The organism is Streptomyces sp. NPDC004610 (genome assembly GCF_040609715.1).
Taxonomy (GTDB): Bacteria; Actinomycetota; Actinomycetes; order Streptomycetales; family Streptomycetaceae; genus Streptomyces.
On the sequence record NZ_JBEXLA010000007.1, the window covers coordinates 1 to 54,533 of the forward strand.

At 70.9% G+C, this 54,533-nt stretch carries 61 protein-coding genes and 1 pseudogene; 42 read left to right on the plus strand and 20 right to left on the minus strand.

Going from position 1 to position 54,533, the window contains the following annotated elements; translation table 11 throughout:
• Window positions 1-163 precede the first annotated feature (163 nt).
• Window positions 164-523 carry a metal-sensitive transcriptional regulator gene (locus ABZX40_RS09365; protein ID WP_355733946.1) on the plus strand — a complete coding sequence of 120 codons (360 nt, stop codon included), beginning with the start codon at window positions 164-166 and terminating at the stop codon, window positions 521-523.
• Between the two features lie 70 nt (window positions 524-593).
• Here the strand turns inward: ABZX40_RS09365 and ABZX40_RS09370 are convergent, their stop codons facing one another.
• Window positions 594-785, minus strand: coding sequence for a hypothetical protein (locus ABZX40_RS09370; RefSeq protein ID WP_355733948.1), 192 nt, complete (start codon window positions 783-785; stop codon window positions 594-596).
• A gap of 148 nt (window positions 786-933) precedes the next feature.
• Window positions 934-1,818, minus strand: a complete 885-nt coding sequence (locus tag ABZX40_RS09375; protein ID WP_355733951.1) for a hypothetical protein — start codon at window positions 1,816-1,818, stop codon at window positions 934-936.
• 203 nt (window positions 1,819-2,021) lie between these two features.
• On the opposite strand from ABZX40_RS09375, the gene ABZX40_RS09380 reads away from it, so the two are divergent.
• Window positions 2,022-2,195: a hypothetical protein gene (locus tag ABZX40_RS09380; RefSeq protein WP_355734556.1), complete on the plus strand. Its 174-nt coding sequence runs from the start codon at window positions 2,022-2,024 to the stop codon at window positions 2,193-2,195.
• Window positions 2,196-2,223: 28 nt separating this feature from the next.
• Here the strand turns inward: ABZX40_RS09380 and ABZX40_RS09385 are convergent, their stop codons facing one another.
• The 3 genes from ABZX40_RS09385 to ABZX40_RS09395 are packed head-to-tail and all read right to left on the minus strand — an operon-like array spanning window position 2,224 to window position 6,231.
• On the minus strand, window positions 2,224-2,664 hold the full coding sequence (locus ABZX40_RS09385; protein ID WP_355733953.1) for an NUDIX hydrolase: 441 nt from the start codon (window positions 2,662-2,664) through the stop codon (window positions 2,224-2,226).
• Between the two features lie 32 nt (window positions 2,665-2,696).
• Window positions 2,697-4,019 (minus strand): CHAD domain-containing protein, encoded by a 1,323-nt coding sequence (locus tag ABZX40_RS09390; RefSeq protein WP_355733955.1) that lies wholly within the window; start codon window positions 4,017-4,019, stop codon window positions 2,697-2,699.
• Complete coding sequence (locus tag ABZX40_RS09395; RefSeq protein WP_355733958.1) at window positions 4,000-6,231, minus strand: RNA degradosome polyphosphate kinase; 2,232 nt, start codon at window positions 6,229-6,231, stop codon at window positions 4,000-4,002. Before ABZX40_RS09395 ends, ABZX40_RS09390 begins: the two co-directional genes overlap by 20 nt.
• A 444-nt stretch (window positions 6,232-6,675) precedes the next feature.
• Here ABZX40_RS09395 and ABZX40_RS09400 point away from each other — a divergent pair, with 444 nt between their 5' ends.
• From ABZX40_RS09400 to ABZX40_RS09415, 4 genes are all read left to right on the plus strand, one after another.
• On the plus strand, window positions 6,676-7,908 hold the full coding sequence (locus ABZX40_RS09400) for a trypsin-like peptidase domain-containing protein (RefSeq protein ID WP_355733960.1): 1,233 nt from the start codon (window positions 6,676-6,678) through the stop codon (window positions 7,906-7,908).
• A 50-nt stretch (window positions 7,909-7,958) separates the two neighbouring features.
• The gene (locus ABZX40_RS09405; protein ID WP_355733962.1) at window positions 7,959-8,192 is read left to right on the plus strand and encodes a hypothetical protein; all 234 of its coding nucleotides are present in this window, start codon (window positions 7,959-7,961) and stop codon (window positions 8,190-8,192) included.
• A gap of 159 nt (window positions 8,193-8,351) precedes the next feature.
• Complete coding sequence (locus ABZX40_RS09410; protein WP_355733964.1) at window positions 8,352-9,080, plus strand: response regulator transcription factor; 729 nt, start codon at window positions 8,352-8,354, stop codon at window positions 9,078-9,080.
• A gap of 38 nt (window positions 9,081-9,118) precedes the next feature.
• A complete protein-coding gene (locus ABZX40_RS09415) occupies window positions 9,119-10,567 on the plus strand; it encodes a HAMP domain-containing sensor histidine kinase (protein WP_355734502.1) in 1,449 nt (482 codons plus the stop codon).
• Between the two features lie 77 nt (window positions 10,568-10,644).
• Here the strand turns inward: ABZX40_RS09415 and ABZX40_RS09420 are convergent, their stop codons facing one another.
• Window positions 10,645-12,450: a bifunctional metallophosphatase/5'-nucleotidase gene (locus ABZX40_RS09420; protein ID WP_355733967.1), complete on the minus strand. Its 1,806-nt coding sequence runs from the start codon at window positions 12,448-12,450 to the stop codon at window positions 10,645-10,647.
• Between the two features lie 181 nt (window positions 12,451-12,631).
• On the opposite strand from ABZX40_RS09420, the gene mshD reads away from it, so the two are divergent.
• From mshD to ABZX40_RS09445, 5 genes are all read left to right on the plus strand, one after another.
• Window positions 12,632-13,570: a mycothiol synthase gene (gene mshD / locus ABZX40_RS09425; protein WP_355733970.1), complete on the plus strand. Its 939-nt coding sequence runs from the start codon at window positions 12,632-12,634 to the stop codon at window positions 13,568-13,570.
• Between the two features lie 160 nt (window positions 13,571-13,730).
• Entirely contained in the window at window positions 13,731-14,231 is a 501-nt protein-coding gene (locus ABZX40_RS09430) for a hypothetical protein (RefSeq protein ID WP_355733972.1), read from the plus strand.
• Between the two features lie 84 nt (window positions 14,232-14,315).
• A complete protein-coding gene (locus tag ABZX40_RS09435) occupies window positions 14,316-14,969 on the plus strand; it encodes a class I SAM-dependent methyltransferase (protein ID WP_355733975.1) in 654 nt (217 codons plus the stop codon).
• A gap of 167 nt (window positions 14,970-15,136) precedes the next feature.
• A complete protein-coding gene (locus tag ABZX40_RS09440; protein ID WP_355733977.1) occupies window positions 15,137-15,868 on the plus strand; it encodes a DUF6879 family protein in 732 nt (243 codons plus the stop codon).
• Between the two features lie 9 nt (window positions 15,869-15,877).
• A complete protein-coding gene (locus tag ABZX40_RS09445) occupies window positions 15,878-16,729 on the plus strand; it encodes a helix-turn-helix transcriptional regulator (protein ID WP_355733980.1) in 852 nt (283 codons plus the stop codon).
• 59 nt (window positions 16,730-16,788) lie between these two features.
• Here ABZX40_RS09445 and ABZX40_RS09450 read toward each other — a convergent pair whose 3' ends face one another.
• Together ABZX40_RS09450 and ABZX40_RS09455 are read right to left on the minus strand one after the other, a co-directional pair.
• Window positions 16,789-17,019 carry a DUF397 domain-containing protein gene (locus tag ABZX40_RS09450; protein WP_355733983.1) on the minus strand — a complete coding sequence of 77 codons (231 nt, stop codon included), beginning with the start codon at window positions 17,017-17,019 and terminating at the stop codon, window positions 16,789-16,791.
• Between the two features lie 5 nt (window positions 17,020-17,024).
• The gene (locus tag ABZX40_RS09455) at window positions 17,025-17,909 is read right to left on the minus strand and encodes a DUF5753 domain-containing protein (RefSeq protein ID WP_355733985.1); all 885 of its coding nucleotides are present in this window, start codon (window positions 17,907-17,909) and stop codon (window positions 17,025-17,027) included.
• A 217-nt stretch (window positions 17,910-18,126) separates the two neighbouring features.
• On the opposite strand from ABZX40_RS09455, the gene ABZX40_RS09460 reads away from it, so the two are divergent.
• Complete coding sequence (locus ABZX40_RS09460; protein ID WP_355733988.1) at window positions 18,127-18,543, plus strand: ATP-binding protein; 417 nt, start codon at window positions 18,127-18,129, stop codon at window positions 18,541-18,543.
• A gap of 22 nt (window positions 18,544-18,565) precedes the next feature.
• Window positions 18,566-18,793, plus strand: a complete 228-nt coding sequence (locus ABZX40_RS09465) for a hypothetical protein (RefSeq protein WP_355733990.1) — start codon at window positions 18,566-18,568, stop codon at window positions 18,791-18,793.
• 3 nt (window positions 18,794-18,796) lie between these two features.
• On the opposite strand, the gene ABZX40_RS09470 is transcribed toward ABZX40_RS09465, so the two are convergent.
• Entirely contained in the window at window positions 18,797-19,819 is a 1,023-nt protein-coding gene (locus tag ABZX40_RS09470; protein ID WP_355733993.1) for a LacI family DNA-binding transcriptional regulator, read from the minus strand.
• A 170-nt stretch (window positions 19,820-19,989) separates the two neighbouring features.
• Window positions 19,990-20,787, minus strand: a complete 798-nt coding sequence (locus tag ABZX40_RS09475) for a response regulator transcription factor (protein ID WP_355733995.1) — start codon at window positions 20,785-20,787, stop codon at window positions 19,990-19,992.
• A gap of 205 nt (window positions 20,788-20,992) precedes the next feature.
• Between ABZX40_RS09475 and ABZX40_RS09480 the strand changes: the two genes are divergently transcribed.
• From ABZX40_RS09480 to ABZX40_RS09520, 9 genes are all read left to right on the plus strand, one after another.
• Window positions 20,993-21,844 (plus strand): alpha/beta fold hydrolase, encoded by an 852-nt coding sequence (locus ABZX40_RS09480; protein ID WP_355733997.1) that lies wholly within the window; start codon window positions 20,993-20,995, stop codon window positions 21,842-21,844.
• Window positions 21,845-21,900: 56 nt separating this feature from the next.
• Window positions 21,901-22,155, plus strand: coding sequence for a MoaD/ThiS family protein (locus tag ABZX40_RS09485; RefSeq protein WP_355734000.1), 255 nt, complete (start codon window positions 21,901-21,903; stop codon window positions 22,153-22,155).
• Between the two features lie 3 nt (window positions 22,156-22,158).
• On the plus strand, window positions 22,159-23,370 hold the full coding sequence (locus ABZX40_RS09490; RefSeq protein ID WP_355734003.1) for a hypothetical protein: 1,212 nt from the start codon (window positions 22,159-22,161) through the stop codon (window positions 23,368-23,370).
• A 110-nt stretch (window positions 23,371-23,480) separates the two neighbouring features.
• Complete coding sequence (locus ABZX40_RS09495; protein WP_355734006.1) at window positions 23,481-24,212, plus strand: DUF2993 domain-containing protein; 732 nt, start codon at window positions 23,481-23,483, stop codon at window positions 24,210-24,212.
• Between the two features lie 320 nt (window positions 24,213-24,532).
• Window positions 24,533-24,613, plus strand: coding sequence for an Ms5788A family Cys-rich leader peptide (locus ABZX40_RS09500; RefSeq protein ID WP_350751515.1), 81 nt, complete (start codon window positions 24,533-24,535; stop codon window positions 24,611-24,613).
• A gap of 148 nt (window positions 24,614-24,761) precedes the next feature.
• Complete coding sequence (locus ABZX40_RS09505; protein ID WP_355734009.1) at window positions 24,762-25,607, plus strand: sulfurtransferase; 846 nt, start codon at window positions 24,762-24,764, stop codon at window positions 25,605-25,607.
• A gap of 79 nt (window positions 25,608-25,686) precedes the next feature.
• Window positions 25,687-25,974, plus strand: coding sequence for a DUF1416 domain-containing protein (locus tag ABZX40_RS09510; protein WP_007382995.1), 288 nt, complete (start codon window positions 25,687-25,689; stop codon window positions 25,972-25,974).
• A 138-nt stretch (window positions 25,975-26,112) separates the two neighbouring features.
• Window positions 26,113-26,373: a DUF3099 domain-containing protein gene (locus ABZX40_RS09515; RefSeq protein WP_355734012.1), complete on the plus strand. Its 261-nt coding sequence runs from the start codon at window positions 26,113-26,115 to the stop codon at window positions 26,371-26,373.
• Between the two features lie 9 nt (window positions 26,374-26,382).
• Complete coding sequence (locus ABZX40_RS09520; protein WP_355734015.1) at window positions 26,383-26,778, plus strand: VOC family protein; 396 nt, start codon at window positions 26,383-26,385, stop codon at window positions 26,776-26,778.
• 16 nt (window positions 26,779-26,794) lie between these two features.
• Here ABZX40_RS09520 and ABZX40_RS09525 read toward each other — a convergent pair whose 3' ends face one another.
• Window positions 26,795-27,157 (minus strand): DsrE family protein, encoded by a 363-nt coding sequence (locus ABZX40_RS09525; protein ID WP_355734017.1) that lies wholly within the window; start codon window positions 27,155-27,157, stop codon window positions 26,795-26,797.
• A gap of 134 nt (window positions 27,158-27,291) precedes the next feature.
• Between ABZX40_RS09525 and ABZX40_RS09530 the strand changes: the two genes are divergently transcribed.
• The 6 genes from ABZX40_RS09530 (at window position 27,292) to ABZX40_RS09555 (ending at window position 32,247) form a co-directional block, all read left to right on the plus strand.
• Entirely contained in the window at window positions 27,292-28,089 is a 798-nt protein-coding gene (locus tag ABZX40_RS09530; protein WP_355734019.1) for a hypothetical protein, read from the plus strand.
• Window positions 28,086-28,976, plus strand: coding sequence for a hypothetical protein (locus tag ABZX40_RS09535; protein ID WP_355734022.1), 891 nt, complete (start codon window positions 28,086-28,088; stop codon window positions 28,974-28,976). Before ABZX40_RS09530 ends, ABZX40_RS09535 begins: the two co-directional genes overlap by 4 nt.
• A gap of 251 nt (window positions 28,977-29,227) precedes the next feature.
• Window positions 29,228-29,977, plus strand: a complete 750-nt coding sequence (locus ABZX40_RS09540; protein ID WP_355734025.1) for a hypothetical protein — start codon at window positions 29,228-29,230, stop codon at window positions 29,975-29,977.
• Between the two features lie 255 nt (window positions 29,978-30,232).
• Window positions 30,233-30,808 carry an FABP family protein gene (locus ABZX40_RS09545; RefSeq protein WP_355734028.1) on the plus strand — a complete coding sequence of 192 codons (576 nt, stop codon included), beginning with the start codon at window positions 30,233-30,235 and terminating at the stop codon, window positions 30,806-30,808.
• 16 nt (window positions 30,809-30,824) lie between these two features.
• Window positions 30,825-31,262, plus strand: coding sequence for a transcriptional repressor (locus tag ABZX40_RS09550; protein WP_355734030.1), 438 nt, complete (start codon window positions 30,825-30,827; stop codon window positions 31,260-31,262).
• A 22-nt stretch (window positions 31,263-31,284) separates the two neighbouring features.
• Window positions 31,285-32,247 (plus strand): folate-binding protein, encoded by a 963-nt coding sequence (locus tag ABZX40_RS09555; RefSeq protein WP_355734032.1) that lies wholly within the window; start codon window positions 31,285-31,287, stop codon window positions 32,245-32,247.
• A 43-nt stretch (window positions 32,248-32,290) separates the two neighbouring features.
• Here ABZX40_RS09555 and dtd read toward each other — a convergent pair whose 3' ends face one another.
• Window positions 32,291-32,716, minus strand: coding sequence for a D-aminoacyl-tRNA deacylase (gene dtd, locus ABZX40_RS09560; protein ID WP_355734035.1), 426 nt, complete (start codon window positions 32,714-32,716; stop codon window positions 32,291-32,293).
• Between the two features lie 138 nt (window positions 32,717-32,854).
• Between dtd and ABZX40_RS09565 the strand changes: the two genes are divergently transcribed.
• The 3 genes from ABZX40_RS09565 (at window position 32,855) to ABZX40_RS09575 (ending at window position 36,323) form a co-directional block, all read left to right on the plus strand.
• Window positions 32,855-33,565, plus strand: coding sequence for an aerial mycelium formation protein (locus ABZX40_RS09565; RefSeq protein WP_355734037.1), 711 nt, complete (start codon window positions 32,855-32,857; stop codon window positions 33,563-33,565).
• An 84-nt stretch (window positions 33,566-33,649) separates the two neighbouring features.
• Complete coding sequence (locus ABZX40_RS09570) at window positions 33,650-34,909, plus strand: GNAT family N-acetyltransferase (RefSeq protein ID WP_355734040.1); 1,260 nt, start codon at window positions 33,650-33,652, stop codon at window positions 34,907-34,909.
• A gap of 484 nt (window positions 34,910-35,393) precedes the next feature.
• Window positions 35,394-36,323 carry a GntR family transcriptional regulator gene (locus ABZX40_RS09575; RefSeq protein WP_355734043.1) on the plus strand — a complete coding sequence of 310 codons (930 nt, stop codon included), beginning with the start codon at window positions 35,394-35,396 and terminating at the stop codon, window positions 36,321-36,323.
• 48 nt (window positions 36,324-36,371) lie between these two features.
• On the opposite strand, the gene ABZX40_RS09580 is transcribed toward ABZX40_RS09575, so the two are convergent.
• The gene (locus ABZX40_RS09580) at window positions 36,372-36,560 is read right to left on the minus strand and encodes a hypothetical protein (protein ID WP_355734045.1); all 189 of its coding nucleotides are present in this window, start codon (window positions 36,558-36,560) and stop codon (window positions 36,372-36,374) included.
• Between the two features lie 154 nt (window positions 36,561-36,714).
• Here ABZX40_RS09580 and ABZX40_RS09585 point away from each other — a divergent pair, with 154 nt between their 5' ends.
• The 6 genes from ABZX40_RS09585 to ABZX40_RS09610 all read left to right on the plus strand — a co-directional run bounded on the left by ABZX40_RS09585 (window position 36,715) and on the right by ABZX40_RS09610 (window position 43,462).
• Window positions 36,715-37,587, plus strand: a complete 873-nt coding sequence (locus ABZX40_RS09585) for a GntR family transcriptional regulator (RefSeq protein ID WP_355734048.1) — start codon at window positions 36,715-36,717, stop codon at window positions 37,585-37,587.
• Between the two features lie 22 nt (window positions 37,588-37,609).
• Window positions 37,610-38,473 carry a GntR family transcriptional regulator gene (locus ABZX40_RS09590; RefSeq protein ID WP_355734051.1) on the plus strand — a complete coding sequence of 288 codons (864 nt, stop codon included), beginning with the start codon at window positions 37,610-37,612 and terminating at the stop codon, window positions 38,471-38,473.
• 20 nt (window positions 38,474-38,493) lie between these two features.
• Window positions 38,494-39,237, plus strand: a complete 744-nt coding sequence (locus ABZX40_RS09595; protein WP_355734054.1) for an HAD hydrolase-like protein — start codon at window positions 38,494-38,496, stop codon at window positions 39,235-39,237.
• Window positions 39,238-39,486: 249 nt separating this feature from the next.
• Window positions 39,487-40,569: a phosphotransferase gene (locus ABZX40_RS09600; protein WP_355734056.1), complete on the plus strand. Its 1,083-nt coding sequence runs from the start codon at window positions 39,487-39,489 to the stop codon at window positions 40,567-40,569.
• A gap of 9 nt (window positions 40,570-40,578) precedes the next feature.
• Window positions 40,579-41,202, plus strand: coding sequence for a TetR family transcriptional regulator (locus tag ABZX40_RS09605; protein ID WP_355734057.1), 624 nt, complete (start codon window positions 40,579-40,581; stop codon window positions 41,200-41,202).
• Window positions 41,203-41,257: 55 nt separating this feature from the next.
• Window positions 41,258-43,462, plus strand: a complete 2,205-nt coding sequence (locus tag ABZX40_RS09610; protein ID WP_355734060.1) for an AAA family ATPase — start codon at window positions 41,258-41,260, stop codon at window positions 43,460-43,462.
• A 97-nt stretch (window positions 43,463-43,559) separates the two neighbouring features.
• On the opposite strand, the gene ABZX40_RS09615 is transcribed toward ABZX40_RS09610, so the two are convergent.
• Complete coding sequence (locus ABZX40_RS09615) at window positions 43,560-44,558, minus strand: nitroreductase/quinone reductase family protein (protein WP_355734063.1); 999 nt, start codon at window positions 44,556-44,558, stop codon at window positions 43,560-43,562.
• A gap of 220 nt (window positions 44,559-44,778) precedes the next feature.
• On the opposite strand from ABZX40_RS09615, the gene ABZX40_RS09620 reads away from it, so the two are divergent.
• Window positions 44,779-45,291, plus strand: coding sequence for an HAD domain-containing protein (locus ABZX40_RS09620; protein WP_355734066.1), 513 nt, complete (start codon window positions 44,779-44,781; stop codon window positions 45,289-45,291).
• A gap of 41 nt (window positions 45,292-45,332) precedes the next feature.
• Here the strand turns inward: ABZX40_RS09620 and ABZX40_RS09625 are convergent, their stop codons facing one another.
• Together ABZX40_RS09625 and ABZX40_RS09630 are read right to left on the minus strand one after the other, a co-directional pair.
• A complete protein-coding gene (locus ABZX40_RS09625; RefSeq protein ID WP_355734069.1) occupies window positions 45,333-45,968 on the minus strand; it encodes a DinB family protein in 636 nt (211 codons plus the stop codon).
• Window positions 45,969-46,052: 84 nt separating this feature from the next.
• Window positions 46,053-47,528, minus strand: a complete 1,476-nt coding sequence (locus ABZX40_RS09630; RefSeq protein ID WP_355734072.1) for an FAD-dependent monooxygenase — start codon at window positions 47,526-47,528, stop codon at window positions 46,053-46,055.
• 294 nt (window positions 47,529-47,822) lie between these two features.
• Between ABZX40_RS09630 and ABZX40_RS09635 the strand changes: the two genes are divergently transcribed.
• Window positions 47,823-48,194 (plus strand): VOC family protein, encoded by a 372-nt coding sequence (locus ABZX40_RS09635; RefSeq protein WP_355734075.1) that lies wholly within the window; start codon window positions 47,823-47,825, stop codon window positions 48,192-48,194.
• Between the two features lie 46 nt (window positions 48,195-48,240).
• On the opposite strand, the gene ABZX40_RS09640 is transcribed toward ABZX40_RS09635, so the two are convergent.
• The gene (locus tag ABZX40_RS09640) at window positions 48,241-48,819 is read right to left on the minus strand and encodes a class I SAM-dependent methyltransferase (RefSeq protein ID WP_355734078.1); all 579 of its coding nucleotides are present in this window, start codon (window positions 48,817-48,819) and stop codon (window positions 48,241-48,243) included.
• A 91-nt stretch (window positions 48,820-48,910) separates the two neighbouring features.
• On the minus strand, window positions 48,911-49,819 hold the full coding sequence (locus ABZX40_RS09645) for an aminoglycoside phosphotransferase family protein (protein WP_355734080.1): 909 nt from the start codon (window positions 49,817-49,819) through the stop codon (window positions 48,911-48,913).
• A gap of 272 nt (window positions 49,820-50,091) precedes the next feature.
• On the opposite strand from ABZX40_RS09645, the pseudogene ABZX40_RS09650 reads away from it, so the two are divergent.
• A pseudogene (locus tag ABZX40_RS09650) lies at window positions 50,092-50,379 on the plus strand (IS21 family transposase); the annotation flags it as partial.
• 88 nt (window positions 50,380-50,467) lie between these two features.
• Here the strand turns inward: ABZX40_RS09650 and ABZX40_RS09655 are convergent.
• A complete protein-coding gene (locus tag ABZX40_RS09655; protein ID WP_355734082.1) occupies window positions 50,468-50,941 on the minus strand; it encodes a hypothetical protein in 474 nt (157 codons plus the stop codon).
• A gap of 252 nt (window positions 50,942-51,193) precedes the next feature.
• On the opposite strand from ABZX40_RS09655, the gene ABZX40_RS09660 reads away from it, so the two are divergent.
• The gene (locus ABZX40_RS09660; protein ID WP_355734085.1) at window positions 51,194-53,101 is read left to right on the plus strand and encodes an ISL3 family transposase; all 1,908 of its coding nucleotides are present in this window, start codon (window positions 51,194-51,196) and stop codon (window positions 53,099-53,101) included.
• A 185-nt stretch (window positions 53,102-53,286) separates the two neighbouring features.
• Here ABZX40_RS09660 and ABZX40_RS09665 read toward each other — a convergent pair whose 3' ends face one another.
• Window positions 53,287-53,808: a hypothetical protein gene (locus tag ABZX40_RS09665; RefSeq protein ID WP_355734087.1), complete on the minus strand. Its 522-nt coding sequence runs from the start codon at window positions 53,806-53,808 to the stop codon at window positions 53,287-53,289.
• A 193-nt stretch (window positions 53,809-54,001) separates the two neighbouring features.
• Between ABZX40_RS09665 and ABZX40_RS09670 the strand changes: the two genes are divergently transcribed.
• A complete protein-coding gene (locus ABZX40_RS09670) occupies window positions 54,002-54,487 on the plus strand; it encodes a helix-turn-helix transcriptional regulator (protein ID WP_355734090.1) in 486 nt (161 codons plus the stop codon).
• Window positions 54,488-54,533: the final 46 nt, after the last annotated feature.

Genomic DNA, 54,533 nt, shown 5'->3' on the forward strand with positions numbered 1-54,533 from the left:
GACGGAGGAACTCCCACTCCTCATCAGACAGCTCATGACGACGTATCACCCGACCATGATCCACCACGCAAGATCAATTGAAGACACGCCCTAGGGCCCTATACCCACGAGAATTCGGTACCATATACCCACTAGGGGTATGTGTCTGATGCGGGAGGACGCGATGACGACCACAGAGGCCGGCGCGGGAGCGCCCTCCGTCCCCGTCGCGGGGGACGTGGTCACGGACCACGACCGCGGGGTGCACGGCTACCACAAGCAGAAGGACGAGCACCTCAAGCGGCTGCGCCGGATCGAGGGCCAGATCCGCGGCCTCCAGCGCATGGTCGACGAGGACGTCTACTGCATCGACATACTCACGCAGGTCTCCGCCTCCACCAAGGCGTTGCAGTCCTTCGCGCTCCAGTTGCTGGAGGAGCATCTGCGGCACTGTGTCGCCGACGCCGCGGTCAAGGGCGGCGACGGGATCGACGCCAAGGTCGAGGAGGCCACGAAGGCGATCGGGCGGCTGCTGCGGACCTGAGGACCGGCGCGCGGGGCGCGGGTGGCCGAAAAGGATCGGTGGTGCGGGCCCCCGGCGGGGCTCGCCTGGCTCAATCCGTACGCGCGCCCCGTGCGCCCCTCTCCTCCGTCACCCGCAGCACCTCGTCGATGCAGTCCAGGCTGAGCCGCTCCTCGTCGGCCGTCGAGGCCGCGATGATCAGCTCCCCGCACAGCTCGATCTCGGCGAGTGCCACGTGGTCCTGAACTACTGCCGTACCGCCGAGCGGAGCCACGTGCGTCACCTCGTCTCTGCCGTCACCGACTTCCTAGAGTAGGGACAGGTCTACACAACGCGCATGGCACGGAAGGGCTAGTTCTTGCGCCCCCGTGCGCCCCTTACGCCCGGGGTGCGCAGGTGCGTACCCCCCGTGTGCCCTCCGTTCACCGCGTTCATTCCTCGGCGATCCGCCCCGCGTAGATGTCCGCCCGCTCCGGCAGCTCCACCTCGACCGGTGCGCCGAAGTCGTACAGCAGCGTCGTCGACGCCACCGCCACGGCGCCCGTCTCCCGCCCGCCGTCATAGCTGAACCGGTGCTGCACCTTGCGGATGCGCCCGGCGTCGTCCAGGAACACCTCGAACGGCACCTTCGGGGTGGCGAACCCTTTCGCCGCCGCGTCCAGCGCGCCGCCCCCGCCCTCGACGGCGTTCTTCGCGGCCAGCGTCAGATCGGCGGTGCCCTTGTAGTGCCGTACCGCCGTGCCGTCGACCTCGGTCTCGCCGACATAGCGCGCCTCGCGCGTCCCGCGCAGCACCTCGGCGGCGGCGAACGGGTCGGTGGCGCCGCCGGTCACCAGATTGCCGTCGGGCAGGCTCGCGGTCTCCACCCGCACCCATTTGTCGGCGGGCACCCCGGCACCCCGGTTCTTCATGAAGAGCGCGCCCGGCGCCAGCAGCTCGGTGATCGGGCGGCGCTCGTCCTGGCCCGCCGGGTCCTGCGGCAGCCGCACCCGCAGCTCGCCCAGGCGCCGGGTGAAGTCGTACACCCCCTCGCCCCGGATGGTGACCCGGGTGCCGCCGGTGGCCATCTCCATCGATGTACGGGCCCTGGAGCTGCCCGCGCCGACCAGGGCGTCGGCCGCGCCGCGCAGCACCGGGACGGGGTCGGCGGCGGGGGTGGGACGGTCCGCGGGGCGGTCGGCCGGGCGGTCGGGGGAGCAGCCCGCGGTGGCCAGTCCTGTCGCGGTCAGACAGACACAGGCCATGAGGCCCGTGACGACTGTCCCGCTTGTCCCGCCTGTTCCGCCCGCCCTGCGCTGCCGCTGCCGCCGCTCCATCCGTCTACCCCCAGCCGTCCGCCGGACCCGGCTCCTGTCGTGCCGGTCAATCGTTCCGGTTAACGACCGGTAGCTAGGGCCGTCACGCCCGGCGCGGCGGGGTGGGCGCGTGCGCCGGGGCGCGCCGGGGCACGCAAGCGTCCCTACGGTGTCTTGACGCCCGCTCTACGTACCGTTCACCCGGGGTCGGTACCGTGTTCGCCGTGACCCCTCAGGACCGGTCCACCGCCCCCCAGGACGATCCGGAACACAGCATCAGCATGGTCGAGCAGGGCCCGTTCTGTGTGGCCCGGTGCAGCTGCGGCTGGCGCAGCCCCGCCCGGCGGGCCCGGAGCCTGGCCCGCACGGACGCCGCCACCCACCGGGTCGGGGGGTAGGAGCGCCCGGGAGCGCCCGGGAGCGGCCTCAGGCGCGTTCCAGGGCCCGTACGAGGGCGTCCACCAGGTCGGCGTCCCGGGGCTGGGTCAGCCGGGTACGGGCCTGGGCCGGGGTGAGCCACAGGATGCGGTCCACCTCGCGGTTGGGGACGAAACCGCCGGTGACCGCCTCGGCGGCCCAGTAGCGGACCTCCTTCGGCCGGCCGGCCACCGGATAGCGCAGGGTGGCCAGCTCGGTGCCGGGGGCGGCGGAGTAGCCGGTCTCCTCGGCCACCTCCCGCAGGGCGCCGGTGAGCGCGTCCTCGTCGCGCTTGAGCTTGCCCTTGGGATGCGACCAGTCGTCGTACTTGGGCCGGTGCACGAGGCAGATCCGCAGTTCGCCGTCGGACGGCGAGACGCGCCACAGGACGCAGCCCGCCGCGAGGACCGGGGGGATCGTGGGGACCGAAGGGACCGGGGTGTCGTGCATCGTCGTTCACTCTCCAGCTCCGGCTGACCGGGTCAGGGCGTGCGTACCGTCTCCTTCTGCCACGCCTGCTGGAACGCGAACCGTGCCGCCTCGACCTCATGACGCTGATCGGCGTGCAGCACGCCGAGGGCGTACGCCGTCGCGGGGGCGATGCGCGGGGTGCGCGCCGCCTGCGCGGCGGCCGAGGCGGCCTCGGAGGCGTCCCGGTGCCGGTCGAGGGCGTGGCCTGCGTCGTGCAGCCGGGCGTCCGCCGGGGTGTCGGCGGGGCCGTGCAGCACCTCCAGGGCGTAGCGGTGCAGGCGCAGGAGCAGACGGACCTGGTGCCAGGGGGCGTCCTGGGGGTGCGGGGAGGGGTCGGGGGAGAGGCCGTGGATCAGGGCCTCGGCGTTGTAGGGGTGCCCCGCGGTGAGGAGGGGGAGGGCGGTCACGGCGTCGGTGAGGCGTTCCCGCGCGGCGGTGGCGAGGGGGCGGAGGTCGGTGGTGGGGGCGGTGGGGGTGAGGGGGACCTCGCTGGCCAGGACGGCGACCTTGTCGGCGACGGCGTGGAAGCGGCTGCTGCCGAGGGCCTGGAGGGCGGTGGAGTGGGCGCGGGTGCGGGCGAGGGTGAGCTGGCGGTCGAGGAGGGCACCGGATTTGGCGGCGCCGATGGTGAGGTTGCCGCGGTCGGGGGCGGGGGTGGGGGAGACCGTTCCGCCGGTGGCGGGTGCCGCTGCGCCCACCCGTGCCGCCCCAGCGGCACGACTGCCCGCAGCTACGCCGGGAACGCGGCTGCCCGTAGCTGGGGCGGACTGGGTGGGCCTGGCCGCAGCTACCGGCGGGGGGGTGCGGGTGCCCGGAGGTGCGCCAGGGACGCGGGTGCCTGGAGTTGCGCTAGGGGCGCGGCTGCCCGGGGCTGTGGGCGGAGGGGTGCGGGGGGGCGTGGGTGGGGTGTTGCCGTCGGGTGGGGGCGGTTGGGGTGGGAGGTGGGCGGTGGTCGGCGCGGGGGGCGTGGGGATGCCCGACAGGCGGTGGAGGGCTGTCAGGAGGCGGGTCAGGCGGGACTCGTAGGCGTGTTCCAGGGCGAGGGTGCCGGAGAGCCAGGCGAGTTCCGGGCGCATGCCCTCCGACCAGTCGGGGTCGAGCAGTGGGCGGAAGGTGTGCAGGCTGCCGCTGATGCGGCGGGCCGACCGGCGCAGGGCGCGCGCCGCGTCGACGGACTCCTCCGTGCCGTTGGTGTGCGCCCCGCCGCCGGTCTCCCGGTGGAGCCGCAGGGCGCGGAGGAACTCCATGGCCTGGGCGCGGAGATAGCCCGCGAGGGCCTCCCCGGTCGCCGCCCCGGCCCTGGGGTCCGTCGGATCAAGGTGTTGCTGTGCCACGCCGGCGCCTCCGGGCGTCTATGAGCATCTCCTGGACGTTCCGCAGGGGCCCGCCGTCGGCGTCGGTCGCGTGCCGGGTCCACTCGCCGTCCGGGCCCAGGTGCCAGGAGGACGTGGTGTCGGACATGCCCGTCTCCAGCAGCCGGTTGAGCGCGGCGCGGTGGGCCGGGTCGACGACCCGCACGAGGGCCTCGATGCGGCGGTCGAGATTGCGGTGCATCATGTCGGCGCTGCCCAGCCACACCTCGGGTTCGCCGCCGTTGCCGAAGGCGAAGACCCGGGAGTGCTCCAGGAAGCGGCCGAGGATCGAGCGGACCCTGATGTTCTCCGACAGGCCCGTGACGCCGGGGCGCAGCGCGCAGATGCCGCGCACCCAGACATCGATGGGGACGCCTGCCTGGGACGCCCGGTAGAGGGCGTCGATCAGAGCCTCGTCGACGATCGAGTTGACCTTGATCCGGACGTACGCGGGACGTCCGGCACGGTGGTGCTGGACCTCCTTGTTGACGCGTGAGATCAGGCCGTCCCGCAGTGAGCGGGGGGCGACCAGCAGCCGCCGGTAGGTCTCCCGGCGCGAGTAGCCGGAGAGCCGGTTGAACAGGTCGGACAGATCCGCGCCGACCTGGGGGTCCGCGGTCAGCAGCCCGAGGTCCTCGTAGAGGCGGGCGGTCTTGGGGTGGTAGTTGCCGGTGCCGACATGGCAGTAGCGGCGCAGGGTCTCGCCCTCCTGGCGGACCACCAGGGAGAGCTTGCAGTGGGTCTTGAGGCCGACCAGGCCGTAGACGACATGGCAGCCGGCCTCCTCCAGCTTGCGGGCCCACTCGATGTTCGCGTGCTCGTCGAAGCGGGCCTTGATCTCCACCAGGACCAGCACCTGCTTGCCCGCCTCCGCGGCCTCTATCAACGCGTCCACGATGGGGGAGTCGCCGGAGGTGCGGTACAGGGTCTGCTTGATGGCGAGGACGTCCGGGTCCTTGGCCGCCTGCTCCAGGAACGCTTGCACGGAGGTGGAGAAGGAGTCGTACGGGTGGTGCAGCAGCACGTCCCGCTGGCGCAGGGCGCCGAAGATGTCGGGGGCGGAGGCCGACTCGACCTCGGCGAGATCGCGGTGGGTGCCGGCGATGAATTTGCGGTACTTCAGCTCGGGGCGGTCCAGGCTGTGGATGCGGAAGAGACCGGTGAGGTCGAGCGGGCCGGGCAGCGGATAGACCTCGGCCTCGGTGATCTTCAGCTCGCGCACCAGCAGATCGAGCACCTCGCGCTGGATGGACTCCTCCACCTCCAGCCGCACCGGCGGTCCGAAGCGCCGCCGCATCAGCTCCTTCTCCAGGGCCTGGAGGAGGTTCTCGGCGTCGTCCTCCTCGACCTCCAGGTCCTCGTTGCGGGTGATCCGGAAGGCGTGGTGCTCCAGCACCTCCATGCCCGGGAACAGTTCCTCCAGATGGGCGCCTATGACGTCCTCGATGGGGACGTACCGGCCGGGGCTGGACTCCAGGAAGCGGGACAGCAGCGGCGGCACCTTCACCCGGGCGAAGTGCCGGTGGCCGCTGACCGGGTTGCGGACCACCACGGCCAGGTTCAGGGAGAGCCCGGAGATATAGGGGAAGGGGTGGGCCGGGTCCACGGCGAGCGGGGTGAGGACCGGGAAGATCTGGTGCCGGAACAGGGTGAAGAGACGGGCCTGCTCCTTCTCGGCCAGCTCGCTCCAGCGGACCAGGTGGATGCCCTCCTCGGCGAGGGCCGGGGCCACGTCCTCGTGGAAGCAGGCGGCGTGCCGGGCCATCAGCTCGCGGGAGCGGGCCCAGATCATCTCCAGCACCTGGGTCGGCTGGAGGCCGGAGGCGGAGCGGGTGGCGACGCCGGTGGCGATCCGGCGCTTCAGTCCGGCCACCCGGACCATGAAGAACTCGTCCAGATTGCTGGCGAAGATCGCCAGGAAGTTGGCGCGTTCCAGCAGGGGGGTGTTCGGGTCCTCGGCGAGTTCGAGGACGCGCTCGTTGAAGGCGAGCCAACTGCGCTCCCGGTCGAGGAAGCGGCCCTGGGGCAGCTGATCGCCGTCGGCGGACTCCTCGTAGGCGTCGAGGTCGGCGTCGATGTCGGGTTCCAGGTCGGAGACCGTGGCCGCGACGGTGGCCGGGCGGTGTGCCGCGATGGAGCCCACGGAGGGCTGCGGGTGCTGGATCTCTGCCTTGGGGGTGGTTTGCTGGCTCATGGACCCATTGTTCCGCGCACCGGCGCCGGGCGGCGCGTCGGAGCGCGCGGGCGGGAGCGCGGCGACGGTCCCCTCGGGGGACGGCGACTGCTCGGGCACGGCCGGGTTCATTGGGTGAGCGTCGCAAGACCGTCTGAATCAATGGTTACGGAGACATGACGTGCGGGATAGCGGGGGGCGGCTCGCAGGGGACCGATGCAGCGTGTCCGCGCTCCGCGGATCTCCGGTCGCACATACGTTTCGTACATACGTCCCGAATGCGGCCCGTACAGGTCTCGTATACGGGGCGTGTGGGGGCACCGGGGCCTGCCGGCTCCTATGAGCCTTGCATGAGAGGGGTCCCGGGACCCCGAGAACCGGCCTTATATCGGGCAAACAAGCTTCTGCCGGGCTTCTCAGCGAGCACTCAGGAAGCTTTCATGGGCGGCGGACAAGCTCATGGACATGACCGAGAGCTTCCGCCGCAGCGGCGAGTACGACGACGACAGCGAGTACCCGAACCCTCACCAGCAGGGCGCCGAGCAGCACGCCGCCTCGCCCGGGGACCCGTACCACCATCAGTCCCCGGACCACCCCTACCAGGCGCCCGCGCAAGCCTCGTCAGCCTCTCCGGATTCCCCGGCCTCTCCGGATTCCCCGGTCTCTCCGGCCCCTCCCGCTTCCCCGGCCTCCTCCGTGAACCCCGAGTGGCCCCCGCCGCCCGCCCACCAGCCGACGGCCGGCGCGTACGGCACCGGCACCGGGGCCCCCGGCACCGGTACCGGTGCCACCGCGCTGCTCGCCGAGCCCGTCGCCCGGCCCGCCCGCCGCAAGCGCACCCGGGGTCCGGTGGCGCTGATCGCGGCCGTGGCGATCGTCGCGGCGGCGATCGGCGGCGGCACCGCCTACGGCATCCAGGAGCTGACCGGCGGCAACGACACCGTCGCCGCCAGTTCCTCCAGCACCAATGTGGTCCCCTCCAGCCAGCAGGGCACGGTCGCCGGGGTGGCCGCCGCGGTCAGCCCGAGCATCGTCGAGATCAACGCCAGCACCAGCGCCGGTTCGTCCACCGGCTCGGGCGTGATCATCACCGCCGACGGCGAGATCATCACCAACAACCACGTGGTCACCGGCGCCACCGAGGTCCAGGTCACCACCAACGACGGCACGCAGTACACCGCCCAGGTGATCGGCACCGACCCGGCCAAGGACCTCGCCCTGATCAAGCTGGACAACGCCTCCGGCCTCAAGCCCGCCACCCTCGGCGACTCCGACGCCGTCCAGGTCGGTGACGAGGTCGTGGCGATCGGCTCGCCCGAGGGCCTGACCGGCACGGTGACCAGCGGCATCGTCTCCGCGCTCGACCGCGATGTCACCGTCTCCACCGGTGAGGGACAGCAGCCGCAGCAGCAGCCGGGCGGCGGCTGGCCGTTCGAGTTCGGCGGCCAGGAGTTCAACGGCGACACCGGTTCGTCCACGACGACGTACAAGGCCATCCAGACCGACGCCTCGCTCAACCCGGGCAACTCCGGCGGCGCGCTGATCGACATGAACGGCAACATCATCGGGATCAACTCGGCGATGTACTCGGCGGCCGGTTCGTCCTCCGGCGCGGGCAGCGTGGGCCTCGGCTTCGCCATCCCCGTCAACACGGTCAAGGCCGACCTGGCGACCCTGCGGGCGGGCGGCAGCAGCTAGAAGACCGGGGGTACCCCCGCACCACGGCACGGCACGGCAAGGAGCACGGCATGAGCAGCAAGGACAGCACGGACAGCACGGACAGCACGGGCATCAAGAACATCAGGGTCGAGCGCGTCACGCACTCCCTCCCCGGTCACGACCCGGCCGGATACGCCCTCGCCCTGGAGGTGGCCGGCCGGCTGCACGGACCGGCCACCCGGGCCCCGGAACTGGCCCCGCCCGGCGCCCGCCCCGGCCCCCACCGCACCCCCGCCCGCCGCCGCCGGGCCCTGCGCGACTGACCGGCGGCCATCCTCACCCTGGCCGCCCGACCGGCCGACCCGGCCGGAAACCGCCCCCGGACCCCGTACGACGACTTTCCGGCGCGACCGGCTGACGTGCGAGGCTGAATGCTGAGAACGTCGGACCGGCCCCCTTCCCCCGTACCCGAGGACATGAGCATGAGCCCCGCCGATGGCGACCGCGACCCCCAGCGCATCCTGATCGTCGACGACGAGCCCGCGGTGCGCGAAGCGCTCCAGCGCAGCCTCGCCTTCGAGGGCTACGACACGGAGGTCGCGGTCGATGGCGCGGACGCCCTGGAGAAGGCCGCCGCCTACCGGCCCGACCTCGTGGTCCTCGACATCCAGATGCCCCGGATGGACGGCCTGACCGCCGCCCGCCGGATCCGGGGCGCCGGGGACACCATCCCGATCCTGATGCTCACCGCCCGCGACACCGTCGGCGACCGCGTCACCGGCCTGGACGCGGGCGCGGACGACTACCTGGTCAAGCCCTTCGAGCTGGACGAGCTGTTCGCCCGGATCCGCGCGCTGCTGCGCCGCAGCTCCTACGCCACGGCCGGCGGCGCACCCGAGGACGAGGCGCTCACCTTCGGCGATCTGCGGATGGACCTGGCGACCCGGGAGGTGACCCGGGGCGGACGGCAGGTCGAGCTGACCCGTACGGAGTTCACCCTGCTGGAGATGTTCATGGCACATCCGCGCCAGGTGCTCACCCGTGAGCAGATCCTGAAGGCGGTCTGGGGCTTCGACTTCGAGCCGTCCTCCAACTCCCTCGACGTCTACGTCATGTACCTGCGCCGCAAGACCGAGGCGGGCGGCGAGCCGCGCCTGGTGCACACGGTGCGGGGCGTGGGGTATGTCCTGCGCCAGGGCGGGGCCGAGTGAACAGATCAGGACACCAGTCGGGACATCAGTCAGGACATCTGTCAGGACACCAGCTCGGGCGTCGCTTCGGGCGTCGGCTGAAGTCCCTGCCGATCCGCTCCCGGCTGGCGCTGCTGGTCGCGGCGGCGGTCGCGTTCGCGGTGGCGGCGGTCTCGGTGGCCTGCTGGTTCGTGGTCCGCGGCAAGCTGTACGACGAGATCGACGACACGTTGCGGAACAGCAATGTGCGGTTGACCGACATAGATGTGCGGGCCACGCTGAGCAACTGCTCGCAGTCACCGGCGGGCGGGCTGCCGGTGGGACCGGGCAACCAGGGCTATCTGGAACTGGTCACCGCCCAGGGCGAGTACTGCGTCTTCGGCAACTCCAGGGGCGCGGTGAAGACCGACGACAGCGATGCGGCCATAGCGCGAGATCACTCCGTGCCCGCGAGCATCCGCAGCGCGCAGGACACCGAGGGCAACCCGGTCCGGGTGATCACGCTCCCGGTGCAGGACGTGCCCGGCCTGGCCGTGCTCGTCGGCGTCCCCCTCGCCGACACCCAGCGCACCCTCAACGAACTCGCCCTCCTCCTGCTCGTCGTCTCCGGCGTCGGGGTCATCGGCGCGGGCGCGGCCGGGCTCGCGGTGGCCCGTGCCGGCCTGCGTCCGGTCGACCGGCTCACCCACACCGTCGAGCATGTCGCCCGCACCGAGGACCTCACCGTCCGGATCCCGGTGGACGACGAGGCCGAGGACGAGGTCGCCCGCCTCTCCCGCTCCTTCAACTCCATGACCACCTCCCTCGCCAACTCCCGCGACCTCCAGCAGCAGCTGATCGCGGACGCCGGACACGAACTGCGCACCCCGCTCACCTCCCTCCGTACCAACATCGAGCTGCTCACCCGTAGCGAGGAGACCGGCCGGCCGCTGCCGGAGGGGGACCGCAAGGCGCTGCTGGCCTCGGTGAAGGCGCAGATGACGGAGCTGGCGGCGCTGATCGGGGACCTCCAGGAGCTGTCCCGTTCGGAGGGGCAGCGCGGGGAGCGGGTCCAGGTGGTGTCGTTCGAGGACACCGTGGAGTCGGCGCTGCGCCGGGCGCGGCTGCGCGGCCCGGAACTGACGATCACCGCCGATCTGCACCCCTGGTACGTCCGGGCGGAACCGGCCGCGCTGGAGCGGGCGATCGTCAACATCCTGGACAACGCGGTGAAGTTCAGCCCCGAGGGCGGCACGATCGAGGTGGTCCTCGGCAGCGGCATCCTGACCGTCCGCGACCACGGTCCGGGGATCCCGGCCGAGGAACTCCCGCATGTCTTCGACCGTTTCTGGCGCTCCCCGAGCGCCCGCGCCCTGCCCGGCTCGGGCCTGGGCCTGTCCATCGTGGCCCGTACGGTCCATCAGTCGGGCGGCGAGGTCACCCTGGCCCACGCGGAGGGCGGCGGCACGGTGGCGACGCTGCGGCTGCCGGGGGCGCCGATGCCGCCGCCGGGGACACCGGCGGAGTAGGACGCCGAGGAGAAGAGGCGGGACCCCGTCAGGGATCCCGCCTCTCCCGTGTTCGTCCGTGTCCGTTCGTCAATCGCCTACCGGACGATGGTGATCCGGTCGGCCGCCGGCGGGGCCAAGGGGTTGGCCGCGGAGCTGTTGGCGGTCAGGTACTGCTCCAGCGCGGTGAGGTCGTCGGCACCGACCAGGTCACCCGTGCCGAGGGCCAGCGTCGGGAAGCCGTCGCCGCCGCCCGCGAGGAAGCTGTTGGAGGCGACGCGGTAGGTGGCCGCCGGGTCGACGGCGGCACCGTTCAGCCGGATCGAGTCGGTCACGACCCGGTCCGCCCCGGCCTTGGTCAGATCCAGGGTGTACGTCAGCCCGGCGGACGGCTGGAGGATCTTCGGGGAGGCCGTGTTGGCGCCGCTGACCTGCTCCTTGAGGACCTGGATCAGCTGGGCGCCGGTGAGGTTCTGGAGGTTGACGGTGTTGGCGAACGGCTGGACCGTGAAGCCCTCCGCGTAGGTGACGACCCCGTCGCCCTCGCCCGCCTTGGCCGCGTAGGTCAGGGGGGCGCGGATGCCGCCGGGGTTCATCAGGGCGACATCGGTCTCCGGGTCCAGGGCCTTGCCGTGGGCGAGCTGGGCGTCGGCGATGAGGTCGCCGAGGGGGGACTCGGTGCCGGAGTTGTTGATGTCGGCGGAGATATGGCCGATGGCGCGGTTGCCGATCGGGGCGGCGAGGGCGTTCCACTTGCCGATCAGGGCCGTCATGTCCGGCGCCTTCTCCACATCGCGGCTGACCACATGGTTCGCGGAGGTCACGGCCGTACGGGCGATGTCGCCGGTGCGGCGGTCGTAGGTCAGGGTGGTGTCGGTGTAGAGGCGGCCGAAGGAGGAGGCCGAGGTGACCGTACGGGGGTTGCCGGCCGGGTCGGGGATGGTGCAGACGTAGGCGGCGTGGGTGTGGCCGGTGACCACGGCGTCGACCTGCGGGGAGATGTTCTCGGCGATGTCCACGATCGGCCCGGAGACCCCGTCGCCCGCGCCCGGCGAGTCACAGTCGTAGTTGTAGGACCCGGAGGCCGGGAAGCCGCCCTCGTGGATGAGCGCGACGATGGACTTCACGCCCTGGCGCTGGAGTTCCCTGGCGTACTTGTTGATCGTCTCGACCTCGTCCTTGAAGACGAGGCCCTTGACGCCCTCGGCGGAGACGATGTCGGGGGTGGCCTCCAGGGTGACGCCGATGAAGCCGACCTTCACCCCGTTCTGCTTCCACACCCAGTAGGGCTTGAGGATCGGCTTGTTCTTCTTCTCGTCGAGGACGTTCGCGGCGAGATAGGGGAAGTCGGCGCCCTTGAACTTCTTGTCGGTGTAGCACCCCGCGGTGGGATGGCAGCCGCCGTTCTGGAGCCGGCTCAGCTCCTTGGCGCCCTCGTCGAACTCATGGTTGCCGACGGAGGAGACATCGAGGTCGAGCCCGTTCAGCGCCTCGATGGTGGGCTCGTCGTGGAAGAGGCCCGAGATCAGGGGGGACGCGCCGACCATGTCGCCGCCGGCCGCGGTGATGGAGTACTTCTGCCCCTCGCGCGCCTCGCGCAGATGCGTGGCCAGATACTCGACGCCGCCCGCGTCGATGGTCTTCGTGCTGCCGTCGGGCTGGACCTCGGTGACCCGCCCGGAGGAGCCGGCCGGGGGCTCCAGGTTGCCGTGCAGATCGTTGAAGGACAGCAACTGCACGTCCTGGTAGCGGCCCGGCTGGTGGCGCCGGTCCTCACCGGCGCTCGCGGTGCCGGGCAGCGCCGCCGCGGCGAGCGCCCCCGCCGTGGTCAGCCCCGCGACGGCGGCGAGGACCCGGGTTCTACGACGCCTGCCGCGGCGTTCGTCCTGGCTGTTGAGTGGCATGCGCCCCCCTGTGGGTGCTGTGGGTGTACTGGTGCGATGTGTGCCCCCGTCCGGGCCGCAGCCTAGGGTCAACGCGCGTAGCGCGACAGGGGGTATGGGGTTACTTCTTGGTTTCCCCTCGCTGGATTCCCCGCCCGACGGCACTCCGCCGCACCACTGGCGGGCCCGTACCCTCGTAGTCATGACCAGCGACGACAGCGCACGCCAGGGGCAGGGACAGGCCCGGACCATCGAGACCCATGCCGCGCTCGCCCCGGAGCGGGTCGAGGCCGTCCTCGACCTCCTCGCCGAGGCCGCGCGCCACGACGGCCAGCAGGCGGTGTCGGAGCAGGGCCGCCTGCAACTGCGCGGCGGACGGCGTACGGGCGTCTCCCACCTCCTTCTCATGGCGGGCGGCGAACCGGTCGGCTACGCCCAGCTGGAGGACACCGACCCGGTGGAGGCCCCGGCCGCGGAACTGGTCGTGCACCCCGCCCACCGGGGCCGGGGCCACGGCCGCGCGCTCGGCGCCGCCCTGCTCGCCGCCTCCGGCAAGCGCCTGCGGGTCTGGGCGCACGGCGGCCACGCGGCGGCCCGGCATCTCGCCCAGGTCCTGGGCCTGACCCTGTTCCGCGAACTGCGCCAGATGCGCCGCCCCCTGACGGGCCTGGACCTGCCCGACCCGGCCCTTCCCCCCGGCGTGACCGTCCGCGCCTTCGTCCCCGGCCGGGACGACGCGGCCTGGCTGGCCGTCAACGCCGCGGCCTTCGCCCACCACCCCGAGCAGGGCTCCCTCACCCAGCGCGACCTGGACGACCGCAAGGCCGAGCCCTGGTTCGACCCGGCGGGCTTCTTCCTCGCGGAACGCACCGCGGACGGCACGGTCATCGGCTTCCACTGGACGAAGGTCCACGCCGAGGAGCAACTCGGCGAGGTGTACGTCGTCGGCGTCGCCCCCGACGCCCAGGGCGGCGGCCTCGGCAGATCCCTCACCACGATCGGCCTCCGCCACCTCGCCGCCCAGGGCATCCCGACGGCGATGCTCTACGTCGACGCCGACAACAAGGCGGCGGTGACGGTCTACGAACGCCTGGGGTTCACGACCTACGAGACGGATCTGATGTACCGGACGGAGACATGAGGGAGGCGGGCCGGGGCATTGCCCGGAGAAAGAGCGAGGAACACGAGAGGCCCGGAGAGCAAGGCTGAGGAAAGCCGCTGCCGGACCGCGCTGGGTAACTCCTACGGTCTCGTCAAGGCCATCAGGTCGACACGGCACGCCACCCCGGAAGGGAAGGCCCATGACCCTCGCACTCGAACACGCCCCCACCATCCGCACTCGGAATCCGCGCGAGCTTCTCGACGCCGTCGCTCCTCATGTCACCGAGCTGACCGTGAACGTCTTCGACTCGGGCATGAGTCTGTGGGACCGCGAGATCGCGTTGCTGCTGCGCGATCACACCATGGTCCGCGACATGGCCGAGCGCATTCTCGGCAACGCGGTCATGTACACCGTCGGCAGCATCGAACACCCCGAGACGCATCTCGGGGTCGGCAAGCTGGTGGACATCGGCGTCCACCAGCTCATCCTGGACACACCCGTCTGGTGGGGCATCTGCGTTGCCTACAACGATGGCCGGTACAAGCACCACGCGCCGTTCATCGCCCGCCGCCGAGATGGCCTGTGCCTGCGCACTGCCGAGTTCCTGACTTCCATCGGCTTCGACATCGACGAGGAACTGTGGGTGGTGGACGGCGCCGACTGCTCGCCGTGCGACAACAAGGTTCCTGACAGCCACTGAACACCGGCTGCGCTCGCCCTGCTCTCCTCACCCGACCGAGGGCGGGGCACTCCTTCGCCCCGATGATCCGGAGAATCTGATTCCGTGCCTGTACCTCACGACATCCCCTCCGAGACCGAACTCTGGGACACCTACGCCGAGTCCGCCTTCAAGGCGGACGCGGAGCCGTCGTTCTGCTGGACTCAGTACGCGGGCCACGGCCCCGGCCCCGAACTGCTGGGCAGCCCGGAATCGGTCCTGGAGATCGGCTGCGGTACGGGCCGGGCCCTTGCTCACCTCGCCGGCCAGGGCATCAGGGCCACGGGGGTCGATCTCTCCCCGGCCATGGTGCGCCGCGCCGGTGAGCAGTGGGCACCGCTCGGCGTCCGGATCGAGCACGGCGAGGTGCTTGGCTGGCTCGCCGCGACTGAGGAACGTTACGACGCGATCTACTCGATCTTCGGCGCGGTGTGGTTCACCGATCCTTCCCGCCTCTTCCCTCTGGTCCGGAAGCGCCTCACCCCGGGCGGAGTCCTTGCCTTCTCCCAGCCGCCGGCCATTCCTGGTGCTTATGGACCTCAGGGCATGTACAAGGGCGGGTTCGCGGGCCGGGCGATGTTCACCTACCGGTACAGCTACAAACCCCGGGTCTGGCAGCGGCATCTGCTCCGTGCGGGCTTCACGACCGCCGAGGCCATGACGGTGGATGCCCCGAAGCCCGGCCATATCGGGACACTGCTGGTGCGCGCGGTCGCGTGAGCGCCCTCTGAGGCCACGGTGTTCACCGATGGTGCTCGGTTTCTCGTATTTGCGTGGTGTCCAGCCGTGATTTCCGCTGTTTTCCGAGGGGCTCCGCCTGACCTCGTGGAACTGAGCTGAAACCCCGGCCATGCTGTGGGACAACCACCCTCGAAGGGAGCGCCTCCATGGCCCGTCAGCTACGTCTCACCGGCACGGACAGCAAGGTCGACGGTTGCCCCGCACTGCACACCGACACGGAATCGGGCGAGGTCATCGTCCAGGGCACACCCGTCACCGACCCCCGCGACCTGGCCCAGCTTCGCCACTTCGGGGAGGGGGATGCCGCAGTGGCGGTACCGCGCGAACTGCTGGTGAACTGGGGGCCGAAGGAGTTGGAGCGGGTGCCGGAACTCGTGGACCGGGCGGCCTTCCGCCGCCTGTTCGAGACGTTCCAGCACACGGCCTGGCGGCTGGAGACCCGGCGCGGCTACGCGTCCGACCGGAGGGACCCCGACTTCCAGGCGTTCCTGGCCACCGGCTCATCGCCCTGCGATCTCAGCGAGCCCTGGTTCATCACCATCAAGGCCCAGACCGAGGGCGGCAAGACGGTCGGCCGGGTCCGTATCGCTGACAACCCACCAACAACTGAGCAACTGTTCCTGATCGACTATGCCCGGCACAATGCGTCGGTCGGTGAGGACATCCGCTATCTGTGGCGCGACGACGCCGCCGATCTGCCTGCCGAGGACTTCTGGATCTTCGATTCGCGCCTGGTCGCGCTGCTGCACTTCGACGACGCGGACCATCTGCTGAACATCGAGCTGATCACCGAACCCGCAGAGGTCGTTCGGTACGCCGTGGTCCGCGATGCCGCGATGCACCATGCCGTGCCATTCGATCGGTTCGCCACACAGTGAGTGTGACCGGTGAGCACCGACTACCAGCAGGCAAGGGTGGCCCTGGGGGCGCGTCTGCGCGAGCTCCGGTTCACCTGCCCCGGAGGGCGGCTCACCGGTCGGCAACTCGCCCAGCGGCTCGGCTGGCCCGGTTCCAAGGTCAGCAAGCTGGAGAACGCCAGACAGACAGCCACCCCCGAAGACCTGAGGGCCTGGGCCGATGCGACCGAGCAGCCGGACGCGTACGCGGAGCTTGCAGCCCGGCTGGCCGGGTTCGAGTCGCACATCAGGTCATGGCGTCGTGCCCTTGCGAACGGCTTCAAGCCGATGCACGAAAGTCTGAGCACGGAGATCGACCGCACCTCGCAGATGTGGATCTGGGAGGAGTCTGTGATTCCCGGGCTGTTGCAGACCCCCGAGTACGCACGCCACGTCGTGCTGCGCTACGCGGAACTGCTCGGCGTAGCCGGTGACATCGAAGCGGCTGTGCGCTCCCGGGCTCAGCGGCAGGAGTGGCTGTATCGGCCCGGTCGCAAGCTGCACGTTCTGGTGTGGGAGGCGGCGTTGCGCTCCCTGATCTGCCCGCCCTCGGTGCTGGCCGCTCAGCTCGACCGTCTCATGGGCGTGATCGGGATGGACACGGTGGAGCTTGGGATCATCCCCTTCACGGCACTGGTCAAGATCGTGCCCGCCAACGGCTTCTGGCTCCTTGACGACCGCCTGGTGGTCGCCGAGGACTGGCACGCCGAACTGTGGCTGGACGACGCCGCCACCATCGCGTTGTACTCGAAGGTCTGGCGCACGCTTCATGAATCGGCGGTGTACGGGGCGGCTGCCCATGGCGCCATCAGAGCGGCGAGGGGCGCGCTGAGCGTGCGCTGAGCTGCGCTACGGCTATGGTCCCCGCCCGGCCCGTATCCGAGGGACGGGGACCTGCCGGTCTATGCCTCTGTGAGGTGGTCGAACTCGCCGTTGCGGGCGCCGTCGAGCATGGCGGCGAGTTCGGTGGTGGTGAAGAGGAGGGCGGGGCCGTGGGGGGCCTTGCTGTGGCGGACGGCTACCTTGCCGTCGACGGGGGCGAATTCGAAACAGTTTCCGTTGCCGCCGGTTGCGGTGGCTCGCTGCCACTGGACGCCGAGTGTCGAGGCGTCAGGTATGACGTGGTCTGCCATATGACCTATCCCTTGCTGTAGATATCCCTGTACTTCTGGACCACTTCGAGGGATTCAGTTCCTCGAAGGGCGTCTGCCATGAGCCGTCTGAAGAGTTGCTCGTACGCCCGCACTTCAGGGGAGTCCTCGATGAACTGGGTTGAGGTGAGACCTTCCACATAGACGATGTCGGGTTCCCAGCGTTCCGGGAAGCTCAGGATCACGAACGAGCCGCCGAACAGGGCCGCATGGCTTGCAGCCGACTCCGGAAGAACCAACAGGTTGATGTTGTGAGGGTGTTCCTGGCACAGGGTGAGCACGTAGTCGAGCTGATCTGCCATCACCTCATGCGGGCAGATCGCATGGCGCAGCACGGACTCCGAGACAACACCCCAGAAAATCAAAGGATCGGTGCGGGAGAACACCGCCCGTCGACGCTCCCGAATGGCCAAGCGATCTTCCCGTTCCTTCTTCGAAAGGTCGGGGAGATGCTGATCGAGAATTGTCGCCGTGTAGTCTCGCGTCTGCAAAAGTCCAGGTATGAGAACGGTCTCGACACTGGATGCCTCTACCGCGTAGTCCTCGTACCCGATGTAATCCGCATATGCCGGGGAGACGGCGCGGCGCACCTTGCTCTCCCATCCCGACTGGCTTCCGCCCCGCTTGAGTTGCCAGATGTACGCCGATTGATCAGCGTCGTCCGCCATTCCGTACAGGTCGAGAAGTTGCTTCAGGTCGTCGTCCGTGACTCCGACTTTGGCACTCTCGATCCGGCTGAGCTTGCTCTCCGACCATCCCAGCGACGCGGCGATCGAGTCCTGGGAGCCGTGCTCTCCGTCGACCCGCAGTGATTTGAGGACGCGTCCCAGCCGGACCTGCCGCGCCGTTGGTTCACGTGGCTTGTTGGCCATATGCCGCCCCACATCCCGTCGTTGACATGCTCAAACACTCCAACTACGTGACCTGCCAGGGCAAGCGAGTGTCCCCCGGAAGGGGGAATCCGGGGTAGCTGCCTTGCGTGCAATATCGCCGAGTGTGCAGGATTGCCACCCATCGCCGGTCGTCACCGGACGTGAGTCATCCGTAAGCACTGGTCTCCGTAGGGGGTGCGCTATGTCCGAACAACCCATGCCTCGCCAGTATCCCACCAGGCCCGAATCCGTCTCCCAGGTCCGCACACAGGTAAGGGAGTTGCTCAGATCGGAGGGGGTCGACGTGGACTCCGGCGCCGGGGGAGCGGACAGCGTCGTTCTCGTCGCCAGCGAGCTGGCGAGCAACGCCGTATGCCATGCCGCCGACTCCGGTGTCTACTCCGTGTGCTGCGAGTTGCGCGGAAGTCTCTGTGTCATCCGGGTCTCGGACGACGGTGTCCTGGTGCCGCCCGAGCGGGCCACGCTCGGTGACGCCCACGCGCTGTCCGGCAGGGGCCTTTTCCTGGTCGAAGCCCTCGCGCGGAACTGGGGATGCACACCGCGAGGCGATGGCGCCGGAAAAGTCATCTGGGCCGAACTCCTCATCGCCCCGCCCTCCCCCACGACTCCCTGACCCGCACAAGGGAACCGCACACATGCACATGCGCATGCTCAAGGCCATCTGCCGGACGGCCACCCCGCCGCCCTACGACGTCACCGCCCCGGTCCGCCGCCCAGACCCCTACGTCTCCCCTTGGCGTCCCGACCCCTACAACGCCCGCTGGCGTCGCTGGGCCCGGCGGGCGCTGCCCCGGCTGTTCGGAAAGGACCCGCTGCCGTTGTCCGCGCGGGAGCCGGAGATCTGGGGTGCGGCGGAGCGGTGACCGCTACCCGCACCCACAAGACCGCCGCTCCACCAACCGCGACGGAAACACCTTCACCCGCTCCCGGCGCGACCCCGCCACCCGCAACCCGTCGTCCAGGACCAGGTCGACCGCCGCGCGGGCCATGCCGGAGCGGTCGGAGGCGATCGTGGTGAGGGGCGGGTCGGCGAGGGCGGCCTCCTTGATGTCGTCGAAGCCGGCGACGCCGAGTTCGCCGGGGACGTCGATGCGGAGTTCGCGGGCCGCGCGCAGCAGGCCGATGGCCTGGTCGTCGGTGGAGCAGAAGACGGCCGGGGGGCGGTCCGGGCCGGAGAGGATGTCCAGGCCGATGCGGTAGGCGTCGTACCGGTTGTAGGGGGCCTCGAAGAGGCGGCCCTCGGTCGGCAGACCGGCGTCGTTCATCGCCTGGCGCCAGCCTTCGACGTGGTCGGAGACCGGGTCGCCGACCGCCGGGGTGTCGGCGGTGCCGCCGACGCAGGCGACGTAGTCGTAGCCGTGCTCCAGCAAATGCGCGACGGCGGTGCGGGCGCCCGTCACATCGTCCAGGACCACCGCCACGTCGTCGATCGCCTCGGGGCGCTCATGGAGCAGGACCACCCGGGCATCCCACGCGTCGATCTCGGCGGCGGCGTTGTCGTTGAGGGCGTGGCTGACCAGGATCAGGCCCGAGACCCGCATCCCGAGGAAGGCGCGGAGGTAGTGGACCTCGCGTTCCCCGACATAGTCGGAGTTGCCGACCAGCACCATCTTTCCGCGCTCGGACGCCGCCTGCTCCACCGCGTGCGCCATCTCCGCGAAGAACGGCTGGCGTGCGTCGGGCACGATCAGACCTATGAGATCGGTACGCCGGGACGCCATGGCCTGTGCCACCCGGTCCGGGCGGTAGCCCAGCTCCTTGATGGCGGCGAGCACGCGTTCGCGCGTGGCCGGGGCGACCGGCCGGGGTCCGTTGTTGATGACATAGCTGACGACGGCCGTGGACGTTCCCGCCAGCCGCGCCACATCATCTCTTGTCACCTTGGCCACGCGCGGAGTCTACGCGGATGGACCCGCCGTGGGCAGGGCAAGAGCGGGTCCGGCTGTGCGCGCTCTGTGCGGGCGCAACGTCGGGGGCGCCAAGGGGCGGGCGCCACGGCAGCACGGGCGCCACGGTTCGGGTGAGGTGCGGGGGCCGGGGGAGAGCCCGGCCCCGTCCCTCATGCCTGCGCCGGGGCCTCCACGGCCGCCACCTCAGGCGACTTGTCCCCAAGCTCCGAAATCTCCGCGGTCTCCGGCTTCGGTCGGGCCGCCTTGGCCTTCGCCTCGTCGGCCGCCCGCTCCACCTTCTCCGGCGTGACGAATCGATAACCGACGTTCCGGACGGTCCCGATCAGCGACTCGTGCTCGACGCCGAGCTTGGCCCGCAGCCGCCGTACGTGCACATCCACGGTCCGGGTGCCGCCGAAGTAGTCGTAGCCCCAGACCTCCTGGAGGAGCTGGGCGCGGGTGAAGACCCGGCCGGGGTGCTGGGCCAGGTATTTCAGCAGCTCGAACTCCTTGAAGGTCAGGTCCAGGACCCGGCCCTTGAGCTTGGCGCTGTAGGTGGCCTCGTCGACCGAGAGGTCACCGTTGCGGATCTCCATCGGGGAGTCGTCGCTGACCAGCTGCTGACGGCCGGTGGCCAGCCGCAGCCGGGCCTCGACCTCGGCCGGGCCGGCCGTGTCGAGGAGGACGTCGTCGATGCCCCAGTCCGCGGTCACCGCGGCGAGGCCGCCCTCGGTCACCACCAGGATCAGCGGACAGCCGGGGCCGGTCGAGCGGAGCAGCTGACAGAGGCTGCGGACCTGCGGGAGGTCACGGCGGCCGTCGATCAGGATCACGTCGGCACCAGGGGTGTCGACAAGGGCGGGGCCCTCGGCGGGGGCCACCCGCACGTTGTGCAGCAGCAGGCCGAGCGCGGGAAGCACCTCCGTCGACGGCTGGAGGGCGTTGGTCAGGAGCAGCAGAGAACTCATTTATCTGGTTCCTCCTCGGTCCCTGCGAGGACGTGTGCGGTGCGTCACTGCGGTGCGTCGCTGCGCTGCGTTCCCGTCGGCTCCGTACACAACCGCGGTCACCGCCTGTCACCTGGCGTTTTCCGCTTCGTATACAACGCGTTCGAAAGCACAAAAGGACCCGGGGGCTTCGCTGCCCGAGTCCTCTGCCCAGCAGAATACCCACATGAGCACCGGTCCGGCAGGTCATGTGGCCCGATCCACCACCGTTCGTCCGCAGTGTGAGACGCCTCAGACGTCCAGCTCAGCGCCCCTGCGGACGTTTTTGCAGACCGCGGACGGTATCCGCGTCGAAGCCGTATACGAGAGGGGTCACGTTGTATACGACACCTTGACGCCACCCTCCCGTCGGATCGCGTTCGTGGTCGCCCATGGCTTCACCGGCGCCGCCGACAAGCCGCATGTCCGCCGGATCGCCGGGGCGCTCGGCCGGTACGGCGCCGTCGTCACCTTCTCCTTCCGCGGCCACGGTGCCTCCGGCGGGCGCTCGACCGTCGGCGACCGCGAGGTGCTCGATCTGGCGGCGGCGGTCGCCTGGGCCCGTGAGCGGGGGCACGACCGCGTGGTCACCGTCGGCTTCTCCATGGGCGGCTCCGTCGTCCTGCGCCATGCCGCCCTGCACCCCGGCGCCGCCGACGCGGTCGTCTCGGTCAGCGCCCCCGCCCGCTGGTACTACCGGGGCACCGCCCCCATGCGCCGCGTCCACTGGCTGATCACCCGGCCGGAAGGGCGGCTCGTCGGCCGGTACGGGCTCCGCACCCGGATCCAGAACGGCGGCTGGGACCCCGTACCGCTCTCCCCGGTCGAGGCCGTCCCGGGGATCGCGCCCACCCCGCTGCTCATCGTGCACGGCGACCGCGACGGCTACTTCCCCGTCGACCACCCGCGGATGCTGGCCACCGCCGCCGGTGACCACGGCGAACTCTGGCTGGAGCCCGGCATGGGCCACGCCGAGCACGCCGCCGACGACGGCCTCCTCGCCCGCATCGGGGACTGGGCGGCCGAGCGGGCGGGCTAGCCTTGGCCTGTTCACCCGCCGAACCGATCCGACACAGGGACGAGCAGAGGGACCAGATGGCAAAGGTCACGGTGCGCTACTGGGCCGCCGCGAAGGCCGCCGCCGGTATCGCCGAGGAGCCGTTCGACGCGGCCGACCTCGCCGGTGTGCTCGCCGCCGCGCGCGAGCGGCACCCCGGGGAGCTGGAGCGGGTCCTGCTGCGCTGTTCCTTCCTCGTCGACGGCGACCCCGTCGGGACCCGCGCGCATGAGACGGTACGGCTGGCCGAGGGCGGCACGGTCGAGGTGCTCCCGCCGTTCGCAGGAGGATGACGGATGAGCTACCAGCCGTACGACAACAACAACGACGGTGATGGCAACGGCGACGGCGGTCAGGGGCAGTACCCACCCCGGTACCAAGCCCAGCACCAAGGGGAGTACCAGCACTACCAGCAACAGCAGCAGCCGCATCAGCAGTACCAGCCGCAGCCCCAGTACCAGCAGACGTACGACCCCTCCTGGCAGCAGCCGCAGGCCCCGCAGCCCCAGCCCGGCCACGGCGATCCCTACGCCGATCAGCAGCACACCCAGCAATGGCAGGGCCAGACCTGGGAGACGCAGCTCCAGGCCCCGGTGAACGCCGCCGAGCAGACCGCGTATCTGCCCCCGCAGGACTACCAGGCACCCCGCCCCGCGCCCGCCCCTGCGCCGACGCCCGCCCCCGCACCTTCCCCCTCCCCCGCCCCCGGCCCCTCCTACGGTCCCGCCACCCTCGCCGGGAACTCCCGGGTCACCGACGCCCAGCGTGCCCGCCTCGAAGGGCGGTCGCCGGTCATCGAACCCGGGGGACAGCCCGCCGCGCTGACCGCGCTGCTCGGCGTCCTGCTCGCCGCCGCCGCGCCGCTCGGGTCGTTCGCGCTGATCGTGCCGCTGGTCGCGCTCCAGGCCGTCACCGCCGCCGGATGGTTCCGGCTGAACGGGATGTGGCCCGCCCGGCAGGGCATCGCGCTGGCGTTCGCCGGGGCGCTCACCGCGGACGCGGTGCTGCTCGGCGTCGGACGCGACCAGGGGGCCGCCGCGATCCTCGGCACCCTCGGGGTGTGGGTGCTGCTCACCCTCGTCCTCCAGCTCCGCTCGCACGCCGACCCGGACGAGCGGATGTACGGGCTGATGGCGACCGTGGTGTCCGCCGCGCTGGCGATCGTGGCGACCGGGTATCTGGCCGCCGAGCCCGAGGCGGTGAGCGTCGGGGCCGCCGCCGTGGCCGTGGCGCTGCTCGCGCGGGCGCTGCCGCTGCCGACGCCCGCCTCCGTGGTCGTGGCGCTGCTGGCCGCCGCCGGGGCCGGGATCGCGGTGGGCGGGATGACCGATGTGGGCGCCGGGGGCGGCGCGCTGCTCGGGGCCGGGGCCGCCGGGTGCGCGCTGATCGGGCACCGGGTGGCGAGCTACGACTATCCGTCCCGGTTCGTGCACTTCACCGCCGGGGTGGCGCTGCCGCTGGCCGCCGCGGCGCCGGTGGTGTGGGTGCTGGGACGGGCCGTGGCCTGACCCCGGCGGCTCGGCGCCGCCCTTGTCACAGCTGATCGACAAACCCCGGGCGGGTCCGCCCGCCGGGGTTACGGTGACTGGCGTCCATGACGTCCGCCGAGGTGGGGAACATGCGAGCGCTGCGAATACTTCTGATCGTCGTGGTGATCCTGGGCGGCCTGTTCGTCGGGGCCGACCGGCTGGCGGTGTACTTCGCCGAGGACGAGGCCGCGGGCAGGCTCCAGACCACCGAGTCGCTCGCGCAGAAGCCGGATGTGTCCATCAAGGGCTTCCCGTTCCTGACCCAGCTGATCGGCGGGACGCTGGACGACGTCGAGGTCGGCATCGACACCTACCAGGTCCCGGCCGGCGGCGAGGAGCAGCTCCGGATCGACGATCTGCGGGCGAACATGAAGGGCGTCGACTTCTCCGGCGACTTCAGCTCCGCCACCGCCGCCTCCGCGACCGGCACCGCGACCATCGCCTACGACGAACTGCTGAAGGCGGCCCGCTCCGAGCCCACCGAGGTCGCCCCCGGGGTCACCGCGCGGGTGGTCGGGCTGTCCGACGGCGGCAACGGCAAGATCGAGGTCGCCGTGGAGGTCGAGGCGCCGGTGATCGGGGCGCGGGAGCTGTCCGTGCTCAGCACGGTGAGCGTCGAGGGCGACAACGTCGAGGTGCGCACCGACTCGCTGCCGGAACTCGCGGGCATCGATCTGGCCGAGGGGGCGATCCGCGAGATCACCGACTTCCAGACCGTCATCGACAACCTCCCGGGCGGAATCGGGCTGGACAAGGTGCAGGCCGCGGCGGATGGTGTGGAGATCTCGGTGAAGGGTTCGGACGTACGGCTGGCCGGGTAGGCCGTGGGGCGGCGGCACCCGGTACCGGGCCTTGGGCATCCGACACCGGCTTGGGTATCCGGTACCGGCCCTTGGCCACCCGGCGCCGCTCCAAAGCATCCGGTACCAGCCCCTGGGCCCCCCTCCGTCCGAGGGGTGAGACGCGGGTGTCCGGCCCGTAGATGGGCCCGGCCGCCGCCCTCCCCGTGAGGCGCCGCGAGGGCCCGGGAGCCCCGCGGGCCGCCGCCCCTCGTGCATCTGTTCCCACATCGCGGACGATCGCGTCTCACCATCCGACACACCGGTGACATGCCCGCCCGTCCGTCCTTACGATCGACCGCATGAAGCGACAGGCGGATCTCACCAAGCGGCGGGCAGTGGACCTGTGCCGCGTTGCCGCCATGCTCTGTCGCCCCTTCTGATCAGGCGGAAGCCCCGCGCCCCGCGCCGGCCCCCGCCTTCCCGCACCGCCCTGTTCTGGGCACCCGTGCGCCGCCCCAGCGCGACCGCACGCATCGCACCGCGCACGTTCCGTACGCCCCGCCGCAACTGCCCCGGAGGAGAAAGAGCATGAGCCGCAGCGACGTCCTGGTAGACGCCGACTGGCTTCAGGAGCACGTCGACGACCCGTCCATCGTCATTGTGGAGGTCGACGAGGACACCTCCGCGTACGACAAGAACCACATCAAGAACGCCATCCGGATCGACTGGACCAAGGACCTCCAGGACCCGGTCCGCCGTGACTTCATCGACCAGGCCGGTTTCGAGGCCCTGCTGTCGGCCAAGGGCATCGCCAACGACCAGACGGTGATCCTCTACGGCGGCAACAACAACTGGTTCGCCTCCTACGCCTACTGGTACTTCAAGCTGTACGGCCACGACAGCGTCAAGCTGCTCGACGGCGGTCGCAAGAAGTGGGAGCTGGACGCCCGCGAGCTGGTCGACGGCACCGAGGTGCCCGAGCGCGCCGCGACCCAGTACGCCGCCCAGGCCCAGGACACCTCGATCCGCGCCTTCCGGGACGACGTGGTCGCCGCCATCGGCGCGCAGAACCTGGTCGACGTCCGCTCGCCCGACGAGTTCTCCGGCAAGCTGCTCGCCCCGGCCCATCTGCCGCAGGAGCAGTCCCAGCGCCCCGGCCATGTGCCCAGCGCCCGCAACATCCCGTGGTCGAAGAACGCCAACGACGACGGCACCTTCAAGTCGGACGACGAGCTGAAGGAGCTGTACGCCGACGAGCAGGTCGACCTCGCCAAGGACACCATCGCGTACTGCCGCATCGGTGAGCGCTCGGCCCTGACCTGGTTCGTGCTGCACGAGCTGCTCGGCGTCGAGAACGTCAAGAACTACGACGGTTCCTGGACCGAGTACGGCTCCCTGGTCGGCGTGCCGATCGAGCTGGGCGCCAACAAGTAAGCGAACAAGCAAGCGAACGAATAAGTAAACGACCAAGCGAACGACCAAGCCCGACCTTCAAGACCTCTGGAGAGACAGTATGTGTGGAGCGAAGGCCGGTGGCCCCGACGCCTCGACGATCAAGCCCGGTGAGACCACCATCCAGGGCCAGGTGACCCGGGACGGCGAGCCCGTCGTGGGCTACGTCCGGCTCCTGGACTCGACCGGTGAGTTCACCGCCGAGGTCCCCACGTCCGCGACCGGCCAGTTCCGGTTCTACGCGGCCGAGGGCACCTGGACCGTCCGCGCGCTGGTGCCCGGCGGCACCGCCGATCGCACGGTCGTCGCCCAGCAGGGCGGTCTCGCCGAGGTCGCCATCGCGGTCTGACGGCACCGGTACGGCAGGAAGGGCCGCGTCCCACGGGTTGGACTCCCGGGACGCGGCCCTTCCGCGTCCCGGGAGTCCCGAGCTTCCGGGCGTCCCCGGGCAGGCGCCTTCCGGCGTCCCCGGGCCTAAGCTATTCATATGTACGCGCGTAGGCGTCATGTCTACTTCGTCATGATGGGCACGTGTATCACGCTGTTCGTCCTGGCCTGGGCCGTCGTACGGCTCTGGTCGGTCCCGGCGGCGGTGGCGATGTGCGTGGTCGCCATGGTGATCCCGCCGCTCGCCGCGATCGTCGCCAATCGGCGGGGACCCGAGGACCGCTGGTGGGACGCCCCCTCCGGGGACCCCAAGTCCGATGAGTGGTGGGACGAGCTGGACGGCAGAAAACCGCGCCGGTAGGAAGTCCGTATGTCGCCCACCCGGATCTCGACGGTCGTCCTCGACTGCGCCGACGCCCATGAACTGGCCGCCTTCTACCGGAACCTGCTCGGCTACACGGTCCGTGCCGAGGAGCCCGACTGGGTCCTCACCGGCCCGCCCGAGGGCACCCCGGGCGTGGCCCTCGCCTTCCAGGGTGAACCGGAGTACGTCCCCCCGGTCTGGCCCTCCCGCGCCCCCGGCAACCAGCAGATGATGCTCCACCTCGACATCCGGGTCGACGGCCCGGACGACCTGGCGGCGGAGACGGCCCGCGCGGTGGCGGTGGGCGCCCGCCTCGCCGATCACCAGCCCCAGGACGACGTCCGGGTGCTCCTCGACCCGGCGGGCCACCCCTTCTGCCTCTGGACCGAGGCGGGTCAGTAGACCAGGGCCCGGGTGGTCAGTAGACCAGCGCCTGGGTGTCGTCCGCGAGGGCCTCCTGTACGAAGAGCTGCGCCCCGGCGATCCGGACGCCCTCGATCACCTCCTGCTCGGTGATGCCCCGCCGGGCCGCGCACTGGGTGCACAGGGTGAGCCGCCCGGCGGCGAGGATCGAGTCGATCAGATCGGTGAGCGGCGCGGCATGCGGCAGCTCGAACTCGGCGGCCCGTCCCGGCACCGCGAACCAGGCCGACTCTCCGGTCAGCCACATCGACACCTCCACCCCGCTGGCCACGGCCACCGCGGCGACAGTGAACGCCTGCGAGCACCGCTCGGGGGCGTCGGCCCCGGCGGTCACCTTGATCACGAGCTTCTTCGCCATGACCGCATCGTAAACATCCATCACCGAGCGGTGCCGAATCGTGATCAAGTGCGGTGCAACTCCGGGTGGTTGTCGCGAGTCAGTCAGTGGGCGCGGTGCGGAATCCGTGCTTCATGTCTCTCTGGGGGGACGCATTGGAAGACTCTGAAAGACCGGCGGTTCCGGACACATCGGACGCGCCGGAACCGCAGGGGCAGCCGGGAGCGGCGCCGGGAGGCGGCTCCGGTGGGGCGCCTCGACGCCGGGCAGGACGGCTGATCGCGATCGCCGCCGCGCTCGGTGTCATCGCCGGGACCTGCGCCGGCTTCGTGGTGCAGGCGGGCCGTGCGCCCACCCCGCTGCGCTCGCTGGCGCAGCCCGTGATCGGGCAGGGCAAGGGCGAGGTCGAGCCGCCGTCGCCCGCGCAGGACCGCCGGATCAAGACGGACGGTGATCTGCGCGAGCTGCTGCTCCCGCCCCCCGAGGGGGCCCGGAACGTGGATGAGCTGAGCGGTGCCGACGGCTGGCTGTCGCTCACCGCCTACGCCGAGCTGTTCGAGGAGCCCGCCGCCGGGATGGTCGAGCTGGTCGCGGACGAGTTCCGCCGGGCGGCCATCGTCAGCTGGGAGTCGGGCGAGGCGCGGTACGGCGAGATCCGGCTGGTGCAGTTCCGGCAGGAGGAGTACGTGGCCGCCGCCGAGTGGGCGGACCAGGGCTACTACTGGGCCGAGGAGGACTCCGGCGACCGGGGGCGCGCGATTCCCGGCACCGGCGACGGAATGGCGTACGTGTACGAGGAGCCGGAGCGGGAGCCCGGCTATCTGCCGGTCTACAGCGCCAGCGCCCATGCCTGGCGCGGCGACATCCTGATGGAGATCTGGCTCAGCGACACCAAGCCCATCCCCGAGAAGACGATCATCGACCTGGCGAAGCGACAGGCGGCACGGCTGTGAGCGAACAGGAGAGCAGAACGGGTGCGGAACCGGAGGAGGCCCCGGGGGCCAACCCGGAGAGCCGCGAGGAGGCCCTGGAACCGGCCCCCGAGCCGTCCGAGCCGCCCACCCCATCGCCCCCGCCCGCCCCCCGCCGCCGCGCCGGGATCGCCGCCCGTGCCGGTGCCGCCGTGCTCGCCCTCGCCGTGCTCGGCGGGATCGGGTTCACGGCCGTGACCGTGCGGGGCGCCGACCGGGACGCCGGGGCGCCGGTACTGACGTTCCCGAAGCCCACCGCCGACGACGCCGATGACGCGGACGACGACGCGGACGAGGAGAAGGGGCTGCGGGCGCTGCTGGTGCCGTACCAGGACGGTCGCTACGAGAAGGGGCCCGACCTGGGCGAGTTCGGCTCCGATGTCGAGCTGACCGGGCAGGAGGCGTGGGATCTCGTCAAGGCGTCGCTGACGGATGTCCCGCGTTCCGAGCGCCGGGCCATGGAGCGCGAGATGGAGAAGCGGGTCCGCGGGCACGCGGCGCGCAGCTATGTGTACGAGGACCCGTTCGGCGGGTCCTACGGCTCGGCGTTGCTGATCGAGATCGCGCTGTCGGAGATGGAGAACCCGGCCGATGTCCGGCGGGTCGCCACCTCCCAGATCGAGACCTACGACCTGCTGGGCGTCTTCGATGACGGCCCCCGCGTCGAGGGCCATGACGACGCCCGCTGCTACGAGGCGCCCGAGGAGGACCCGCCCCTCGCCGACGGCCGGGTGCTCTGTGTGGGCCACCGGGGGAACGTGCTGGTCAACGTCTCCGTCGCGGCGCACAGCGAGGTCGACACCGAGGTGGTCGCCGATCTCGTCGCCGAGCAGCTCGACCGCATCGACAACCCGGGGGAGGCCGTATGACCGGGCAGGAGCCGACCACGGGGCAGGGGACGCCGGACGGGAACGGGGCCGGGAACGGAGTCGGGAACGGGGTCGGGAACGGAGTCGGGAACGGGGCCGGGAATGGGGCCGGGAACGAAGTCGGGAACGGAGTCGCGAACGGGGCCGGGGCGGTCGCCCCCGCCGCTCCGATCGTCCCGCCCCTTCCCCCGTCCGCCCCGGACATTCCCGCCCTCCCCGCCCTCCCCGCCCCGCCGGTCAAGGACCGCCGGGTGCTGCGGGCCGTCGCGCGCTGGACGGCGGCCGTCGCCGTGTTCGCCGTGCTCGGGGCCGGGACGGCGTACGGGATCACCCGCATGGAGCGGACCGACGTACCGGGGCTGGGGACCGCGTCGGACGGGCGGTGGGCGTATCCCGAGATCGTCCGCCCCCCGCTGCCCGAGGGCTCACCGGCCCCCTTCGACAAGGTCAACCTCACCGGCACGCACCACGCGGATCTGCGGAAGCTGGTGCTGCCGGCGCCCGAGGGGGCCACGGCGGACGGGAAGCTGCGCGGCGCGGACGGCTGGCTGCGGCAGGACACGTTCCTCGCGGAGTTCGAGGCGGCGGACCGGGAGGAACTCGCCGTCGCGCTGACCGATCAGGGGCTGCGGCACATCGCCGCGACCGGCTGGAGCATGCCGGACGGCACCCGTACCCGGATCTATCTGCTCCGGTTCGACACCGCGACGGCCGCCGAGGACATCTACACCGGGGAGCTGACCCGGTTCGGCAGTCCCGGCCCGGCCGTCCGGGGCGCGGGCACCACCGGCTACGACGAGGACTTCCCGGTGAAGGCCCATGTCGAGGGCATGGAGCGCTCCACCTATGTGGAGAGCAAGCCGTACGGCGCCGAGCAGGTGCGGCAGGGCTGGGTGTCCGCCGGGGATGTGGTCGCCGTCATCCTCCAGTCCCGCGAGGGCGGTGCCGCCGCCGTGCCCTTCCAGCAGACCGTCATCCTCCAGAGCCAGCTGCTCGGCTGAGGGGGACGGAGGGCGGGCCCCGGCGGGCGCACCTCACAGGGAGGGCCGGGGCCGGGCCGCGTAAGCTGGGGCGCGGCCTAGTGCATGGCGTATCCGCTCACCAAGGAGCAATTCCGTGATCATCTTCTTCGAAGTCCTGCTGGCCCTGGTCTGCGTCGGTGTGCTCGCGTTCACCGGGCTGGCCGTGAAGAAGCTGTATCAGGGCCAGCGCTGACCCCTCCGCCGCCCGGCCGACCCTCCCGAGGAACCCCGCTCATGATCGAGATCCCGTCCGACCTCCACAAGGACCTCGTCCCGCTCGCCTTCCTGCTCGGCACCTGGGCGGGCGCGGGCGTGCACGACTTCCCCGGCTCCGAGAAGTGCAACTTCGGGCAGGAGGTCACCTTCACCCACGACGGCCGGGACTTCCTGGAGTACCAGTCGCACACCTGGGTGCTGGACAACGACGGCAACAAGGTGCGCCCGCTGGAGACCGAGCACGGCTTCTGGCGGATCGAGGACGCCCGCAAGGTCGAGGTCACCATGACCCGCGACGACGGTGTCATCGAGATCTGGTACGGCGAGCTGGCCCACCAGAAGCCGCAGATCGACCTGGTCACCGACGCCGTCGCCCGCACGGCCGCCTCCCGCCCGTACACCGGGGGCAAGCGGCTGTACGGCTACGTCAAGAGCGATCTGATGTGGGTCGGCGAGAAGCAGACCCCCGAGGTAGAGCTGCGGCCGTACATGTCGGCGCATCTGAAGAAGGTCGTCTCCCCGGAGGACGTGGAGCGCTGGGCGAAGGCGCTGCCGGAGGACCTGCCGGACGACGGGATCGCCTTCTTCAAGTAGTTCTAGACTTCGAGGTGTGGTGAGCACTGACTGGAAGAGCGATCTGCGGCAGCGCGGCTACCGGCTGACCCCGCAGCGGCAACTCGTGCTCGAAGCCGTGGACACCCTGGAGCACGCGACCCCCGACGACATTCTGGGCGAGGTCCGCAGGACCGCCTCGGGGGTCAATATCTCCACGGTGTACCGCACGCTGGAGCTGCTGGAGGAACTCGGGCTGGTCAGCCACGCCCACCTCGGGCACGGAGCGCCGACGTACCACCTGGCCGACCGGCACCACCATCTGCATCTGGTCTGCCGGGACTGCACGACGGTGATCGAGGCGGAGGTGCCGGTCGCCGCCGACTTCACCGCGAAACTGCGCGAGCAGTTCGGTTTCGACACCGATATGAAGCACTTCGCGATCTTCGGACGCTGCCGGGACTGCACACTCAAGGCTTCAACTACCGAGTCGTAGCGTTGGTCGTAGGCTTAGGCGTATGAAGAGCCCTTTGCTGAGCCTGCCCGGCGCCGTTCCCGCCGAGGGTGTGGATGAAGGCGTCGCCGCGCACTACGGCGACCTCTTCCGCGAGCAGCGCGCCCTCGCCGACGGCACCGGATTCGTGGACCTCTCGCACCGGGGGGTCGTCGCCGTGACCGGTGACGACCGGTTGAGCTGGCTGCATCTGCTGCTCACCCAGCATGTCAGCGATCTCCCCGCCGGTGAGGCCACCGAGGCGTTGGTGCTGTCCGCCAACGGTCATATCGAGCACGCGCTGTATCTGGTCGACGACGGTACGACGGTCTGGGCCCATGTCGAGCCGGGCACCCAGGGCGCGCTGATCGCCTACCTGGAGTCGATGAAGTTCTTCTACCGGGTCGAGGTCGAGGACCGCACCGAGAGCCACGCCGTGGTGTATCTGCCCGCCGGGTCGATCGTGGAGGCCCAGGGAGCGGCGGTCCGGGAGACCCCGTACGGGCGGGATGTGTTCCTGCCCCGGGAGCGGCTGGAGGAGTTCGCGGCGGCGGCCGGACCGGCGGCGGGGCTGCTGGCCCATGAGGCGCTGCGCGTCGAGCGGCACCGGCCGCGGCTCGGCTTCGAGACCGACCACCGGACCATTCCGCACGAGCTGGGCTGGATCGGCTCCGCGGTGCACCTCCAGAAGGGGTGCTACCGGGGGCAGGAGACGGTGGCCCGGGTGCAGAACCTGGGGAAGCCGCCGCGCCGCCTGGTCTTCCTCCACCTGGACGGCAGCGAGGTCCATCTGCCGGCGCCCGGCACGGAGATCCGGCTCGCGGACGACGGGGAGGACGGGCGGAAGATCGGGTTCGTGACGACGTCCGCGCGCCACTACGAGCTGGGGCCGGTGGCGCTGGCGCTGGTGAAGCGGAACGTTCCGCTGGACGCACGGCTGGTGGCGGGGGACACGGCGGCGGCGCAGGAGGTCGTGGTGGTGCCGTAGGGCCCCTCAGGGGGCGCCGGTCAGATCTCCAGCAGCACGCCGGTCAGATCTCCAGCAGCACCGTGAACGGCCCGTCGTTCGTCAGGGACACCCGCATCCCGGCCCCGAAGCGGCCCGTCTCCACCGTCGCCCCCAGCTCGCGCAGCGCTCGCACGACCTCCTCCACCAGGGGCTCGGCGATCTCGCCGGGGGCCGCCGCGTTCCAGGTGGGGCGGCGGCCCTTGCGCGCGTCGCCGTACAGCGTGAACTGGCTGATCACCAGCAGGGGCGCGTTCACATCGCTGCACGACCTCTCGTCGCCGAGCATCCGCAGGGTCCAGAGTTTGCGGGCCAGTCGCGCCGCCTTCTCCGCGGTGTCCTCGTGCGTCACCCCGACCAGGACACACAGGCCCTCGCCCCGGATCTCGCCCACCGTCTCGCCGTCCACGACGACACTCGCGCCGTCCACCCGCTGCACCACCGCTCGCATACGACCATCATGCCGGGTCCGGATCACGCTCCTCGCAACCCCCCATCTGGGGCCGATCGGGGGCACTCGGTCACATAGCGGCCACTTGGGGTGACACGATGCTTGCCACACGCCGGTCGAGGGGACGGGTTGAGGCACATGAGCACACCGAGCACCGGACAGCCGCCGGGCCCAGTTCCACTCGCGCCCGCGGTCCAGCCGCCAGGCCCCGTTCCACGGACACCCGCGGCCCAGCCGCCCGGACCGGTCCCGCTGGCCCACGCGGTCCAGCCGCCCGGCCCGGTCCCGCCGGCGTACGCGGTCCAGCCGCCCGTACAGCGCACCGGCGGCACACCGCTGCCACCGGCCCCGGCCGAGCCCGATCTGCCCCTGCTGAGCCTGCCCGAACTGCGCACCCTGCGCCGGGACACCCAGCGCGACGAGGCGGACCTGAGCTATGTCCGCCGGCTGCTCCAGGGCCGGATCGACATCCTCCGCGCCGAACTCGCCCGGCGCGGCACCGCCTCCCTGGTGGCGCCGGGTGAGGCGTCCGTGGTCGAGCGGCTCTCGGAGATCCTCACCGACGCGCCCGCCCGGCAGCGCTCGTCCGCCCGCCATGTCACCCTGGGCACCCCGCAGAGCGAGGAGTACCGGCGGCTGGCCGCGGAGATGCTGGCCGAGGTCGAACTGTCCGCGCTGGACGCCCGTACCGATCCGGAACTCACCTCGGCCATGGGCCGTCTGGTCCGCTACGAGCAGCAGGTCTCCCGGCGCCGCCAGACCCTCCAGCGGACCACCGACGAGTGCAGCGCGGAGATCGCCCGCCGCTACCGCGACGGCGAGGCCCAGGTGGACGACCTGCTGGTGTAGGGGGTGGGGGCGGCCGGCGCGGCTGCCGCCGGTCAGGGGCAAAACCCCGTGACCCGCCTGGCACCCGCCCTCTACCGTGGGCCCATGACCCCCAGCGACGACATCGCCGTCCGTCCGATCGCCCGTGCCGAGGTCGCGGAGTGGAGCCGCGCGCTGAACACCGGATTCCTGCGCACCCCGACGGTGTCCGAGGCGGAGGCCGCGGACCGGGGGTCGTACGTGGATCCGGACCGTACCCTCGGCGCCTTCGACGGCGGGCGCTGTGTGGCGACCTTCCGGTCCTTCCCGCAGCGGCTCACCGCGGTCGGCGGCCGGGCCGTCCCCGCCGACGCCATCTCCAATGTCACCGTCAGCCCCACCCATCGCCGCCGGGGCATCCTGACCCGGATGATGCGCCACGACCTGGCCGCCGCCCGGGAGCGCGGCGAGATCGTCGCCACCCTCATCGCCGCCGAGTACCCGATCTACGGGCGCTACGGCTTCGGCCCGGCCGTCACGACCGCCCACTGGACCGTCGATGTCGCCCGCTCCGGGCTCGACCGGCGGCGCCCGGTGCCGGACGACGGCGGGCGGATCGACCTGGTCGACGCCGAGGACATCCGCAAGCTGGGCCCCGAACTGCACGAGCGGCTGAGCCGCGTCCGGCACGGCGTGATCAACCGTGACGAGCGCTGGTGGAATGTGGCGACGGGCGCCGTCCGGCTGGACCGGGCGCCCTGGACCGAGCCCTTCCACGCCGTCCACCGCTCGGCGGACGGCGAGGTCGAGGGGTACGCCTGCTATGCCGCCGACGATGTCTGGGGCGAGCGCAAGCAGCCGCAGAACACGGCGACCGTGCGGGACCTGATCGCCCTCACCCCGGCCGCCGAGCGCGCCCTGTGGCACTACCTCTGCTCCATCGACTGGATCAGCACCGTCAAGACCGGCAACCGCGCCCCGGACGATCTGCTGCCCGACCTCCTGCCCGACCCCCGCGCCGCCCTGCTCACCGGTCACGCCGACTGGCTCTGGGTGCGGATCCTGGATGTCGTCCGGGCCCTGGAGGCGCGGACCTACGGCGGCGAGGGCACGCTGGTGCTCGACCTCGCCGACGCGTCCGGGCTGGGCGGCGCCGGGCGGTTCCGGCTGGAGGCGTCCACGGACGGGGCGTCCTGCGCGCCGACCACCGAGAGCGCCGATCTCGCCCTGGACCTCGCCACGCTGAGCGCGCTGTGGCTCGGCGACGGCTCGGCGGTACGGCTGGCCGCGCTCGGGCGGGTCCGGGAAGAACGAGCGGGCGCCGCCCAGAAGGCCGACGCCCTGCTGCGTACGTCCAGGCGGCCTTGGTGCCCGGACATTTTCTGAGGATCTCCTCTCCCTCGGGAACGGTGGATCAGCCGGTCGGCCCGGTCGGACCGGTCGGCCCGGTCGGCCCAGTCGGACCGGTCGGCCCGGTCGGCCGATCAGCTGATCACTGGCTCACGCATCCGTAGCGTGCTGGTGCTGTTCGGTTGTGGCTGTGCGGGTTCAGTTGTGACTGAGCTGTATGCGGTTGTGGCTGTGCGGTGAGCTGCGCTGCTGTTCTCGGCGGTGTTGCCGTCCTCAGCCGCGCCGCTGTCTTCAGTTGTGGCTGTCCGCGCCGTGCTGTGCCTGCGACTGGCCGGACTCCCGGCTCCCCTCCGGAAGGGAGCCCGGTCAGCCGGACTGCCGGCCTCTGCTGGCCAACCTCCAGGGAGCCTGACCATGTTATGGAAGTTGGTGACCAACTTCTCTGTAGTTATCTCCGCTTGGATCGGCTCATAACCACCTCTTCTTGAACTGTCTGAAGATGGCGGGAAGTTGTACTGTTTTGGTTGTGGACGCGGAACACGCCTCCGTCACTGGAGGGAATCGGCCTCTGCGGTCCCCACGGCCCCCGGGGCCCCATCCGACACACCGCGAGGTCGCCGAGGTGCTGCGCGCCCGGATCAGGTCCGGGGAGCTGCGGCCGGGCCAGCGCATGCCCACCCAGGCGCGGCTGGCGGCGGAGTTCGGCGTCGAGCGCGGGGCCGTCCGGCAGGCGCTGCGGCTGCTCCAGGCGGAGCGGCTGCTGACCAATGTCTCCAAGGGCAGCCCGGCGACCGTGGCCCCGGACCCGGGTCGGCTGCCGAGCGGCCCGTCGGTCGCGCCGCTGCCCACGACGGTGGCGCTGGCGCCGAGGATCGCGGAGGCGTTCGCGGTGCCGCATGTGGAGATCGACGCGCTCTGTCTGACCGCGATCTCGCTGACCCTGGCGATCGGCGAGCCCTTGCGCCGGATCCACGCCGGGGAGCTGAAACCGGCCAAGGTCGATGTGCGGGTGCTGCTGCCCTCGCGCGATATCGACCTGGCCTTTCCGCGCCGGGTGGATCAGCGGGGCGCGCACGATCCGGTGCATCCGCGCTGGCTGGCGCAGCGCAACGCCCAGGGTCAGGTGCTGCGGCACAATCTGCTGGCGCTGCGCGCGACGCACGGGATCGAGGTGGGCGTCTCGTTCCGGGCCCTGCCCTTCACCCCGCCGGTGAAGCTGTATCTGCTCAATGGGCGGGAGGCGCTGTTCGCGTACTACACGCTGACGCGGCGCGAGGAGGAGGTCGGGCAGGAGCAGCTGGAGATGTACGACGCCGAGGGCACCCGGTCGATGCTGTTCGCCTTCGACCGGGAGGACGATCTGCGGGACGCGACGTTCGTGGAGCAGTCCGGCGTATGGTTCGACGCGCTGTGGGAGACGATCAGTTCGGATCTGCTGCTGACCACCTGAGGCCGGCGCGGGGCGGGCGCGCCGGCCGGCCTGCGGGGCGGCCCGCGCTCATATCGCCGGGCCGGTGACCAGCAGGGCGAGCAGCACGGCACCGGCCGAGGTGATGGCCGGGCTCTTGGCCTTGAGGCCGATGGTGAGCAGCAGCAGCCCGACGATGCCCGTGGCGCCGTACTTCCACTGGACCAGCTGCTGGAACCCGATGACGAAGACGGCGGAGAGGAGGGCGAGGACTGGCATGGTGATCCCCCTTCGGGCTGCCGGGGCGGCGGATCGGGCCGTTCCGCCAACTCCACTGAGTTGGTGACCAACTCTGTCATGGTTGTCCCCACTTGGCAGTGACTCATAAACAACTTTCCGGCAACTCCCACCATCCGGCTCCGAGTTGTACCGTTTGGTCGTGACCCAGGAGAACGTGGCAGTGAACGGCAGCAGAAGGCGTACCGCACAGGAGATCGCCGGCACCCTGCGCGAGCGCATCCGCAGCGGTGTGCTGAAGGCCGGCGACCGGCTGCCCACCCAGGCCGAACTCGCCGACGAGTTCGGCGTCGAGCGCGGCACGATCCGCCAGGCGCTGCGCGTTCTCCAGGACGACGGTCTGCTCACCCATGTCAGCAAGGGCAGCCCGCCCCGGATCGCCCGCCCGGAGTCCCCCGGCGACGAACCCCGGCCCACCGCCGTCGGGCTGGCCCCGCGGCTGATGGAGGCCTTCACCGCGCCCCGGGTCGGGATCGACGCGGTCTGTCTGACCGCCGAGACCCTGATCCTGGCCCTGGGCGAACCGCTGCGCCGGATCCACGCGGGCGAACTGCGCCCCGAATCCATCGACGTACGGCTGCTGCTGCCGTCCCGCCATATCGATCTGGCGTTTCCGGCGCCGGTCACCGGGGACGACGAGTCCGTGCACCGGCAGTGGCTCGCCCAGCGCAATGCGCAGGGGCATGTCCTGCGGCACAATCTGCGCTCCCTGCGCGGCTCGCACGGCATCGACGTCACCGTCCGCTTCCGCGCGCTGCCCTTCACCCCGCCCCTGAAACTGTTCCTCTTCAACGAGGCCGAGGCGCTGCTGTCCTACTACACGATCACCCGCCGCGAAGCGGCCACCGACACCGGAACGCTGGAGCTGTACGACACCGTAGGCCCCGACGCGGTCCTCTTCTCCTTCCTAGCGCGGACGGGCCGGCGGGACGCGGCGTTCGTCGCCGAGTCCCAGAAATGGTTCGACGCGCTGTGGGAAACCATCACCACAGATCTGACCCTCGGCTGACCCGGGCCCCAGGAGCACCGCAGTGAACGGCAACGACGACACCACCCCCAGCGGCGGCGGGCGCAGGAGCGCCCAGGAGATCGCCGACGCGCTCCGCGAGCGGATCCGGGCCGGCGAACTCAGGGCGGGCGACCGGCTGCCCACCCAGGCGGACCTGGTGGCGGAGTTCGGCGTCGAGCGCGGCACGATCCGCCAGGCGCTGCGCGTTCTCCAGGACGACGGTCTGCTCACCCATGTCAGCAAGGGCAGCCCGCCCCGGATCGCCGAGCTGCGCACCGACCCGGACCGCTCCCGGGCGGCCCGGGTGGTCCTCATCTCCTACCTCGCCGAGGCGTTCCGCTCCCCACGGGTGCGGATAGACGCCCTGTGCTTCACCGCGGAGACGCTCCTGTGGGCGATCGGCGAGATGTGCACGGCGGTGGGGCGGGGGGAGGTGCGCCCGGAGAAGGTGGAGGTGCGGTGTCTGCTGCCGGGGCCGGGGGTGGAGTTGCCTTATCCGCGGCCGGTGGGCGGTGACGCGGAGCTGCGGGAGCTGATGCAGGACCGCTGGAAGCAGCAGATCAAGGACCAGACGCAGGTCATGGACTTCTATCTGACCTCGGTCATGGGCGGCTACGGGGTCGACGCGCGGGCGGCCTTCAGATTCCTGCCCTTCGCGCCCTCGGTGAAGCAGTACGTCCTGAACGGCTCGGTGGCCCTCCAGGGCAACTACCAGGTGACCACCCGGCTGTACGAGGACCTGCCGGACACCCCGCCGTTCGAGATCCTGGACGTCAACGGGTTCACCTCGCGGCTGTTCGAGTTCCGGCGGGACCGGGGCGGCCAGGACCCGGCGATCGTCGAGGACACCCAGAATTGCTTCGATGCGCTCTGGGAATCGAGCTGACCGAGGCAGACACTCGGCGGGTGACTCCTGAGACGGGACGGGCGGATCTGGTGGAGCGAGATGCCGAGCAACTCAAGGAACTGGTCGCGAACACGCGGCATGTCCTGTTCGATTTCGACGGGCCGATCTGCCGGCTGTTCGCCAGCTATCCGGCCTCGGCGATAGCGGTGGCCCAGGTGGAGTGGCTGCGGGCGCGGGGCCTGGTGAGCCTGCTCACCCCCGAGGAGCTGAACAGCCCGGACCCGAACGGGGTACTGCGCAGCGTCGCCGCCCGGTACCCCGGCACCGATCTGGTCCTCGACCTCGAAGAACATCTCACCCTGCGGGAGCTGGAGGCGGCCCGCAGCGCCTGGCCCACCCCGTACGCGGACCCGCTGATCCGCACCTGGCTGGCGACGGGCGCCCAACTGGCCATCGTGACCAACAACTCGGCCCGCACGGTCGAGGAGTACCTCAAGGGCCGCGATCTGCTGTCCTGTTTCGCCCCGCACATCTATGGACGCACGCAGGAACTGCATCTGCTCAAGCCGCACCCGCACGCTCTTCGGTGGGCCCTGCGCGCGATGGGGGCGGCGGGCGGCAGCGCGCTGATGATCGGGGACAGCCACACCGACCACCATGCCGCCCGCAGCGCCGGAGTGCCCTTCCTCGGCTTCGCGAGCAGCGAGCGGGCGGCGGCCGGGATGCGGGACGCCGGGGTGCCGGAGCGGAGGATCCTGTCCTCGCTGGAGCCGCTGCTGAAGGCCGTGAGGAGCCGGACCTGAACCCGGGGCCGGGGGACCGGATCCGGTGGCGTCGAGACGAGCGGGCGGACACCGCGCGCGGTCCGGGCGCTCGGCACGGGCGTGGTGTTCCTGCTGCGTGCCGACGGCTTCCGCCGCGGTCGCGCGAGGGAGCGGCTCCGCCGCGGGTGCCGATCGGACGGCACGTCACCCCTGACCTCCGAGTAATGTGCTGCCACTTCCGCACCTTCGGAAGGGCGCAGGCGAGAGAGACAGGCAGAGAAACTGGCGATGTCATCCGAAGCAACGTCCCTCGCCTGGCTCAACGCGGTCGGAATGAGCGGAGATCCGAACGCGGTCGTCGGCCCGCTCAGGGGCTATCACCACGAGACCTACGTCCTTCCGCTGCCCGAGGGGCAGGGGCCGCTCGGCGCCGGGCGGTGGAAGTGCCGTGAGCCGCGGAGCGGTCTGATGTGGTTCGACCGCCGGTGTTTCCGGTCCGAGGAGCAGTTGCTCAAGGGGCTGGCCGGGCGGATCGACCGGATTCCCGACATTCTCGATGTCGGGGAGTTCGGACTCCAGCGATTCGTGGAAGGCGTGACCCTCGGCGCGCTGTATCCGTCCGGCCAGGCGGTTCCCGACCGCTTGACCGGGCAGGTCCTGGAGCTTTTCGAGCAGTTGGCGGGGGTGACGCCCCGGACGCTGACCGTGCCCCGCCGCTGCCGGCGGCCGGACCGGCCCGAGGACGGGGACAGCGCGGCCTTTCTGGAGCGCCTGATCACCTTCGCCGAGACGCATGTCCACGCCGACAACCTGCCGGTCTTCGGGCAGCTCTTCGCCGATCTCGGCCTGGACGGCGGTGCCTTCGTCAGCCTGCGTGCCCATGTGTCCGGTCTGAAGGAACGACCCTTCTGTCTGCTGCACGCCGATCTGCACCGCGAGAACTTCATCGTCGACGACCAGGAACGCCTGTGGACGATCGACTGGGAACTGGCGATGCTCGGCGACCCGCTCTACGACCTGGCCACGCATCTGTATCTGATGCGCTATCCGCCCGAGCAGCAGGAGCGGATCACCAAGGGCTGGCGGGAGACCGTCGAGCGGGTGCGCCCCGGCAGCGCCCACGGTCTGGCCGAGGACCTGCCGCTGCTGATCGACTTCAAGCGGGCGCAGTCCGTCTTCACCGATGTGATCCGCGTGGCCCTCTCCCTCGACCCGGGGGCCGACCCCCGCGGGCTGCGTCGGGTGCGAGCCGGCTGGAAGCTGTACAAGATCCTCCTGGCCGCCGCCGAGCCCTTGGGCCTGCGCTCCGTGCCGAGCCCCTGGCGGATCGTCGCCGCGCTCACGAAGTGGCGTGCCGCCCGCCCTGCGTAGGCTCTCCCCATGACTGACAGGGCCGCCGGTGGGCTGCGGGAGCGCAAGAAGCGGCGGATGTACGAGACCGTCTCGGAGACCGCGATCCGGCTCTTCCTGGAGCGGGGGTTCGACGCGGTGTCCGTCGCCGAGGTGGCCGCGGCGGCGGAGATCTCCAAGCCGACGCTGTTCCGGTACTTCCCGGCCAAGGAGGATCTGGTGCTGTACCGGATCGCCGATCACGAGGGGGAGGCCGCGCGGGTCGTGGCGGAGGGGCCGACGCCGATCGCGGCGCTGCGGCGGCACTTCCTGGAGGGTCTGGAGCGGGAGGACCCGGTCACCGGCCTCAACGCGCACCCCCAGGTGCTCGCCTTCCACGCCCTGCTCTACGGGACCCCCGCCCTGGTCGCGCGGGCCCAGGCGCATCTGGAGCGGTCCGAGGCCGCGCTCGCCGAGGCGCTCGGCGGAAACCTGGACGCACGGCTCGCGGCCGGGCAGATCATCGCCGTCCAGCGGATTCTCGCGCTGGAGAACTGGCGGCGGATCGCCGATGGGGAGGCGGTGGAAGCGGTGAAGGCGGAGGCGGTGGCCGCGGCGGGGCGGGCGTTCGACGGGCTGGAGGGCGGGGTGGGCGGGCTTCTCGGGCGACACTAGTTGAGACTCGGTTAAAAATGTAACTCGGTTTCGTTTTTTTGGGTACGCTGAGTCCATGACGGCATCCGACCTCGACCCCGCCCTCTATCCCGATGATCCCGATCCCTGTCCCTGTCCCGAGCCCGCCCGCCTCGCCCTGCTCCAGGAGCGTGCCCATCACGAGCTGTGCCGGGCGGCCCTCGCCGCCATGGTCGACGGGGCCGATGAGCAGGTGGTCATCGGGGCCGACGCCGCCGCCTCCGGGGCCGACGCCGAGGTGCTCGGGTATCAGCTGCGCAGCCGTGCCAAGGAGCTGCGGGAGCTGCCCGAGGGGCCGTTGTTCTTCGGGCGGCTGGACTTCCGCGCCGCCGACGGCGACCGTCCCGCGCTGCACATCGGGCGGCTCCGGATCAGCGAGCGGCCCGCCGACCCGCCCCTCGTCGTCGACTGGCGGGCACCTGTCTCCCGCGCCTTCTACCAGGCCGGTCCCGCCGACCCGCAGGGCGTCGCCGTGCGCCGCCGGTTCGGCTGGGCACCCGGCAGCCGGGGGGACTCCGCCGATCTGACCTCGCTGGAGGACGAGCCGCTGGAGGGCGGGGCGGGAGCCGGGGACGGGACCGGGGCCGGGGACGGGCCAGGGACCGGGGTCGGGCCAGGGACCGGGGTCGGGGTCGGTCGGCCCAGTGCGCTGGTCGCCCGGGAGATCGAGCGGCCCCGCGTCGGGCCCATGCGCGACATCGCCGCCACCATCCAGCCCGACCAGGACGATCTCGTACGGGGCGATCTCGCCCTCTCGGTCTGCGTGCAGGGTGCCCCGGGCACCGGGAAGACCGCCGTAGGGCTGCACCGTGCCGCCTATCTCCTCTACACCCACTCACAGCGCATCCGGCGCGGCGGGCTCCTGATCCTCGGCCCCAACCGCACCTTCCTGCGCTACATCGCGGCCGTGCTGCCCGCCCTCGGCGAGACCGGCGTCCGGCAGTCCACCCTCCAGGAGGCCCTCCGGGAGGAACTGGCGATCCCCGCTCTCCCCGCTCTCCCCGACAGGGGCGCCGACCCCGACCCGCCCCGCGCCGCCCTCCTCAAGCACGACGCCCGGATGGCCGAGGTGCTGCGCCGGGCGCTCTACGGGCGGGTCGACGCGCGGGGTGGCGGGGGCGAGGCGCTCACCGTGCCGGACGGGTCGTACCGGTGGCGGGTGGAGGGGGAGGAGGCCGCCTCCGTGGTCGCCGGGGTGCTGGCCGAGGACCCGCCGTACGAGATCGGGCGGGAGCGGGTGCGGACCCGGCTGCTGGAGCGGATCCGGATGCGCGCCGAGCGCCGGTCGGGGCCCCGGCCGCACAGCTGGGTGCGGAGGATCTCCCGGGCGCTCACCCCGTACCTGGACACCGTCTGGCCCCGGGTGCGGGCCGAGGAGGTGGTCGCCGGGCTGCTCGGCGACCCGGAGGCGCTGGCGCGGGCGGGGGACGGACTGCTGGACGCGGGGGAGCGCGCGGCCCTCGGCTGGGCCCGGCCGCCCCGGTCCTGGCGGTCGGCGCGCTGGTCGGCGGCCGATCTGGTGCTGCTGGACGAGGTCGCGGGCCTGATCGCCCACCCGGAGGGATACGGCCATGTCGTCGTCGACGAGGCGCAGGACCTCTCCCCGATGGAGTGCCGGGCCATCGCCCGCCGGGCCCGGTTCGGCTCCCTGACCGTGCTCGGCGATCTCGCCCAGGGCACCACCCCGTGGGCCGCCCGCTCCTGGGCCGCCAGCCTGCGCCACCTCGGCCGGCCGGACGCCGGTGTGGTGGCGCTGACCACGGGTTTCCGGGTCCCCGAGGCGGTCGTCGGGCTCGCCAACCGGCTGCTCGCGCGGCTCGACGTCGATGTCCCGGCCGGGCGCTCGCTGCGCACCGACGGCGAACTGCGGCTGCGCCGGGCGGCGACGGCCGGGGAGGTGCCGGGGCTGGTGCTGACGGCCGTCCGGGAGGCGCTGGAGCGGGAGGGGTCGGTGGGGGTGGTGGCCGCGGACGGGGATGTGGGGTGGGTGCGGGAGGCACTGACCGGGGGCGGGGTCGAGGTCGCGGGGGACGGGGACGGGGACGGGGAGGGGGAGGCGGGGGCGCGGGTGGCGGTGGTGCCGGCGAGCGTGGTGAAGGGGCTGGAGTACGACCATGTCGTCGCCGTCGAGCCCGCGTCGATCGCGGCGGCGGAGGAGCGCGGGCTGCACCGGCTGTATGTGGTGCTCACCCGGGCGGTGTCCCGGCTGGATGTGGTGCACGGGAGACCGCTGCCGTTCTGAGGCGCGGGGCGCCCGCGGCGGCGCGGGACGGGAGGCCGCTGCCCTGCTGAGGCACCGACCTCCCGTGCACCATTGCCCTACGGGGCGGACGCGCGGGTCAGCCCAGCAGGGGGAGCAACTGCTCCTCCTCGTAGGCCAGATGGGCCTCCAGCTCCGCCGACAGCCGCTCGACCTCGGCGCGGACGCTCAGGCTCGGGCCTCCGCCCGTGCCGCTCTCGCCCGTGCCGCCCTCCCCCGTCAGTACCGCGCTCAGCCGGTCCACCAGTTCCGCGATCCGTTCGTGCTCCTCGCGCAGCCGCGCCAGCGCCGGGGCCGCCTCGGGATGGCGGTCGGCGAGGTAGGGGAAGAGGGCGAGGTCCTCGCCGGTGTGGTGGTTGTGCAGGCCGTGGCAGAAGGTGAGGCAGTTGACGCGGAGCTGGGCACCCAGCGTCGTACCGGAGGTGTCGTCGGCCTCCGCCAGTTCCTTGCGGAGAAGGGAGAGTTCGTGGCGGAAGGCGTCGTGCACGACCTTGATCGCCTCGCCCGGCGAGGAGGCGTTGATCTGCGGCGGCCCCTGCGGCGGGACCTCCTGGAGGGCGACCACCGGGATCAGCCGGTCCGTCTTGCGCTGGTACTCGGCCCAGCCCTCGTCGCTCTCCACGGCCCGCGCCCAGGCCCGCTCCCGCTCCTCGCCGGTCAGGACGGCCGCGTCGGCCTCATAGGTGAAGGCCCCGCTCTCGATGGTCACCCGGGGATGGGCGACCAGATTGTGGTACCAGGCCGGGTTCCGGGGGGCGCCCCCGGCGCTGGCGATGACCAGGATCCGGCCGTCGCCGTCGGCGAGATAGCCGACGGGTGTGGTGTGCGGGGTGCCGCTGCGGGCCCCGGTGGTGGTGAGCAGGATCAGCCGGGCGTTCTCGAAGTAGCCCCCGACGCGGCCGTGGTGGGCGCGGAACTCGTCGATGACCTGCTGATTGAAATCGATGACCGGCTCATCGAGACCGCTGACCTGCTCATTGAGGTCGATGGCCTGCTCATCGCGATCGCTGACCAGCTCATTGACGTCGATGACCGGCTCATCGAGATCGATGGTCGGCTCATGGGTGTCGTTGGACATGCTGGGGTGTGGTCTCCTTCTCCTCTGTTTCCCCGGACGCTCACGGCGGATGTCGTCCCGCCGTACGACGGTGGAGGTGAAGAGAGGAAACGGCGGGCCCCTGGCCCGCGCCCGCCTCACTCAGAGGCCGGGCACCCAACTCTCTCGTGGCACAAGGCCGACCCGGCAGTCATACGAATGACGCTAGCGGTCCAGGCCCGGGTACGGCAACGTGGTTTCCGTGCGCCCACTGCTGTTCCTCGACGTCGACGGCACCCTGCTGCCGTTCGGGGGGCCGGGACCGTATCCGGTGTACGAGTCCGGGGGTACGGACCCGGCCGCGCATCCGCTGCTCACCCGGATCGACCCCGCCCTCGGTCACCGGCTGCGGGCGCTGGACTGCGTCCTGGTGTGGGCCACGACCTGGCTGGACGACGCCAACGAGGTGATCTCCCCCTGGCTGGGCCTGCCCCCGCTGCCCCTCCTGGACTGGCCGGAGGGGGAGGAGGAGAGGGAAGGGGAGGAGGCCGAGGCGGGGTCCGGTGGGGGTGTGCACTGGAAGACCCGGCCGCTGGTCGCCCACGCGGCGGGCCGCGCCTTCGTCTGGCTCGACGACGAGATCACCGCCGCCGACCGCGCCTGGGTCCGCGCCCACCACCCCGGCCCGGCCCTGCTGCACCGGGTGGACCACCGGCGGGCGCTGACGGAGTCCGACTTCACCGCCGTACGGGAGTGGCTGGACGGGGGCGGGTGAGGGGAGTGGCCACCGGCCACCGCGGACCGGTGGCTGTTTCGCTATACCGCTGTATCCCCCTCGGTTGTCTCCCCCTCGGGGCGGGGGTCCGCCGCCTGCCGGGCCGTGCGCTCCAGCCGGTCCCGGTACTCGGCCCACCAGGTCTCGTCGCCGTCGGTCATGCTGCCGTTGGACTCGGCCATGCCGACCTTGCCGTCGAGGAGTTCGCGCAGGATGTCGGCCTGGCCGGCGTGGCGGTCGGTGTCGGCGATCACCCGGACCGCGGCATGGTGCAAGGTGAGCCGCGCCTTGTCGGCGGGCCACCACGGCACGGTGCCGACGGTGTCCAGCGGCAGCGCGTCGAGCGTGGCATCGGCATGCCCCCAGGCCCGCCGGTACAGCCCCACGATGTCCTCGCGCGACTCATCGGCGGTGGCCCACATGTCGCCGTTGGTGGTGCCCGCGTCCAGCAGCCAGGGCAGATCCTCGCCGTGCGGGCGGCCGAAGGTGTCGCAGAGGTAGCCGAGTTCCACCCCGGCCAGATGCTTCACCAGCCCCAGCAGATTGGTGCCGGTCGGGGTGAGGGGCCGCCGCACGTCGTACTCGCAGAGCCCGTCGAGCTTCCAGAGCACGGCCTCGCGGGCGGACTGGAGATAGCGGTGGAGGTCGTCGCGGGGCGTGGTGGTGGTCGTCGTCATGGGGCCATCCTTGCCCCCGAGGCGACCGGGGCATAAGGGGTGCCGGGGCGTCAGAGGTGCGCCCCGGGTGCCCCGCGTGCGTGGCTACCGGCCGAGCGTGGTGGCGAGGGTCTCGTCCACGGTGGCGGCCAGCTTGGTGTCGTCGGTCTCGGTCCAGACATGGGCGACATGGCCGTCGGGGCGGATCAGCGCGGCGCGGACGTCGGACCACGCCTGCCGGTCGCCGATGGTCGCGCCGCCGTGCACCCGGACCCGCTCCTGGGCGCGTCCGGCGAGGGCGCCGCCGTCGGTGAGGTCGACGAGGAGATACGCGTCGGGGCGGATCAGCCCGAACAGGGTGTCGCCGCCGCCGAAGGCGAGGTCGGGGGCGCGGCTGCCGATGACCGGGTGGGCGTCGGCGTCGGGGTCGCCGTAGTGGACGCCGAGGGCGGTGAGCCGCAGGGCCAGCTGCTCGGCCAGCTCCGGTACGGAGCGGATCAGCGAGCTGAACAGGGAGCGGGCGGCGAGGCCCTGCGGGGTGAAACTGGTCAGCAGATGGGTCTGGGCGCTGCTGTGCTCTTCGAGCTGGGCGCCGACCGGGTGGCGCTCGGCGTGGTAGGTGTCGAGGAGGTCGGCGGGGGCCCAGCCGCCGAGGACGGCGGCGAGTTTCCAGCCGAGGTTGTGGGCGTCCTGGATGCCGACGTTCATACCGACGCCGCCGGTGGGGAAGTGCTGGTGGGCGGCGTCACCGGCGAGCAGGACGCGTCCGCGCCGGTACTCGGTGGCGAGGCGGGTGGTGTTGCCGAAGCGGGAGAGCCAGGAGGGGTCGCGCATCCCGAAGTCCTCGCCGGTGATGGCGATGGCCTTGGCCCGCATCTCCTCCATGGTGAGATCGCCGGGCCACTCGGTGGTCAGTCCGTCGGGACAGGTGCCGACGACCCGCCAGCGGTTGCCGGGCAGCGGGGCGATCATCAGACCGCCCTCGCCGTTGAACCGGTTGAAACCGAGGGGCGGGGCGTTGTCGAGGGCGACATCGCCCATCCAGCCGAGGACGGTGGAGGGGGTGCCGGGGAAGTCGATACCGGCGGCTTCCCGGACGGTGCTGCGGGTTCCGTCGCACCCGGCGAGGTAGGCGGCGTCGAGCGTGTAGGCGCCGTCGGGCCCTTCCACCCGTACGGTCACGGACTCCTCGTGCTCCTCGAACCCGGTGACCCGGTGCCCGCGCCGGATGTCGGCGCCGAGCCGGAGGGCGTACTGCTCGATGAGCTCCTCGGAACGGGCCTGGGGGAGCGCGAGGGTGAACGGGTACGGGGTGTCCAGCGACCGGAAGTCGAGCCGGCTGGCGAGGTTGGCGAAGTGCCCGCTGGGGATGTGCACGCCCTCGTCGAGGAACGTCCGGTGCACCCCGCGGGAGGCGAGCACCTCGATGGTGCGGGGGTGGATGGTGAGCGCCTTGGAGTGCCCGTCGATCTCGGTGCGCTGCTCGACGACGGTGACGGCGACGCCGTTCGACCGCAGCTCGGTGGCGAGCCAGAGCCCGACGGGGCCGCCTCCGGCGATGACGACATGCTGCTCGGTCATGCGCGTGCCCTTTCTCTCCCGACCGGATCTTTCTCTTGGTCGGCGACCATATTTATTCTCCGCAGTAAACTGGGTCACTGACCAAGAATCAAGATGGGGGGAGGGTGGATTTGAGGGGCGGGGGCGATGAAGCCGAGCTGAGGGATGGGTGACGGTTGGGCCAGGGGGGCTGGCGTTCAGCCGGAGGGGGCCGGATGATGATCCCCTGGTGCCCCGACCCCCCATCCCCTGATCTCCATCTCCCGATCTCCATCCCCTGATCCCCTGACCCGCCCTCGCTCGTCCGGAGGCGACATGTCCCCGCGTATGCGGCTGGCCGCGATCACGCTCGACTGCCCTGATCCGCCGGCTCTGGCGGCGTTCTACCAGCGGATCACCGGGCTGGAGCCGCACCCGAAGTCCGATGCCGAGTTCGCGGGACTCCATGGTGAGCACGGGCTCGTCATCGGCTTCCAGCGGGTCGCGGACTACCGGGCACCGAGCTGGCCCGACCAGACCGTCCCCCAGCAGCTCCATCTCTGCTTCGACGTCCACGAGGACCTGGACGCGGCCGAGGCCCGGCTGCTGGAGCTGGGCGCGGGCAGGCCGGACCACCAGCCGCACGGCGACCGGGCGCGGGTCCTCACCGATCCGGCCGGACACCCTTTCTGCATCGTCCGGCGCTGACCGACGCCCCGGTGCCCCGGCGGATGGTTGAGGCCCCCGCTCCTCCTCAGGCCCGGCGTACCGCCATCAGCAGGCCGCTCGACCAGGTCAGCCGGACGCGGCGGAAGTCCTCGCGGGCGTTCAGCTCGGCCAGTAGGCGCCGGACGGAGGTGTCATGGCCCTCCCGCCAGCCGGGCCGGGGGGTGAGGTCGTCGATCAGATAGGTCCCGCCGGGAGCCACGAGGTCCAGGGCCCGGTCGAGGTGGGTGAACTTGCCCGGCCAGGTGTCCGCGAAGACCAGGTCGAAGGGGGGCCCGTCGAAGTCCTCCAGCCAGGCGCCCGCGTCGCCGGAGGCGAAGGTCACTCGCGGGTCGGCGCCGAGTTCGTTCCGGGCGATGGCCTGGACCGTGGGGTCGCGTTCGACGGTGGTGAGGCGGGCGGCGGCGTCCATCCCGGCCAGGAGCCAGGCGGTGCCCTCGCCGACGCCGGTGCCGAGTTCGAGGATCCGGCCCGCGGGCCGTGCGGCGGACAGCGCCGCCAGCAGGCTTCCCGTGCGGTCCTCGCAGGACATCGTGAAGCCCGCGTCCCGTGCCTTGGCCCGCAGCGCGGGCAGGGCGGCCGGGAGACGGTCCGGGGTGTCGTCCATCCGCCGATGATGGGCGGCCGGGCCGGCGCGGACAAGGTCGTCCCCCGTTGCCTTTTCCGCCGCCTTTTCGTTGCCGCCGCGCGGAGGACGTTCAACGCGCGGTGGCGTCGGTGAGGATTGCCTGAAGCCGTGCCATGCACTCGGCGACGAAGGCGGGGTAGGTGTGCCAGTAGTACGAGAGCCCGCTGGCGCCGACCGCGATCGCCCAGGCGCGGGCGCGGGCCCAGGTCACATCGTCGAGGTCCGAGGCGTCCCAGTAGGCCCGCCGTGCTTGTGGCGGCAGGTCCCAGAGTGTGGAGTGCTCGGCGTCGGGAAGACCGACCGAGAGCCCTCCGAAGTCAATGACCGCGTGGAGTCTGCCGTCCCGGACCAGGAGGTTGGTCGGCTTGAGGTCGCCGTGGAGCCATACGTGAGGTCCGGCGGACTCGGGCATGGCGAGCGCAGCTCGCCACAACTGTTCCAGGGTGTCGACGTCCAGCTCAGAACCCACGATGGTCCGGCAGTCGTCGAGACACCTACTGATCCATTGGTCGCACGGCCCCAGGCTGCCTCCGCGGTACCAGCTGAGGCCATCCGCGCGAGTCGCTCCCATGAGGTCGATGCGGTGCAGCTCCCCCACGACCGCTGCCAGGTCGGTTCCGAAGGTGGGCCAGTCCTGAACGGTGTCGGGGCCGGCCACGTCACCGCCGATCCAGCGGTAGACCGACCAGACCACGGGGAAGGCGTCGGTGGGCGTCCCGGCGTGGACGGGCTCGGGAATCGGACAGGAGAGGAAGGGCGCCAGGCGAGGAAGCCATTCCTGTTCCTTCCGCACGGAATTTCCGTTGTCGGCGGTTCGTGGAAGTCGTACAAGCAGCTCATCGCCCAGTCGATACATGGTGTTGTCCGTGCCCGCGCCCGCGGGCGACAGCGGCAGGGCAGCCCACTCCGGGCGCTGTGCTCTCAGCAGAGATCGGATCAGCGCCTCGTCGACCGGGATCTCCTTCTCGTGAAGCGTCACGTCGGAAGTCTCATCGGTGGAGGGGACGGGAAGCCAGTGACTTTTCGTCGGCTCGTCGCGTATCGACATCTACCGTGCTCAGGCTCACCTGTGACTCGCAGCGATAACTGTCACCGGGCGGGGGATCTGACCTGGTGGCTTTGTTGGTCAGTTACGAGAGCGCCTGTCGCTCAGCATGGAGAGCGCCCGTTTCCACGGGAGAGTGATGTCCCCGAGTTTTGAGAGCGCCTGGGTGCTGGCATGGTTGTGCTATACGCAACGAGGGGGCCCGGGTGTTGCCGAAGTCCAAGGTCGATCTGTGCGCGGCGATCCGTCGTGATGCGAAGGCGGGTCTGTCGAGCCGTGCTCTTCAGCGGAAGTACGGTGTCGGGTTCCTGACCGTGCAGAAGGCGTTGACGTCGGCCTGGCCGGAGCGGCGGAAGAAACTTCCGCCGCGGCCGTCGCGGCTGGATCCGTACGAGCCGTTGATCGACGAGATGCTGCGGGCCGACCTGGACGCCCCGCGCAAGCAGCGGCACACGGTGAAGCGGATCTTCGAGCGGTTGCTGGACGAGCACGGTGCGATCGAACCCGGCACCGACTGCTACCGCCTCGCCAGCACCCGAGCCCAAGCGGGACGAGGAGCCGTCTGAGCGCAGTCCGCCTGCTCTATCGAAGTGGCCCGCACTCATCGACGAGCACGGTCGGCTCCGACAGGAAGACTTCGCGGTCGACGGGACCATACGCGATGTTGAACGTGTCGAGCCAGTACGACCACCCTCGGATTCCCAGGGCGCTGGTGAACCGGTAGTTCAACTGCCAGCGGACCCACTGCCCGGGAAGCAGTCGAACTGCCGGCGGCCTGCGCGCCCGAGGAGGCAAGCCGAAGAGCGGCTCCACCCGAGCCAGCACTCGGAGCCGATCACCTTCGTCCCTCAGGCTGACACCGATCTCGCGAAGGCTCTTCTGGCTCGAACGCAGCTCGAAGCCGTCACGCTCGGACATCTGGATGAAGTGGGCAAACCCAGGGGGCAGCTGAGGCAACGAGAAGCCGACCGGCACCGCGTTCCTGCGGGCAGCGGCCTCCCCGCCCCGAGACTGCTTCGTCCAGGACGACATGATCCACTGCACCGTGATGTCCACTGCGCCTGCCCTTCACCGAGAGCCTACGGTCAACATTTACTTGACGTCACTCAGATTCCGACGCAACTGCCTGCTGCCAGTTCTCGGCAACATTCCAGAGAGTCAGAGACCCAGGCCGCTCTCCGAAACCGCCTACAAACGCTCTCCGGTCTCAGGCTCTGGCTCAGGTTTTGTGGAGTTTCACGTTGAGTGGCGGTTGTGCGGTCTGGGTGGTCTTGAGGAGTTGCCCGAAAATGATCATTCCTTGGCCGGGTGTGGCTGAAGTTCAGGGCTGTGGAAGAGATCTTGCTCCCGCTGGAGGAGATGCTGTTTCCGGCGTCGGCTGATGTCGCGGTGTTGTCGCTGGATGTGGAGAACGGTGTGGTGCGGGTGGGCGTCCGGTCCACGGCGGCGGGAGCCGTGTGTCCTGGCTGTGGGGAGCGTTCGAATCGTGTGCACGGCTCCTACCAGCGGTTTCCCGCTGATGTGCCGAGTGCCGGCAGGAGGGTGCTGCTCTGCTTGCGTGTCCGTCGGTTCACCTGCGGCAACCGCGTGTGCGAACGGCGGACCTTCGTTGAGCAGATACCCGGGCTGACCCGGCGTCACGGTCAGCGGACCGAACGGCTGCGCTCCACGCTGGCTGCCGTCGGGCTCGCCCTGGCCGGCCGGGCCAGTGCGCGGTTGGCCCATGTCTTCGGGGTTCCCGTCAGCCGCAGCACGGTCCTGCGCCTCGTGGAGGCTCTGCCGGACCCCCGAAGACCGGCCCCACGCGTGGTCGGTGTGGACGAGTACGCCCTGCGCAAGGGGCGAATCTACGGAACCGTGCTGGTCGACGTCGAGACACGACGGCCGGTGGACCTGCTGCCGGACCGGGAGGCCGACACCCTCGCGGCCTGGCTGGCCCAGCGTCCCGGGATCGAACTGATCTGCCGTGACCGCGCCAACTTCTACGCCGAAGGATCCAGCCGCGGCGCCCCGCAAGCCGTCCAGGTTGCCGACCGCTGGCACCTGTGGCACAACCTCGCGGAGGCCGCCGAGAAGAGCGTCTTCCGTCACCGCGGCTGTATGCGGGCGGCGCTCACCGCGCAACCGCCGGAGAACCACCCCGACGAGACGGCGACAAAGACCCCGGAGTCGTCCTCGCCCTGGCGCACGGGCCACCGGTTCGCCGACCGTACCCGGGCGAGACACGCTGCTGTCCACGCTCTCCTTGTCGCCGGACACAGCAAACGTTCCATCGCCCGGCAACTGGGCATGGGCGGCGGCACCGTGATCCGCTCTTCCCGGGCCGCCACCCCGGAGGAACCGTTCACCGGCCAGTGGCAGAACCGCCGCAGCAGACTCGCCCCCTACAAGCCCTACCTGCACCAGCGTTGGGAGGAGGGCCACACCAACGCCTGGGCACTGTGGGAAGAGACCAGGAAACAGGGATACCCGGACGGATACGCATCCGTGCGCGACTACATCGGCACGCTACGGGTCACACCTCAGCCCGTCGGCCCGCGCCCCCCGACGGCCCGCACCGTCACCGGCTGGATCCTCACCCGCCCCGATTCGCTTCCCGAACACGAACACCTCCAGCTCAAGGCCGTACTGGCCCACTGCCCCGAACTCGATGCCCTGGCCGGACACGTCCGCGCCTTCGCCCACATGCTCACCCACCTCGAAGGCGAACAGCTTCCTCAGTGGATCGACGCCGCCGGCAGCACCGACCTGCCCAACCTCCAGCGGTTCGCCAAGGGCCTCCAACGAGACCTCGACGCAGCCATCGCCGGACTGACCCCTGCCATGGAACTCCGGCGTCGTCGAAGGACACGTCAACCGCATCAAGATGCTAAAACGCCAGATGTTCGGCCGAGCAGGCTTCCCACTTCTCCGGAAACGAGTCCTTCTCTCGTGACAGTCAGTCACGAGACCACAGCCCTGAGCCAGAGCCCGGTCTCACCTACGCAGCCACAGCTACCGATCGACGTCGACGGGCACTCCACGCACTTGCAGCCGGGCCTTCAGGAACTCCATCTCCGACAACGTCCCCACCAGACCATCGTGGCTCAGTTCCCCGACCAGTTCACGAGCCCGCGACAACGAGGCTGCTGCGACCTCCCGAAAGACCTTCAAAGCTGGGACGAGACTGGGAACCGAACCGACCAGCCGCAGTCTGACGGACCCATGCGCCGCTAGGAGAGCCACCCGAACATCATCAGGTGCTGGTCCCGGACCAGCGTGTTCGCACAGATACGTGCCACAGGACCCGCAAGAGAACTCCGAATCCCACCACAACTCATCGCGAAGGATGAACTGGTTCACCTGCCGCACCGCCATGCCGCCGCACTCACAAGGCGATGCGATCTTCGCGGTCTGACCAGTCACCCGGGCTCACCGACGTTCCACTCCTGAGGCAGATCCTCGCCGCAGAAGACGCATACGAAGTCCTCCTCTCGCACGATGTTGAGCTCCCGGCAGGAGTGGCATCGGCGAAAGACGACCTCGTGCGTGAATCCGGGCGGTCGATGGATCCCGATCCGATCCAGAGCCTTGGCCACGGCGGGCCATGAGCTGATGTCCGGGCAGTAGCCGGTCGACTGGTTGCTGACCTCCTCGACCACCCACCACCCGGACTCCTCGCGGAAGCTCATCTCACCGGCGCTCAGAACCTCTCCGCCGCCGGCACACACCACGTGCTCACTGCGACGCGGAGCCAGTCGCAGCACCCCGTCGCCATCGACGACGAACGTGAACGGCTCGGCCAACTCGTCCAGGGTCAGCGCCGAGACCCACTCGCCGAAGTCTGCCGCCGAGTGGATGCTCCGACCCTCACCACCCGCCCGGACGAACTCCTTCAGCTCAGCTGGACCCACATACCGATACCTCTGCCCCCGTGTCTCCACGCACACCAACCTAGTGGCTCACACAGCCAGGGCCTGGGGGATTACCGTTCGGCGACTACGGGCGACTGGTGACAGAAACCCCTGCGAAGTGACAGTTATCGCTGCGAGTCACACTCACCCCCCCCACGACACCCCGCACACTTTTGCAAGCGCCTGCTTGCAATAGTTAGCGGAGGTGAGGCACAGTGAAGTCATGGCATCGCTCAACGTCGGGAATCTCGGTGAGTATCTGCGCGAGCAGCGGCGTAGCGCGCAGCTGTCGTTGCGGCAGCTCGCCGAGGCCGCCGGGGTGTCGAATCCGTATCTGAGCCAGATCGAGCGCGGGCTGCGCAAGCCGAGCGCGGAGGTGTTGCAGCAGGTCGCCAAGGCGCTGCGGATCTCCGCCGAGACGCTGTACGTGCGGGCCGGGATCCTGGACGCCGAGCGCGACCCGGCCGAGGTCGAGACCCGCGCCGCCATCCTCGCCGACCCCACGCTCGACGAGCGGCAGAAGCAGGTGCTGCTCCAGGTGTACGAGTCCTTCCGCAAGGAGAACGGATTCGGCGCCGCCGAGGCGGGAGCCCCCGCCGAGGCCGAAGCCGGGGTCGACGCCGGGGCCGGAGCCCAGGCTCATGGCGATGGCGACGGTGGCGGTGACGATCTCACGCGCGATGCCGGCCCGCAGCGGAGTTCCGGATGAACCGGACCAGGGAAACTCCGGAGTCCGCCGCGGACCACCACCGACC

Excerpts from the sequence above, each read along its gene's own strand:
- ABZX40_RS09365 (WP_355733946.1), top strand. The coding sequence starts at position 164 with ATGACGACCACAGAGGCCGGCGCGGGAGCGCCCTCCGTCCCCGTCGCG.
- ABZX40_RS09375 (WP_355733951.1), bottom strand. The coding sequence starts at position 1,818 with ATGGAGCGGCGGCAGCGGCAGCGCAGGGCGGGCGGAACAGGCGGGACA.
- ABZX40_RS09385 (WP_355733953.1), bottom strand. The coding sequence starts at position 2,664 with ATGCACGACACCCCGGTCCCTTCGGTCCCCACGATCCCCCCGGTCCTC.
- ABZX40_RS09395 (WP_355733958.1), bottom strand. The coding sequence starts at position 6,231 with ATGAGCCAGCAAACCACCCCCAAGGCAGAGATCCAGCACCCGCAGCCC.
- ABZX40_RS09400 (WP_355733960.1), top strand. The coding sequence starts at position 6,676 with ATGACCGAGAGCTTCCGCCGCAGCGGCGAGTACGACGACGACAGCGAG.
- ABZX40_RS09405 (WP_355733962.1), top strand. The coding sequence starts at position 7,959 with ATGAGCAGCAAGGACAGCACGGACAGCACGGACAGCACGGGCATCAAG.
- ABZX40_RS09410 (WP_355733964.1), top strand. The coding sequence starts at position 8,352 with ATGAGCCCCGCCGATGGCGACCGCGACCCCCAGCGCATCCTGATCGTC.
- ABZX40_RS09420 (WP_355733967.1), bottom strand. The coding sequence starts at position 12,450 with ATGCCACTCAACAGCCAGGACGAACGCCGCGGCAGGCGTCGTAGAACC.
- mshD (WP_355733970.1), top strand. The coding sequence starts at position 12,632 with ATGACCAGCGACGACAGCGCACGCCAGGGGCAGGGACAGGCCCGGACC.
- ABZX40_RS09430 (WP_355733972.1), top strand. The coding sequence starts at position 13,731 with ATGACCCTCGCACTCGAACACGCCCCCACCATCCGCACTCGGAATCCG.
- ABZX40_RS09440 (WP_355733977.1), top strand. The coding sequence starts at position 15,137 with ATGGCCCGTCAGCTACGTCTCACCGGCACGGACAGCAAGGTCGACGGT.
- ABZX40_RS09450 (WP_355733983.1), bottom strand. The coding sequence starts at position 17,019 with ATGGCAGACCACGTCATACCTGACGCCTCGACACTCGGCGTCCAGTGG.
- ABZX40_RS09455 (WP_355733985.1), bottom strand. The coding sequence starts at position 17,909 with ATGGCCAACAAGCCACGTGAACCAACGGCGCGGCAGGTCCGGCTGGGA.
- ABZX40_RS09460 (WP_355733988.1), top strand. The coding sequence starts at position 18,127 with ATGCCTCGCCAGTATCCCACCAGGCCCGAATCCGTCTCCCAGGTCCGC.
- ABZX40_RS09465 (WP_355733990.1), top strand. The coding sequence starts at position 18,566 with ATGCACATGCGCATGCTCAAGGCCATCTGCCGGACGGCCACCCCGCCG.
- ABZX40_RS09475 (WP_355733995.1), bottom strand. The coding sequence starts at position 20,787 with ATGAGTTCTCTGCTGCTCCTGACCAACGCCCTCCAGCCGTCGACGGAG.
- ABZX40_RS09480 (WP_355733997.1), top strand. The coding sequence starts at position 20,993 with ATGAGCACCGGTCCGGCAGGTCATGTGGCCCGATCCACCACCGTTCGT.
- ABZX40_RS09485 (WP_355734000.1), top strand. The coding sequence starts at position 21,901 with ATGGCAAAGGTCACGGTGCGCTACTGGGCCGCCGCGAAGGCCGCCGCC.
- ABZX40_RS09490 (WP_355734003.1), top strand. The coding sequence starts at position 22,159 with ATGAGCTACCAGCCGTACGACAACAACAACGACGGTGATGGCAACGGC.
- ABZX40_RS09495 (WP_355734006.1), top strand. The coding sequence starts at position 23,481 with ATGCGAGCGCTGCGAATACTTCTGATCGTCGTGGTGATCCTGGGCGGC.
- ABZX40_RS09500 (WP_350751515.1), top strand. The coding sequence starts at position 24,533 with ATGAAGCGACAGGCGGATCTCACCAAGCGGCGGGCAGTGGACCTGTGC.
- ABZX40_RS09505 (WP_355734009.1), top strand. The coding sequence starts at position 24,762 with ATGAGCCGCAGCGACGTCCTGGTAGACGCCGACTGGCTTCAGGAGCAC.
- ABZX40_RS09510 (WP_007382995.1), top strand. The coding sequence starts at position 25,687 with ATGTGTGGAGCGAAGGCCGGTGGCCCCGACGCCTCGACGATCAAGCCC.
- ABZX40_RS09515 (WP_355734012.1), top strand. The coding sequence starts at position 26,113 with ATGTACGCGCGTAGGCGTCATGTCTACTTCGTCATGATGGGCACGTGT.
- ABZX40_RS09520 (WP_355734015.1), top strand. The coding sequence starts at position 26,383 with ATGTCGCCCACCCGGATCTCGACGGTCGTCCTCGACTGCGCCGACGCC.
- ABZX40_RS09525 (WP_355734017.1), bottom strand. The coding sequence starts at position 27,157 with ATGGCGAAGAAGCTCGTGATCAAGGTGACCGCCGGGGCCGACGCCCCC.
- ABZX40_RS09545 (WP_355734028.1), top strand. The coding sequence starts at position 30,233 with ATGATCGAGATCCCGTCCGACCTCCACAAGGACCTCGTCCCGCTCGCC.
- ABZX40_RS09555 (WP_355734032.1), top strand. The coding sequence starts at position 31,285 with ATGAAGAGCCCTTTGCTGAGCCTGCCCGGCGCCGTTCCCGCCGAGGGT.
- dtd (WP_355734035.1), bottom strand. The coding sequence starts at position 32,716 with ATGCGAGCGGTGGTGCAGCGGGTGGACGGCGCGAGTGTCGTCGTGGAC.
- ABZX40_RS09565 (WP_355734037.1), top strand. The coding sequence starts at position 32,855 with ATGAGCACACCGAGCACCGGACAGCCGCCGGGCCCAGTTCCACTCGCG.
- ABZX40_RS09570 (WP_355734040.1), top strand. The coding sequence starts at position 33,650 with ATGACCCCCAGCGACGACATCGCCGTCCGTCCGATCGCCCGTGCCGAG.
- ABZX40_RS09580 (WP_355734045.1), bottom strand. The coding sequence starts at position 36,560 with ATGCCAGTCCTCGCCCTCCTCTCCGCCGTCTTCGTCATCGGGTTCCAG.
- ABZX40_RS09600 (WP_355734056.1), top strand. The coding sequence starts at position 39,487 with ATGTCATCCGAAGCAACGTCCCTCGCCTGGCTCAACGCGGTCGGAATG.
- ABZX40_RS09605 (WP_355734057.1), top strand. The coding sequence starts at position 40,579 with ATGACTGACAGGGCCGCCGGTGGGCTGCGGGAGCGCAAGAAGCGGCGG.
- ABZX40_RS09610 (WP_355734060.1), top strand. The coding sequence starts at position 41,258 with ATGACGGCATCCGACCTCGACCCCGCCCTCTATCCCGATGATCCCGAT.
- ABZX40_RS09615 (WP_355734063.1), bottom strand. The coding sequence starts at position 44,558 with ATGTCCAACGACACCCATGAGCCGACCATCGATCTCGATGAGCCGGTC.
- ABZX40_RS09625 (WP_355734069.1), bottom strand. The coding sequence starts at position 45,968 with ATGACGACGACCACCACCACGCCCCGCGACGACCTCCACCGCTATCTC.
- ABZX40_RS09630 (WP_355734072.1), bottom strand. The coding sequence starts at position 47,528 with ATGACCGAGCAGCATGTCGTCATCGCCGGAGGCGGCCCCGTCGGGCTC.
- ABZX40_RS09635 (WP_355734075.1), top strand. The coding sequence starts at position 47,823 with ATGTCCCCGCGTATGCGGCTGGCCGCGATCACGCTCGACTGCCCTGAT.
- ABZX40_RS09640 (WP_355734078.1), bottom strand. The coding sequence starts at position 48,819 with ATGGACGACACCCCGGACCGTCTCCCGGCCGCCCTGCCCGCGCTGCGG.
- ABZX40_RS09670 (WP_355734090.1), top strand. The coding sequence starts at position 54,002 with ATGGCATCGCTCAACGTCGGGAATCTCGGTGAGTATCTGCGCGAGCAG.